The sequence below is a fragment of the Leisingera sp. S132 genome, from assembly GCF_025144465.1.
Taxonomy (GTDB): domain Bacteria; phylum Pseudomonadota; class Alphaproteobacteria; order Rhodobacterales; family Rhodobacteraceae; genus Leisingera.
The window spans coordinates 2,666,536-2,720,308 of record NZ_CP083553.1 but is presented as its reverse complement, the minus strand read 5'-3'; the positions used below and the strand labels follow the sequence as shown (position 1 = coordinate 2,720,308).

Genomic DNA, 53,773 nt, shown 5'->3' with positions numbered 1-53,773 from the left:
CGAACCGGCCGCTGACACCGGTCAGTGACGCAGCGCTGGCTGCGGTCAATCAGGAAGCGGCACGGATCCTCGATGATGCGGCCACTGTCCTGCTGCGCAGTGCCGAGGCGGCGCAGGAGCGGCAGACCCAATATGCTCAAATCGCTGCGGCAATCGATTCCAACAAGGTGCTGCTGCGGTCCTGACCGGCCGGATCAATTCGTAATTTCAACTTCCTGGCGCAGATCGCCGGTCTCGCGGTCAAAAATCAGGATGCGGTTGTCCTGACTGACGATGGCAATCCAATCGCGTCCCAGGGTCACCGCTTCGGCCTCAACGCCATCAGGCAGGGCGATTTCTGCAGGCAGCGGCGCATCGCTTGCCTGCAGGCGGATGACAAGCAGAGAGATTATCACTACAAGCCCGCCAATCATCACCACCGTCAGGGTGGTCACCAGCCGCCGCAGGAACCGGATCTGCGGTGGCTCCGTTTGGATTTCGGTCTCGGAAGGATCAGTCATGGGCAGCCGCCGGATTGAGTTTGTCATCGCGGAAAACCCGCCTAAGCGGCTTGATAAAGCGGTTTCGCGCGATGTGCCAGAGGCGGCCTCGCTGTCGCGCACCCGGCTGGCCCGGCTGATCGAGGAGGGGGCGCTGACCGTCGACGGCGCAGTTGTGCAGGATCCCAAAGCCAGGATAGCCGAGGGCGCGCAGATCGCCATTCAAGTGGAGGAGGCCGAGGACAGCCACATCGGCCCCGAGGACATCCCGCTGGAGATCGTCCATGAGGACGAAGACCTGATTGTCATCAACAAGCCTGCAGGCATGGTGGTGCACCCGGCGCCGGGATCGCCTTCCGGCACGCTGGTCAACGCTTTGCTGCACCACTTCGGCGGCAACCTTTCCGGCGTCGGCGGTGTCAAACGCCCCGGCATCGTGCACCGGATCGACAAGGAAACCAGCGGCCTTCTGGTGGTGGCCAAGTCCGACGCAGCCCACCAGGGACTGGCGGCGCAGTTCGAAAAACACACGGTAGAGCGCTATTATCAGGCCATCTGCTATGGCGTGCCGGACGGCAACGACCCGCGCCTGCGCGGCGTCAAGGGTGCCAGCTTTGAGCCGGGCAATATCCTCAAACTCACCACCCAGCTGGCCCGCCACAAGACCGACCGCCAGCGCCAGGCGGTGCTGTTTCAGGGCGGACGCCACGCCGTGACCCGCGCCCGTATCGTTGAAAGTTTCGGCACACCGCCCAGCCTTGCGCTGATCGAATGCTGGCTGGAAACCGGCCGCACCCACCAGATCCGGGTGCACATGGCCCATGCCGGCCACGGGCTGATTGGCGACCCCACCTATGGCGGCCGCCGCAAATTGGCCGCCAAGGCCCTCAGCGAGGCCGGGCAGGCGGCGGTACAGGCCTTCCCTCGCCAGGCACTGCACGCGGCGGTGCTGGGATTCGATCACCCGGTAACCGGCGAGGCGCTCAGGTTCGAAGCCCCGCTGCCCGCCGATATGGCCGCGCTGCTGGACGCTTTACACCAGTAAATTCCCTGCAAATAAGCGTGTTCTCTCCTGTGACGCAATTCACAGACGAAAAGACTCGGGCTACCATAGAAGAATTCCTTAAGCGGTCCTTGAAAAGGGCTTGGCGCTAACACATATGCGCTAATGTTAAGTCCTTATACATTTTGGGAGGGACACTCTATATGGCGAATTATGCAAACCTGCCTGCCCCGACGCCCGAAGGCGGCCTGAACCGGTATCTTCAGGAAATCCGCAAGTTTCCGCTGCTGGAGCCGGAAGAGGAATACATGCTGGCCAAGCGCTGGGTTGAGGAGCAGGACGCAAAGTCCGCCCATAAAATGGTAACGTCCCATCTGCGGCTCGCGGCCAAGATCGCCATGGGTTACCGCGGTTATGGCCTGCCGCAAGCCGAAGTGATCTCTGAGGCCAACGTCGGCCTGATGCAGGCGGTGAAACGCTTTGATCCGGAAAAAGGCTTCCGCCTGGCAACTTACGCCATGTGGTGGATCCGTGCCTCGATCCAGGAATACATTTTGCGCTCTTGGTCTTTGGTAAAGCTTGGCACCACCTCAGCGCAGAAGAAGCTGTTCTTCAATCTGCGCAAGGCCAAGGCCCGCATCGGCGCGCTGGAGGAGGGCGACCTGCGCCCCGAAAATGTCGCACAGATCGCCCATGACCTTGGTGTAACCGAGGATGAGGTGATCTCGATGAACCGCCGGATGTCCGGCGGCGATGCGTCCCTGAATGCCACCGTCGGCTCCGAGGGCGAAGGCACCATGCAGTGGCAGGATTGGCTGGAGGATGAGGACGCCGACCAGGCCGGCGATTATGAAGCCCGCGATGAGCTGGAAGCCCGCCGCGAGCTGCTGGCAGAAGCGCTTGACGTGCTGAACGACCGCGAGAAAGACATCCTGACCCAGCGCCGGCTGATGGACCAGGCGGTTACGCTGGAGGACCTGAGCACCCAGTACAATGTCAGCCGCGAGCGGATCCGCCAGATCGAGGTGCGGGCGTTTGAAAAGCTGCAGAAGAAGATGCGCGACCTGGCGATGGAAAAGGGGATGCTGAACAGTGCCTGATCCCCGGCTCTGGCAGTAAAGCGGAAAGGCGGTGCAATGCACCGCCTTTTTTTGTCTGCTGACAATGATGCTGGCTTTACGGCAGTGGTTCTGCCGCAATGTTTCGCGCGCGAAACATTTGGTCAGAAGCTCTGACCTTCTCGGCTGGCAAAGGCTGGCGGCGAAACCTGTCTGGCACGGGCCTGGCAAACTGCTGGGTGCGCGGCTGAATGGGCGGGGGCTGGCAAAATTGCTGGCTTGGTATCTTTTAGGCGCGGCTGGCTGAAATCACGCTGGTTGCTGGCGATGCTTGCTGTCTGGCTGCCCTGACGGGTGCTGGAGCGCTGGCTGCTTGCGGCCTGGTGATTCTGGCTTGCTTGCAATTTCTGCATTCTGTTTAGCTGCAGGGGGCGAGGCGGTCAATGGAAAATGCAATAAAATCAAATAGTTGATAGATTTACTCGGAAATTGCGGGCGACGGCCACTGGTCAGACGGCTCTGGCGCTCCTAAATTTACGCCTCTGGCACAGGAGGAAGGACCATGGCAGGCGGCTGGGCGCAGGACGGCGCGGTGAACGAACAGATCGAGGCCTCGATCAATGATGAGCTGGCGCGGCTGAAGGCGCAAAAGCGCCCGCTCGGCGAAAGCCTGACCCATTGCGCCGAATGCGAAGAGCCGATCCCGGAGAAGCGCCGCATTGCCATCCCCGGCGTCAAGCTGTGCATTGACTGCCAGCAGGAGCGTGACGGCGTCAACCAGGCGCGCGGCGGTATCAACCGGCGCGGCTCCAAGGACAGCCAGCTCAAATAGGCTGCGCTGTTACAGGTATTCCGGGCCGTTGCGCTTGGGCAGACCGTCATCACTGTTGAACCAGCACAGCTTTTCCTCATGCGCGACATGCACGGAGGGCGCAAAGACCTCCGGGTCCGCCATCGCCGCCGCGTAGAAATGCATCGTGCCTGACATCGCTTGCGAACGGAACGATACGGGCGAGCCGCAGGTCCTGCAAAATGTCCGCTCCACTTTGGGAGAGGAGCGGTACAGTCCCGGTTCTGCTCCCGTCCAGCGCCATTGGCCGTCTTTCACGCCTATATAGGTGGTCATCGGTGCCGAACATTGCCGCCGGCAGCTTTCGCAATGGCAATTCACAACGGACAGGACCGGCATCTCAACTTCGAATGTCACGGATCCGCACAGGCATCGTCCTTGCATGGTCTTCTCCTCAGGCTGGTGCAATCAGGATCCGCTCAAGCCGCATTGGCGTCTGAGCGGATTGCGAAGCGGAATCGCCTGCCTGCGGCAAGCTGTTGTGCCGCCTGCCACCGGTGAAAACTTCTTCCTCCCTCCGCCGGCCAGTGCTATATCCCGTGCCGGGCTCACAGGCGATGGCGTCGCCGGAGAGCGGTCAGCTCTCGCCCTTCATCCACGCTCCTGTACGCCGGGACTTTCAATCGGGAGATTGAAGGCCCCGCCTTTGCCTCCCATACAAAGGAGGCATCCATGGCCTGGTCGCCGGAGAAAACCGAAGTCAAAAGCTGGAATGAGTGGGACACGCTGCGCCATGTGATCGTGGGCCGTGCCGATGATTGCCACATCCCGCCGGAAGAACCCGCGCTGGATGCCAAAGTGCCGGAAGACAGCGACATGCGCGGCCAGTGGGGCCGCCGCCCGCAGGAATCCATCGACCGTGCGAATGAGCTGCTGGACAACTTTGCAGATCTGCTGCGCAAGCGGGATATCCGGGTGGACCGTCCGGTCTCCATCGACCATTCCCAGCCGGTGACCACGCCGGACTTCCACACCGACAGCCAGTTCGGGTGCATGCCGCCGCGCGATGTGCTGCTGACCGTCGGCCATGAGATGTTGGAAGCCACCATGTCCTACCGCTGCCGCTGGTTTGAGTATCTGAACTACCGGCCGCTCTTGAAGCAGTACTGGGAGGAGGATCCGAACTTCCGCCACGAGGCGGCGCCGAAGCCGCGCCTGACCGATGCGGATTATCACCCGGATTACCTCAGCGACAAGATCGGCGTCGCCAAGCGGCTGGAATGGGCGGCAGAGAAATTCTTTGTCACCACCGAGGAAGAGCCGCTGTTTGACGCTGCCGACGTGCTGCGCTTCGGCAAGGATCTGGTGGTGCAGCACGGCTTTACCACCAACCTAAAGGGCATTGAATGGCTGCGCCGCCACTTCCCGGATCACCGGGTGCATACGGTGAACTTCCCGGGCGACCCGTATCCGATCCACATCGACGCAACCTTCACGCCGCTGCGCCCGGGGCTGATCCTGAACAACCCGCAGCGCCGCTTGCCGGACGAGCAGCGCGATATGTTCAACAAGAACGGCTGGGAAATCGTTGACGCGGCCCAGCCCGCCCACAACACCCCGCCGCCGCTGTGCTACTCCTCCACCTGGCTTTCGATGAACGTGCTGGTGCTGGACCCGAAGACCGTCTGTGTAGAGAAATCCGAGGTCTATCAGGCAGAGCAGATGGACAAGCTGGGTATGGAAGTGGTCGAGGTCGAGCTGCGCGACGCCTATGCCTTTGGCGGCGGCCTGCACTGCTGCACAGCGGATGTCTACCGGGATGGTGACTGCGAGGATTACTTCCCGAAGCAGTAACTGTTCACAAGTGAATCCCGCGCCGTTGCCTGGCGCGGGAACGGCTGGGGAAGCATGTGTTTGCATGGCCGGAGTTTCCGCCGGTTTCCGTCTGAGCCCTTGCCCGGCTGGTTGAAGCGTTAACGGGCCAGGAAGGCTGCATCTTAGGAAATATTGCTAGGCCGAAGGGGTCGGCAGAGCCATCCGCCGCAAAAAGTCAAACTCCGTAGCGCTTTCTCAGCTTGCGGACCCGAGATGCGATTTTGTTGCCGGGTTTGATGCGTTCAGCGAACTCTCTCGTCGGCTTGTACCAGGACTGGTCTTTTTCGCTGTACTTCCAAAGCTGACCCTGACTGTCGGCAATATGCCGGTAGCATTCCTTGCGCTGTTTGCCGGGTTCGCCTTTGCTGTGATACCACTGGGCCTCATAGCAGAGGCTGCCCTTAGAAGTCGCATACCATTTTCCCAAGCCGACGCTGTCTTCCCAGACAGCTTGAAAGCTGCCGTCCGGCGCCCAATAGGTGCCGCCCTTGCTCCAGATCCAGGTTTTCCCAGCGTAAAGTTTGGCAATCGTTTCACCGCCGACCCTGTTCTTCTTGTCAGGGCCAGCTGCAGACGCTGGTGACGCTGCAATTACGGACGCAAGAACAACTGCGCTGATCTTTCTAAACACAAACATTACTCATCCCCTCAAACTGGTGAACGGCGAAACTATACCATAAATTGTCCCAAAATCCGACTGGGTGATTTCTGAGTGTATTGGGTTTTGCAGCTTAGCGACGCAGGGGCTGGCGGCGGTGCAGGGTCCAGGTTTAGTCCTCTGTCAGCGCCATCCGCAGGATGTGCTGCGGGCCTGCCAAGCCATGGGGATAGATTCCGCCAGTGTCCTGAAACCCGCCTTTCAGGTAGCAGCGGACAGCCGCGGGGTTCTGCATGTTGACCGTCAGCACCACGGCCCGGCGATCCGGGTACTGGGCGGGCAAGTAGGTTCTCAGGGCTGCGACGGCGGCCGTGGCATAGCCTTTACCCTGCGCGCTGCGATCAATCATGAATCCGCGCAGGCCAAGAGTATCTGCTTCTGCGAAATCATAGGTCTCGTGATAAAGCCGGTCGATTTTGAAGAATCCCACCGCGCGGGGGCCGTCAAGGATGGCGTGAAAATCCACGCCGTCCTCATCTTCTTCAAAGGCCTGAGCCACGGTGCCGGAAAAACGGACCTGGTCCGGTTCCACTTGGATATGGGAGACCAGATCAAATTCGCTGCGGCAAACCGGGCGCAGAGAGAGAGGCATCAGTCCTCCATCGCTTCCAGTTCGTCAATGAAGCCGGAAATCATCGACAGACCCTTGTCCCAGAACTTGGGGTCTGATGCATCCAGGCCAAAGGGCGCCAGCAGTTCCTTGTGGTGCTTGGAGCCGCCGGCCTTGAGCATCTCGAAATACTTGTCCTCGAAACCCTCGCCGCCTTCCGCGTAAACCGAGTAGAGCGCGTTCACCAGCCCGTCGCCGAAAGCATAGGCGTAGACATAGAAGGGCGAATGCACGAAGTGGGGGATATAGGCCCAGAAGGTCTCATAGCCTTCCATGTATTCAAAGGCCTCGCCCAGGCTTTCTGCCTGCACTGACATCCAGATGGCGTTGATGTCATCCGGGGTCAGCTCGCCCTCGGCGCGGGCAGCGTGCAGTTTGCATTCAAAGTCATAGAAGGCGATCTGGCGCACAACCGTGTTGATCATGTCCTCGACCTTGCCCGCCAGAAGCACCTTGCGCTGCTCCTTGGTTTCGGCCTTGTCGAGCATCTTGCGGAAGGTGAGCATCTCGCCAAAGACAGACGCGGTTTCCGCCAGAGTCAGCGGGGTGGAGGAGAGCATTTCCCCCTGTTCCGCCGCCAGCACCTGGTGAACGCCGTGGCCCAGTTCATGCGCCAGGGTCATCACGTCGCGCGGCTTGCCCAGGTAGTTCAGCATCACATAGGGGTGCACGTTGGTGACGGTGGGATGGGCAAAGGCGCCCGGCGCCTTGCCGGGCTTCACGCCGGCGTCGATCCAGCCGTCAGAGAAGAACGGCGCCGCGATTTCGCCCATGCGGGGGTCAAAGGCGCCATAGGCCTCCATCACGGTCTTTTCGGCCTCATGCCAGCCAATCGTGCGGGTATCCTCCAGCGGCAGCGGCGCGTTGCGGTCCCAGACCTGCATCACATCCAGGCCCAGCCATTTGCGCTTCAGCTCGTAATAGCGGTGGCTGAGCTTGGGGTAGGCGGCAACCACCGCCTCGCGCAGCGCCTCAACCACTTCCGGCTCCACGTCGTTGGACAGGTGGCGGCCGGTCTGCGGGCTGGGCATGCCGCGCCAGCGGTCGATGATTTCCTTTTCCTTGGCCTGGGTGTTGTGCACGCGGGCAAAGGTCTTGATGTTCTCGCCGAACACACGCGCCAGCTCGCGGGCGGCGGCCTCGCGTTTGCTGCGGTCCTGCTCGGTCAGCAGGTTCAGGGTGCCTTCGATGTTCAGCTCTTCACCATCGACGGTGAAGGTGAGGCCCGCGATGGTCTCGTCAAACAGCTTCTCCCAGGCATCGCCGACGATGCCGAGGTCGTGCATGAACTTCTCCAGCTCGTCCGACAGCTGGTAGGGTTTCATCGCGCGGATGCGGCGGAAGACGCTGTCATAGCGCGCCAGTTCTGCGTTGGCGGCCAGATGCGCGTCCATCACGCTGTCTTCGATCCGGTTCAGCTCCAGCGTGAAGAACACCAGCGGGGTGGTGGCAATGGTCACCTTCTCCTGGCAGTCGGACAGGAAGGCGGCGCGGTCGGCGTCGGTGGTCATCTGATAATACCGCAGGCCGGCAAAGGACATGATGCGGCCGGCGATGTTGTTGATCTTCTCATTGCGCCGCACGCATTCCAGCAGCCCGTCTGCATCCAGATCCGCCAGCTTGCCCTCATAGTCGGCGGCAAAGGCGGCGCATTCCTCTTGCAGCCAGTCCAGGTCGCGGGCCAGTTCGGGGGCGTCCTCAGACGCATAGAGATCGCTGAGGTCCCATTCCGGCAGATCGCCGAGGCCGCCGGAACCGGCAGTGGCATTTGCGTCGCGAACGGGGAAGGGAAGCTGGAACATGGGGGCTCCTGTCATGAGAAATGCTTTGACCCAACATCTAAGGGCGGGCTTGCAGGATCACAAGCGAAGGTGCGGACCGCGAAGCAGAATAGCAAAGCACGGTTAGGAGGCCGTAAAGGCAGGGTGCGCTGCCGGCGCAACACAACGCGAAGAGCGCAGAGCCTTGTTCACCGGGCTCCGCTTGTGATAGCCGCATTTACTGAACTTGTTAATGGAGTGCATCATGAACCAATCTGGCGCTTGCGACTGCGGGGCTGCGGCTTACTCGGTTAAGGAAGGCCCCCTTCACGTCTATGCCTGCCACTGCCTGAATTGCCAGACCCGCAGCGGCAGCGCGTTTGCTGAGCATGCTATGGTGCCTGAAGCCGCGTTTGAGTGCCAGGGGAAGACAGAGGAGTTCCGGCGCTCTGCTCAGGGCATGGAATTCACCGAGGTGTTTTGCCGGGCGTGCCACACGCGGATTTACAACAAGAACAGCTTGCTGCCCGGAATAGTATTCCTGCGGGCGGGCACGCTGGAGCACAGTCAGAAACTGGTGCCCATGGCCCATATCTGGACAAGCCGCAAACAGCCGTGGGTGATGCTGCCCGAGGAGGTTCCGGTCTTTGACAAATCGCCAAGCCCGGAAGAATTCGGCGCCGCTGTGGCAGCCGCCTTGGAGCGCGGGAGCTGACAAAAGCCGCTGCGCCGCTGGCCGGGCCGGCCTGGAGGTCAGCGGCTGAACTGGTCAAACAGGCGGCACATGCTGGAAAATACATGGGCACGGATTTCCGGGGTTTCCATCATCACCTCGTGCTGGGCGCCCTTGATCAGGTCCAGCTCGCCTCCCGGCCAGCGGTTCATGCGGTCGTGGACCGCCTCTGGATTGACGATCTGCTCCTCAGTGCCGAGGAAGGTGATGCAGGGCAGCGCGGGAGAGGGCAATTTCTCCAGTTCGGCGCATTCCTGCAGGCTGACCCGCAGCCATTGGATGGTGGGGCCGCCAAGCACCAGATCGGGCTGGGCTGCCAGCTGGGCATGCATCAGCTTGTACATGTCCGGATCAGTTGTCAGCGTGTTGCCCTCAAACGGGGTGATCTGAACATACTGATCCAGCGCGGTTGTCGGCAGCAGCCGCTCGTTCAGCCTCAGATAAGGCGCGATGCTGCCCAGGAGGCCGGCAAGCGGCCGCAGCAGCGGCGGGATCTGGATGCCCCACATCGGGCCGGTGAAACAGCAGGAGTTGACCGCCAGCCCCTCGATCAGGGCGCGCAGGCCGATGGCGCCGCCCATGGAATGGCCAGCCAAGTGCCAGGGCCGGGGCAGATCCAGCTGAGCGGCCAGCGCGGCCAGCGCCTGCACATCTTTCTGGAAATCGGTGAAATGCCCGACGTGGCCCAGCCGCCGTTCCGCCAGCATCCGCCCGGACAGTCCCTGGCCGCGCCAGTCAACCGTCAGGGTGGCATAGCCCCGGGTGGCAAACTCGGCCGCTGCAGGGCCGTATTTCTCGACGTATTCGGTGCGTCCGGGGAACAGGAGGACCGTGCCCTTCGCCTCTCCCTCCGGGCGCCAGTGGCCTGCACGGATGCGCAGGCCATCTGAGGTGTGCACCCAGTGGGCTGCGCCGCCTGCCGGTCCCTGCGCGATTTCCGCGAACAGGGGGGCGGGCTGCAGGTCCACTGGGGCGCCGTCCATCAGGCCAGTGCCGAGGCGAGCTGCATCGCCGTGCCCATGTCGCCGTCAATGGTCAGCTTGCCGGACATGAAGGCGGCAGTCGGGTTCAGGTCGCCTTCCAGGATGGACTGGAAGGTGTCTGCGTCGGCGGACATGGTCACATCCGCCTCTTCATCGGCGACGCGGGCGCCAGTGCTGTCGAGCATGATGGCGCCCAGGCCTTCGATCTGGAACTTGGCGGAGGCGGTGAATTCGCCTGCGTCCAGTTTGCCGTTCAGCGCCTCAGCTGCCTGTTCAAGGGTAACGCTCATCTTGATCCTCAATCTGTTTTGCGCGCCTTATAGCACAAACCTGTGAAGCCATAGCAGCTATTACTGGTAAATGCAGCGCGCGGGATTACACTGGGGGTATCATGGTGGCAAATTTCCCAAAGCTCAAAGCTATCGTGGCGGCAACGGCGGCCATGGCCGCGCTTTCCCTGCCTTGCAGTGGCGCCGCGCAGGCGCTGTCCGCCGACGTGCTGCTGCAGGATCTGGCGAAGTCCGAAGCATCGGAGGCCGCGGCGATTGACCGCGAGCTGCAGGCGCTGTGGGCCAGAAGCGGCTCGCCGTCGATGGATCTGCTGCTGCGGCGCGGGCGCGACGCGATGGAGCGGGGCGACCTGCAGGAGGCGGTGGAGCATCTGACCGCGCTGACCGATCACGCGCCTGGCTTTGCCCGCGGCTGGTATGAACGCGCGCGGGTTTATTTCGAGATCGGACTCTACGGGCCGTCGATTGCGGATCTCGAACGGTCGCTGGCGCTGAACCCGCAGGATTACAACGCGATCTATGCGCTGGGCGTGGTGTTTGAGCAGTTCCGCCAGCCGGAGCGCGCCTATGAAGCCTACCAGCGTGCCAAGGCTATACATCCGCACCACGAGGAAGTAAGCAGCGCCCTCGAACGTCTGCGGCCCACGGTCGAGGGCAGGGAACTGTAAGCCCCGCTGGGGCGCGGGGGCTGAAGATATGGCAAGCGCATCGCGGATCGTGGCCGTCCTGGGCCCGACCAATACCGGCAAGACCCATTATGCCATCGAACGGATGCTGGGCTACCGCACCGGGGTGATGGGCTTTCCGCTGCGCCTGCTGGCGCGCGAAGTCTATGACAAGGTCGTGGCAGCACGCGGGCCTTCGGTGGTGGCGCTGGTCACCGGCGAAGAGCGCATCGTGCCGCCGCGGGCGCAGTACTGGATCTGCACGGTGGAGGCGATGCCCGAGGGCATGGGTTGTGACTTCCTGGCGATCGACGAGATCCAGCTCTGCGCCGATCCGGAGCGCGGCCATGTGTTCACCGACCGGCTGCTGCGCGCCCGCGGCACCCATGAGACGCTGTTCTTGGGGGCTGACACCATGCGCGGGCCGATTTCTGCCCTGGTGCAGGGCGTCGAGTTCGTGCGGCGCGAGCGTATGTCCGATTTGGTCTATGCGGGTTCGAAAAAGATAAGCCGGATGCCGCCGAGAACCGCAATCGTTGGGTTTTCGGTTGATAATGTCTATGCGATTGCCGAGCTGATCCGCCGTCAGAAAGGCGGCGCCGCGGTGGTCATGGGGGCGCTCAGCCCCCGGACACGCAACGCGCAGGTCGCACTCTATCAGAATGGCGAAGTTGACTACCTTGTGGCAACCGACGCCATCGGCATGGGGCTGAACCTGGATATCGACCATGTGGCGTTTTCCTCCACAGCCAAGTTCGACGGCCGCCGGATGCGCGAGCTGGCCCCGAATGAACTGGCGCAGATTGCAGGCCGCGCGGGCCGGGGGATGAGCCACGGCACCTTCGGCATCACCGGCGATGCAAGGCCGCTGGATGAGGGCACCGCCTCGGCGATCATGAACCACCAGTTCACACCGCTGAAAAAGCTCAACTGGCGCTCTGCCGATCTGCAGTTCGGCACGGTCGAGGCGCTGATCAACTCGCTCGAATCAAGTCCCTCAAACGAGAACCTGATCAAGGCGCGCGAGGCCGATGACCTGGGCGCGCTGAAGATGCTGTCGCAGGAATCTGCCGTCATCTCGCGCACAACAAATGCGCAATCGGTCAAACTGCTGTGGGACGTCTGCCGGATCCCGGATTTTCGCGGCATTTCCCACGCGGAGCATGCCTCGCTTCTGGGGGTGATATTCGAACATTTGCACGGCGGCGGGGTGGTGCCGGACGACTGGATGGCTCGCCAGATAAAGCGGATTGACCGCACCGATGGAAACATCGACACATTGTCCAAGCGTCTGGCATTTATCCGGACGTGGACATATGTCGCGCAGCGGAACGGATGGCTGCGTGACGAAAGCCATTGGCGCGGGGAGACGCGCGCTGTAGAAGACAGGTTGTCGGATGCTCTGCATGAGCGTTTGACTCAGCGATTTGTGGACCGGCGCACGTCTGTTCTGTTGCGCCGGCTCAAACAGAAGGAGGCCCTTTTGGCCGAAGTGAATGACAAGGGTGAAGTGACGGTCGAAGGCGAATTCGTCGGCCGTCTGGAGGGGTTCCGGTTCAGCCCGGACAAAGCTGCGCAAGGCACTGAGGCAAAGGCCCTCAAGGCGGCTTCGCTGCAGGCTTTGGCGCCGCAATTCCATCTGCGTGCAGACCGGTTCTATAACGCGCCCGACACCGAAATCGACTTTACCGAGCAGGGCGGCCTGATGTGGGGCGAGCATGCGGTGGGCAAGCTGGTTGCCGGCGCCGATGCGCTGAACCCGCAGATCCAGGTTTTCGTGGATGAGGCCGCAGGGCCGGATGTGGCCCAAAAGGTCGAACGCCGCCTGCTGCATTTCATTACCCGCAAGATCAACGCGCTGTTTGAGCCGCTTCTGAACCTGCAGAAGGATGAAGAACTGACCGGCCTGGCGCGCGGCTTTGCCTTCCGCATGGTTGAAAATCTCGGCGTGCTGCCCCGTGCGGGCGTGGCGCAGGAGGTCAAGGACCTGGATCAGGACGCCCGCGGCGCGCTGCGCAAGCATGGCATCCGGTTCGGCCAGTTCACCATTTTTATGCCTCTGCTGCTGAAGCCTGCGCCGACCCGTCTGCGCCTGGTGCTGTGGTCGCTGGTCAATGGCCTGCAGGATTTCCCCGAAGCACCGCCGCCGGGTCTGGTTACCGTGCCCTCCATCAAGGACGCGCCCGAAGGCTATGACACCATGTCCGGCTATCGCGCGGCAGGCGAGCGGATGATCCGCATCGACATGCTGGAGCGTCTGGCCGACATGCTGCGCAGCGAAGACAGCCGCGGCGGCTTTGAAGCCAAGGCCGACATGCTGTCGATTACCGGCATGACGCTGGAGCAGTTCGCCGATCTCATGCAGGGCCTGGGCTACAAGGCAGAGAAGGGCGAGCGCGAGAAAGTAAAGCCGGCCGATGCCGTGGTGGCCGAAACCGGCACGCCTGCCGAAGGGCAGCCGGTGATGGATGCCGCCGCAGAGGCGGAGAACACCCCGGCCGCGGCGCCGGCCGCCGAGGGTGAGCCCGCGCCGGCGGATGTGCCAGCCGGCACCGAAGCCATCGCAGACGAGGGCGTTGCCCCCATCGCCGAGGAACCGGCCGAGCCGGCACCCGAGGCGCCTGTTGCGGAGACAGCTGCGGATGAAACCCCGGTTGGCGAAGCGGCCGATGCGGCCGTCGATGCGCCGGAGGTGGAAGTCTTCTTTACCTTCACCTGGGGCGGTAACCGCGGCGGACGCCAAGGCGGCGGCCAGCGCCAGCAGAACCGCCGCCCGCAGGGCGACGGCAAGCCCGGCGGCAAGGGCAAGCCGCGCGGCGCCAAGGGCGGCGACCGTGACGGCGGCCGGGGCAAGCCGGGACGTAAGGGCGGACCGCGCCAGGATCAGGGTGCCAAGACCTATTCCTCGCGTCCTGCCAAGAAGGAAAAACAGATCGACCCCGACAACCCCTTTGCCGCAGCGCTGATGGGGCTGAAGCAGGGCGACTGACCCGGCCATGACTGAGGGGGCGCCCAAGATCCGCATCGACAAGTGGCTGTGGCACGCGCGGTTTTTCAAAACCCGCAGCCTGGCCGCGAAACAGGTCAGCGCGGGCCATGTGCGCCTGAACGGCAGCAAGGCACTGAAACCGGCTCAGAACGTCACCCCGGGTGACGTTCTGACCTTCGCTCAGGCAAAAGTGATCCGCGTGGTGCGGGTTGAGGCCATCGGCGAACGCCGCGGCCCGGCGCCCGAGGCGCAGGCGCTGTACTTCGACATGACGGAAAAGCAGGAAAAAGTTCCGGCCAATCCAAAGTTCGAGGGAAAAGGCCGCCCGGACAAAAAAGCCCGCAGGGCGCTTGATCTTACCCGCAAGTCCGGGGGCTATTGACGCCTTGAAGTGCAGCCGCGTCTGGATTAGCTAGGCGCAAACGGATAACGGGACTCGGTACAATGACCTATGTCGTGACGGAAAACTGCATCGCCTGCAAATACACCGACTGTGTCGAGGTATGCCCGGTGGACTGTTTCTATGAGGGCGAGAACACCCTTGTGATCCATCCCGACGAATGCATCGACTGCGGCGTTTGCGAACCGGAATGCCCGGCAGACGCAATCCGCCCGGATACCGAGCCGGATATGGACAAATGGGTCGAGTTCAACCGCAAGTATGCAGAGCTGTGGCCGGTGATTGTGTCCAAGAAAGATCCGATGCCTGGGTATGAGGAACGCGACGGCGAAGAGGGCAAAATGGAGAAGTACTTCTCCGAGGCGCCCGGCGAAGGCGGCTGATTCTCTGCCTCGTGCGGCAATGCCGCATTTGTGCGGAAAACCGCCGTATTGCTACGGGTTTTCACGGGCCCTTGCCAGCAGGCCGCCTTTCGGGCGGCCCTTTTTTATGGTATTCTTGAGCCACAATAGACATAAACAATCGGAGTCCGCCCCCGGTGCGCCGTAGCAGTGGTGCGCATAATGGGCGGTATTTCTGCGGAGAAAGTGTCCTGAAGGCTGGTCAAACTGAACTGACCGGAACTGGAGATTTTTTCCGCCACAGTGCCGGTGCCGCCCGGCCATGAGTGAGGAAGAACCTGTATGACCAAGTCGAAGAAGCTCGAATTCCGCCCCAATGAGTATGTGGTCTACCCGGCGCATGGCGTCGGCCAGATCATCTCGATCGAGGAGCAGGAAGTGGCCGGCTTTGCGCTGGAGCTTTTCGTGATCACCTTTGAAAAGGACAAAATGACCCTGCGGGTGCCGACCAACAAGGCGACCGAAGTGGGCATGCGCTCCCTCAGCTCGCCGGACGTGATCGCCCAGGCGATGAAGACGCTGAAGGGCAAGGCCAAGGTCAAACGCGCCATGTGGTCGCGCCGTGCCCAGGAGTATGAGCAAAAGATCAACTCCGGCGATCTGATCTCTATCGCCGAGGTGGTGCGCGACCTGCACCGCACTGACGACCAGCGCGAGCAAAGCTATTCCGAGCGTCAGCTGTATGAGGCTGCACTGGAGCGCCTGACGCGGGAAGTGGCCGCCGTTTCCGGTAATGATGAAATTGCTGCTGCCAAGCAGGTGGATGAGGTCCTGACCTCCCGCGCTGCCTGACATTTGCGGTGACTTTGAATTGACGGGGCCGTGCCTGAATTGGCACGGCCCTTTTCGCGTCTGAAGGCAGTCTAGCTGCAGAGCGCAAGCAGGGTGAGCAAGCCTGCGATCTCAGCAACTTGCTGGGAGGCGCCAAGGATATCGCCGGTCTGCCCGCCGATCTTGGCCTTTGCCACCCGGCCCAGTCCGGCCGCAGCGGCGCCCATCGCCAAAGCCGCAGCAAATGCAGTGCCGCCAATAAGCGGCAGCGACAGAAGGATGGCCAGCCCGGCGGCCAGGAGGCATGGCAGGGTGCCGGGGCGCCCGACGGTCTGCGACAGACCGGCCGAACGGGCGTTGGGAAGCGCGGCCATCAATGCGGGCATCACGGCCCGGCTCAGCAATGCAAGTGCCAGAAGCGGCCAGACGCCCGCGGCGTCAAACAGCGCTGCCAGACCGCTCCAGCGCAGGCCCAGGCCTAGGATCAATGCGATCACCCCATAGGCCCCGATGCGGCTGTCCCGTATGATTTCCAGCCGCCGTTCGCGGGTGAACCCGCCCCAAAGCCCGTCGGCGGTATCGGCCAGCCCGTCCTCATGCATGGCGCCGGTCAGCATCACCTGCACTGCCAGCGCCAGACCCGCGGCCACCATAGCAGGCAGCCCGGCAGCAAGCGCCAGCGCGGCCAGCAGTGCCGCAGGCAGGGCAACGGCAAGGCCTGCCAGGGGAAAGGCCCAAGCCGCCTTGGCCTGCCGCTGGAATGCTTGCGCCGGCAATTGCGGCAGCGGCAGCCGGGTCAGCAGCACCAGTGCCAGCAGCACGTCTTTTGGCTGTATGTCGTTTTTTCGCATTCGCGGGCCTATTGCAGTGCTTGCGGCGGGGCTGCTAGCGGTTAAAGAGGGTCAATCCGCTTTATCCGCGTCCACCACTCAGATGCAACGAGGCTTTCACATGCTGCCACAGCTTTCCTCCCTTGATGATTTCCGCGCCGCACTGGCTGGTGCGCCGGCCCAGGACCAAAGGTCTGTCGCCGGTGCGGCGGCACGCAATGGCCAGCTGACAAAACCGCCGGGCGCACTTGGGCGGCTGGAGGAACTGGCGGTATGGTACGGCGGCTGGCGGGGCAGCGACCGGCCTGAAATCACAGCGCCGCAGGTGATCGTGTTTGCCGGCAATCATGGGGTGATGGAGCAGGGGGTCTCGGCTTTTCCGGCAGAAGTGACGGCGCAGATGGTGATCAACTTCGAGCACGGCGGCGCTGCAATCAACCAGCTGGCCAAGCTGGCCGGGGCCCGCATGGATGTGCATGCGCTGGAGCTGGACCGCCCGACCGCCGACTTCACCAAAGGCGCCGCGATGAGCCAGGAAGATCTGCTGGCAGCGTTGAAGGCTGGCTGGGACGTTGTGGATCCGTCTGCGGATCTGCTGGTGGTTGGCGAGATGGGGATCGGCAACACCACCCCGGCAGCGGCCCTGGCTTGCGCGTTGTTTGGGGGTGAGGCCGCAGACTGGACCGGTCGCGGCACCGGCGTGGACGATGCGGGCCTTGCCAACAAAACCCGTGTGGTTGCTGAGGGTGTGGCGCTGCATGGGAGTGCAATCCGCGACGGATTGGATGCGCTGGCCTGTCTCGGCGGGCGGGAAATTGCGGCCATGGCGGGTGCCATAGCCGCGGCCCGTGTGCTGCGCATTCCGGTGATCCTCGACGGGTTCATCTGCTGTGCGGCAGCTGCGTGCCTGCTGCAGACGGCGGATGGCGCGCTGGACCATACGGTTGCGGGCCACCAAAGCGCCGAAGGCGCGCACGCGGCGTTGCTTGCAAAACTTGGCAAGGAGCCGCTGTTGTCGCTGGGCCTGCGCCTGGGCGAAGCATCCGGTGCCGCGCTGGCGATCCAGATTTTGAAGGGCGCCATTGCCTGCCACAGCGGCATGGCCACCTTTGCCGAAGCCGGAGTGTCGGACGGCTGATCCGTTGGTCTACGCCGTGAAACGGAAAACCCCGGCTTGATGCCGGGGTTTTATTATTCTGCAGCTTCCGACGACCTCTTGCGCTTTCTCTCGGCCATCTCGAAGATCGCGCTTTCGATTGCTTTTTCCAGTTCCTGCGCCCGTTCAATATAGGCCGGGTTCTGGCTGGCCGGCACACCCGGCATCCAGTGCTGCGCCAGGTCGCGCAGGTTCTGGCGGTCATGATTATAGAAGGTCTGCGCCGCCTGTGCCGCTTCATACTCGCTGAGGCCGACGTTTTCGAGCACATAGCGGCCGGCACGGACTGAGCTGTCGAACAATTCGCGCACGATGTCATCGGCGCCGGCCTGATACAGCTCGTAGACGTGGTTGCGGTCCTTGGCGCGGGCGATGATGTGCAGGTCCGGATAGGCACGGCGCACATAGGACACCATTTTCACCACGCCCTCTGGATCGTCCAGCGCCACCACAAACACCTTGGCCTTGGCGATGCCTGCAGCCTTCAGGAGCTCGGGGCGGGTGGGGTCGCCGAGGAAGCTTTTGACACCGAAGCGGCGCATCAGCTGCACTGCTTCCATATCGTGGTCCAGCACAACAGTCTTGAAGCCGCTGGCCTGCACCAGCCGGTTGACGATCTGGCCGAAACGTCCGATGCCCGCGATAATCACCGGCCCTTCTTCGTCTATTTCGTCCGGCTCAGGTGCCTGCAGCGGCTCTCCCATGCGCTTGGACAGCAGGTCATAGGCAATGAACAGCAGCGGGGTGATCAGCATCGACAGGGCGATCACAAGCAGCAGTTTCTCTGACAGCGCCGCCGGAAGAACGTTGAGCTGGGTGGAGAACGCCAGCAGCACAAAGCCGAATTCCCCGGCCTGGGCAAGGCTGAGGGTGAACAGCCACAGCCGGCGCCGGCGCAGCCCGAAAGCACGGCCGACGGCAAACAGCACCACCCCCTTGGCGAAGATCACCAAGAGCGCCAGCCCGATCAGATCGCCTGGATCGGCCAGGAACTGGCGGTAGTTTATGCCGGCGCCCACGGTGATGAAGAACAGTCCGAGCAAAAGCCCCTTGAATGGGTTGAGGTCGCTTTCCATTTCGTGGCGGAACTCGGAGTTGGCCAGGACCACGCCCGCCAGGAAGGCGCCAAGCGCCGGCGACAGGCCGACCAGGGTCATCACAAAGGAAATGCCAACCACGATCATCAGCGCCAGTGCGGTGTACATTTCGCGCAGGTTTGAGGCATGGATGAAGCGGAACAGGGGCCGGGTCAGGTAGATGCCTGCCAGGATGATGAAGGCGATCGCAGCCAGGGTCACCAGCGCCACAGCCCAGCCGGGCAGCCCGTCTACCAGTGACAGGGATCCATGGCCGCCGCCGTGCCCGCCCGCAGCTTCACGGCTGATGGAGCCGTCGGCAGAGAATTGGGGAATGGCGTAGGTGCCCAGAAGCGGCAAAAAGGCGAGGATCGGAATCACCGCAATATCCTGCGTCAGCAGCACCGAAAAGGCCGCGCGGCCGCCACCGGTCTGCATCAGCCCCTTTTCCGATAGTGTCTGCAGCACAATCGCGGTGGACGACAGCGATAGCGCCAGCCCCACTGCCAGGCTGACATGCCATGGCTGGCCCATGGCCATGGCCGCGCCCATCAAGACAACCGTCGACGCGGTAACCTGCATGCCGCCCAGGCCGATCAGCTTGTCCCGCATCGCCCATAGCGCGCGGGGTTCCAGCTCCAGCCCGATCAGGAACAGCATCATCACCACTCCGAACTCGGCAAAATGGCGCAGATCTTCGGTTTCGGCACCGGTCAAGCCGAGTACTGGGCCGATTGCGATGCCGGCCGCTAGATACCCCAGGACCGATCCCAGACCGAGACGCGCCGCCAGCGGCACTGCGATGACCGCAGCGCCCAGGTAAATGGTTGCCTGATAGAAAAACTCTTCCATAAAACAGGTATCGCAAGCCCGCCGGTACCTTGGCAATGGCTTTAGAAGGGCCGGGGTTGCTGTTATGGCAAATGAGCGCCTGCGGGGCGCTATTGCTCCAGCATGCGGATGTCTTCGCTGAGGCTTGCGATCCGGTCCAGGCGCCGGGAGATCCGTTCCTGGAAGCCGCCGAGCTGGTCGATGATGTCGGCCAGGGTCTCCCCGGAATCAGTCAGCCGGGCGCTTTCGATCTTGAGCAGAACCCGGGTTGAACTGAGGCCCAGGAAATGGCGGTGCATGATCTGGCAGGCGCTGGTAATGCGCGCGGCTTCCTCATCGACTTCCTTCATGCCGTCTTCTGAGCGCTTGACTTGCTGCTTGACCAGATCGCCGAGGATCGTGCGCTCCGACTCCATATCAGCTTCGCCCAGGTCGCGGCGCTCCTTCTGCAGTTGTGTGTCGCATTCGATCAGAATGCGGGCCATCCCCTCGACAAACAGACTGTCGTTCACGGAGGATTTGATCTTGGCGAAGTTGCTGTTCTCACCCATCACGTGGGCACCGAACCAATCGGACATCTGCCTGGACATGGCGCCATAGTTCTGGGACAGGACCGTGACAGGGCCGCCCGAAGGCTCGATGCGGGAGGCCAGCACCCGCAAGTTGTGCGGAATGGTGTGCATGGCATCGAAGTCCGCAATCAGCCCATCGGTTTCCTCTGCCAGTTTTTCCGCGTCCCGCAGCATGCTTGTCAGTTCTTGAATCCGGGCATGCGCCTGGTTTCCCAGTCCCTTATCCCGCGCGATCAGTTCCTGGCTGAGGGCATGGGCCGCAAACTGATGATAGTTCTCGTAGCCCTGGCTTTTGAGCCAGTCGAGAAGGCCGCGGGCACTTTCCTCCGGCTTCAGGCCTTCTTCCTTTTCACGCTTCAGCATTTTCGCGTATTGGCCGCGGACCTCATCAAACAGCTTGCTGCTGGGTTTGATGCGGGCCGACAGATAGCCGTCCTGACATGGGACCACCACGGCGAACACCCAGTAGTACAGCCCGTCCTTGGCTTTGTTCTTGACGTAGGCGCCCATGCTCTCACCACGCTGGATGGTGTCCCAGAACAGCGAAAACACCCCTTTAGGCATATCGGGGTGGCGGATCACCTTGTGGGGGGCGCCGATCAATTCTTCCCATGGGTAGGCGCCGACGCGGCGGAAAACATAGTTTCCGGCGCGGATCACCCCACGGCTGTCGGTTCTTGAGAAAAACACCTCATTGAGGCCAAACGGAGCCTCGCCGCTGGTTGGGCGGGTTTCAACACGGCGGTCTACAAAGGACACGGAACAGTTCCACTTTGGGTTACAATAGTCTTCGCTTTATCTTTAAGCTCAAATCCTTCCCAGCTGGTTAAGTTGGCAGCGGCGCGTCGCGTTTTAATTGTGCCATCACGATTTGGCTCTGAACCCTCGCGACTCCGGGATGGGGCAGCAGAATCTCGTGGATCAGCGTGTTCAGCGCCTGCAGGTCAGTGCAGTAGACGCGCAACAGGTAATCGGCCTCGCCGGTCATGGTCCAGGCCGAAGTGATTTCCGGCTGGCTGGCCACCAGCCGGGAGAATCCTCTGGACTGCTCCGGCCCGTGGCTGCTGAGATGAACCTGCACAAATCCCTGGACCGCCAGCCCCAGCTTGGCCGGATTCAGCCGGGCGGCGTAGCCCTCGATGAAGCCCTCAGCCTCCAGCCGCTGGCGCCGCCGCCCGGCCTGGCTTGGTGACAAGTTCAGCAGGTCGCCCAATTCCTGAGCCGTGAGGTGCGCGTTTCTCTGCAAGGCTGCGAGCAGCTTGGTGTCGGTTGGATCAAGCATGCGTGATTGCTCCTGTTTTTCAGACTATTGCGCGGGAATTGCGCGAATTTCAATGGTTTGGTGCGAAACTATGCGGAAAACCTGCATCGTGAATGCGGTATTCTTGATTCAAGAAATCACATTGTCCTGAATGACATGAAGGAGACGCGCTATGGGTCCTTTTCCGCACAACGCCCCCAAATCCGAGATCACGCCGGAAAACCCTGCCGGCACGGATGGCTTTGAATTTGTTGAGTTTGCCAGCCCGGAGCCGGCTGAACTTCGGGCATTGTTTGCCCGCATGGGCTACGAACTGGTTGGCCATCGCAAGGGTCAGCCGCTGGTGGAACTGTGGCAGCAGGGGGATGTCACTTACATCCTGAATGCTGACCCGGAAAGCTTTGCCGCTAAATTCGTGGACGAACACGGCCCCTGCGCCCCTGCGATGGGATGGCGGGTTGCTGACGCGCAGAAGGCCTTTGAGCATGCCGTGTCCAAAGGCGCGGAAGCTTATGAAGGCCCGGGAAAGGTCATGAACGTGCCGGCTATCAAGGGTATTGGCGGTTCTCTGATCTACTTCATCGACCAGTATTATGACACCTCGCCCTACAACGAGGAGTTTGAGTGGCTGAAGCAATCCAAGCCGCGCGGCGACGGCTTCTATTACCTCGATCACCTGACCCACAATGTCTACAAGGGCAACATGGACAAGTGGTTCAAGTTCTACGTGGAGTTGTTCAACTTCAAGGAGATTCGTTTCTTTGATATCCAGGGCAAGTACACCGGTCTGTTCAGCCGTGCGCTGACCTCACCCTGCGGCCGGATCCGGATCCCGATCAACGAAGACCGCGGTGAGACCGGCCAGATCGTGTCCTACCTGAAAAAATATAACGGCGAGGGCATCCAGCATATCGCGGTTGGCACCGAGGATATCTATGCCAGCACCGATGCGATTGCCGAAAAGGGCCTGAAGTTCATGCCCGGTCCGAATGACACTTATTATGAGTTGTCCAAGGAACGGGTGCACGGCCATGACGAGCCTCTGGACCGGATGAAAAAACACGGCATCCTGATCGACGGTGAAGGCGTGGTGGACGGCGGCGAGACCCGCATCCTGCTGCAGATCTTCTCGAAAACCGTGATCGGGCCGATCTTCTTTGAGTTCATCCAGCGCAAGGGCGATGACGGCTTCGGAGAGGGTAACTTCAAGGCGTTGTTTGAATCGATCGAGCGTGAGCAGATCGAAAGCGGCGAAATCCAGGCTGCGGAATAAGCGCGGGCTGAGGAACGAATGAGCCGGGTCTGTCCTGCAGGCCCGGCTTTGTGCAACTGGGATTTGCCCGTAATGGCGATTGCAAGCGGGCAATAGTGCCGGCGCTTGCCGCGCAGCACGGCGCAGCGGCTGCCTTCACGTCCGAAACTGATTTCTCTGCGTTTAGCTCTTGGGCATTGTCAGGGTGCGGTTGCGGCCGCCTTTCTGATACTGGAGCTGGCTTTCGCCAATGGCGATCACCCGGCCGCCGTCGATGCGGTCGCCAACCTGCACCTTCTTGTAGCGGCCTGAGGGCAGGCGCACCAGGGCGCGGCGGTTGGCTGCTGTGCCATAGACGCCGATCAGGTTCAGCTTGCGCAGGTTGATTGCATTATTGACGGTGGCGCGCCGGGCGACAGAGGCGCTGGTCGGAATGCGCGGCGGCGTTGCGGCTGCGGCGGCGGGAACAGCGGCAGCAACCTGCACCTGGTTTTGTGAATTGCGGCGGGCGCGGTCGACCAGATTGGCAAAATTGGCAGGGCGGCCGCGCGGCACGACGGAGGACGCGATGGCCTGCGCGGTGACCGGCAGGTCGTCCTCTTCTGCCGGTTTCAGGCTTGCAGGACGGTGGCGGGGGCGCAGGCTGGCCAGTTCGGCGCGGCTGAGGCCGCCATTCTGGGCCCGTTCCACCTGTTCCGCCAGATCAGACGGGCGCGCCTTGGGCCGTTTGCGTGACAGCACCTGATTTCGGGCGACTTCTTCTGCCAGCGCTTCGGCAGCCGGGTCGCTGCGGTCCGGTGCAGGCGGCGGCACTTTGCCAGGGCGGCCCAGGTAAACCGTGATGCCATCAGGATTGAGCGCCCCTTCCGGTGTTGCCTTGACCAGGCCGCGTGCGTCCAGATCAAAGGCCGACCCTGCCGCAGCAGGGGATGCAACTGCCGCCGGCACGTCATCCTGATCATAGGACCGGGGGTCTGGCAGGGCCACGGCGTCAGCGGCAAATTCGGTGCGGTCCACGGACGCGGTGTAAAGCTCATCCAGCCCGGCAGCTGCCGGGATGCCGTCAAGCTGCGGCGCCACAGGCCAGACACCGGTCGCCGCGTAGCGCGCGGCCAGGGCCAGCTCATCCAGTTCGGGGGGCACAGGTGTGTCCGCGGCACCAGGCTGCAGGGTTTCCGGTTCCAGGAAAGCAGTGCCGGTTCCTTCTTCCGGCGGTTCGACGCCATCAGCAGCGGCTTCATCTTCGGCTGTGGGGCCCGCATCCGTATCGCTGGCCTCGGGGAGGCCGGCATCGGCGAACCCAGGGTCCGGCTGATCGGCCAGCACGCTGACTTGCGGTGCGATTTCCTCTGCAGTTCCGGTTGCGCCTGAACGCTGGGGGGAAGCGGTTTCGCTGCTGATGATTGCTGGGGCAGGTGAAAGGTCGCTGCCGGTTTCCATCAGCGCGGCAAGAAAACCGTCCTCGCGCAACAGCGCCCAGGCGGCAATTGCCGCCGCGAGCAGCGCGGCTGTCAGAGCAAGGCCGAACGAGCGCCGTTTGCCGCCAGTTGCAGCCTTGCGATCCGGCGCAGATTGGGGCCGCGGGGCCGGTGCGGCGGGGGACGGGGCACGCAAGGCGGCTGGAGCTGGCGGAATCGTTCGTGCCGGTCCGGCCTTTTCCTCTGCGGGAACGGCATTTGCCGGTCCCAGCGCTTTCACCGTTCCAGGTTTTGCAGCGCTTGGACTTCTGTCAGTCAGGACCAAAGGCCCTGGTTTTGCCGCAGGCAGCGGCCCGGCAGGAGACTTCTCCTCGCTCCCTTGCACGTCCGGCTGCGCCTGGAGGCCGGTATTTTCTGGCGTATCCGGCTTTGCGGCCGCCGGGGCAGGAGCGCTTCCGTCTAGGGAAACGCCTGGCGGCGCAGGCGGCACGCCTGCTGGCATTGCAGCGGGGACAGGCTGCACGGATGCAGCGTCCCCGGGTGTTTCCGGCCCTTCCTGCCTGGGGGGCGTCTTCGGGGTGTCCGGTTTCTCGTCAGCGCCAGATGTTTCTTCTGGTGCTGCCGCTTCCTCGGAAGGGGGGGCTGGGATGAGGGTTTCTTCGGCCTCAGGTGCAGCAGCCTGGTCTTCGACGTCACTGGCTGGCGCAGGATCGGGCAGCTGAACAGCGCCAATTGCCTTGACCGCCGTATTATCTGGTTCGACCTCGGTGCCCCGGATCGCCCGGGTGGTGCCAAAGAACGGCTCCCCCTGGAAACCGCCGTCTTCTGGCACCGCCACGAAACTGACAGGCCCGAAGCCATGTTCAACCGCAAATGTCTCGGCCTCATCCAGGGTTTCCAGCGCCACTGCGGCCACATGGGTTACACTGCCGTCAGCGCAAATATCAAAGGCGAGTTCGTCCACCGGATACGGTGTGGCGCCTGCCAGCGCCTGCCGTGCCGCCGCGATCCGTTCCGCGGCGGGCAAGCCGCCGGTTTCAATGCTCAGATACCGGATCTGATCATTGGGCAGGATCAGCTTGCTGTAAATCCCTTCCGGCGCCAGCCGCAGCGCATCAGACCGGATTGCGGCCAATGCGGCGGGAAGGTCGTCAGTGTCAAATGGAGTGCTGGCGACGCTCCTCCAGCCGTCCTCTGCGCGGTAGATCAATGCGATCCCGTCGGCGGAAAGCGAAAGAGCAAAGGCCGGTTTCATGCTTTGGGTCAAACCATCCAAATCCATACTGCCCGGGGGCGCATAGCACGCCCGGTGTTTTGCTGCGGACCTTAAAGCAGGAACCTGCCGAGTTAAAGGAAAAGACATCTCCAGGCTCTTGCGGGCGGCGGTTTGCCGTCCCCATCTAAGGGGCATTCGGAAAAGGAGCTTTTTCAGCATGAAGGCAAAGAAACTTCTGGCAGCGGCGCTGATGCTGTCGATGAGCGCAAGCGCCCTGGCCGCAAGCGAAACCGTGCCGCCGCGCCAGATTACCGTAAATGGTGAAAGCACCCTGCAGGTGCCGCCTGAACTGGCAACGATCACCCTGGGTGTGACGGAGGAAGCCGAGGAAGCCGCTGCCGCCATGGCCGCAGTGTCGCAAGCCATGGGGGCGGTGATCACCCGGCTCAAGGAGGGCGGCATCGCCGCCGAGGACATGCAGACGCAGCAGATATCCATGCGCCCTGTCTGGTCGCAGGACCGTTCCTATGACAGCGGCGGCCGGCGCGAGATTACCGGTTTCGAGGCCTCTAACACGCTGATGGTGCGGGTCCGGGATCTGGACGGTCTGGGTCCGGTTCTGGACAAGGTTCTGGCTGCAGGGGCGAACCGGTTCCAGGGATTGAGTTTCGGCGTGTCTGATCCCGCCGCAGTGATTGACCAGATCCGCGGCGAGGCGGTCAAGGATGCCATCCGCAAAGCCCAGCAGCTGGCGGATGCCGCGGGCATGGAGCTGGGGCCGGTGCGCTCGATCACAGAGCATGGCGGCGGCGGCGGCCGTCCGATGATGGCCATGGAAATGGCCCGCAGCGACGCGATGCCGATTGAGGCCGGGGAACTGAGCTTTACCCACAATGTCTCGGTTGTGTTCGACATGACCGTGCCGGGCAGCGAGTAACATCAAACGAAGAAAGGCCGGGCAGGGAGCCCGGCCTTTCCTTTAAGGTGGGGCAGGCCTCAGCCGCAGGATTTGGCCAGTGCCTGATCCAGGTCGCGGATAAGATCGTCCGCATCTTCGATGCCGATGGAGACCCGGACCACATTCGGACCGGCACCTGCTGCTTCCTGCTGTTCCGGGGTCAGCTGCCGGTGCGTGGTCGAAGCCGAGTGGATGATCAGCGAGCGGGTATCGCCGAGGTTGGCCACATGGCTGAAAATCTCCAGTGAATCCACCAGCTTGACGCAGGCCTCATAGCCGCCCTTGACAGCAAAGGTGAACAACCCGCCGGTGCCCTTGGGATAGCAGGCCTGGGCGCGCTCGTAATAGGGGGAGGACGGCAGCCCGGCATAGGTCACATAGTCGACGCGGGAGTCATTCTCCAGCCATTCGGCCACCTTGCGGGCGTTCTCGCAGTGCCGCTGCATCCTGAGGGACAGCGTTTCGACCCCCATCAGCGTGTAATGCGCCGCCTGCGGGTTCATCGTCATTCCCAGATCCCGCAGGCCGATTGCGATGCCGTGGAAGGTATAGGCCAGCGGGCCGAAGGTTTCGTGGAACTTGAGGCCGTGATAGGCGGTTTCCGGCTCTGACAGCGACGGGAACTTGTCATTTGCGGACCAGTCGAACTGGCCGCTGTCGATAACACAGCCGCCGGTGACGGTGCCATTGCCAGTCAGGTACTTGGTTGTCGAATGCACCACCAGCGTCGCGCCTTGGGAAATCGGGTTGCACAGGTACGGCGTGGCAGACGTGTTGTCGACGATCAGGGGAATGCCCGCGCCATCGGTGATGTCAGCAAGCGACCGGATATCGGTCACATAGCCGCCGGGGTTGGCCACGGATTCGCAGAACACCGCGCGGGTGTTCTCGTCGATCGCGGCCTTCACCGCGTCCAGATCATCGGTATCGACGAATTTCGCCGACCAGCCGAAGCGCTTGATGGTCTGGCTGAACTGGGTGACGGTGCCGCCGTAAAGACGGGTCGAGGCCACCACGTTGCAGCCCGGGCCCATCAGCGGGAACAGCGCCATGATCTGCGCCGCGTGGCCGGAGGAGCAGCAGACCGCGCCGACACCGCCCTCCAGCGTCGCAAGGCGCTCCTGCAGCACTGCCACTGTGGGGTTGGTCAGCCGCGAATAGATGAAGCCGACTTCCTGAAGGTTGAACAATGCGGCCGCGTGTTCGGCATCGCGGAAGACATACGCGGTGGACTGATAGATCGGTGTCTGCCGTGCGCCGGTGGCCGGGTCCGGCTTGGCGCCGGCGTGAATTTGCAAGGTGTCAAACCCATAGGACGGGGCGTCGGTCATCTGTATGTCTCCCTGAGAGGTCTTCTGTTGCGCGCACCTCAGCATGGCTGCGCGCGGAAGGCAATCGCGCGAATGCCGCAGCGGCAGCGTCCTGTCAGTCACTGGCCGTTGAAAATCTTCAGCATCAAGGCGCCAGTGGCTTGGAGTTCAAGCGCTCAGCCTGACCTCCGGCGAGTGAAAAGGCCTGAGGCTGCTCAGGGTGTGGCGCCCTGGCCAAAGGTATCGCTCCAGAACTTGAGCAAAAGCGCGCGCCGGTTGGCATCGAGCGCGACCAGCAGGGACGGCGACAAAGGAATGTATCTGCGGGTGCTGGCCGAAAGCCCGGAGCCGGTCTCCTCGATCACGGCGACGAGACCGGCTTTGACGAGCATCTCTTGCGCCTCGGCGCTCAGCAGAAAATCGAGCAGCTCTGCAGATGCGTCTCGCTGTGCGGCGTGCCTGGGGATCATAAAGGCACGGGACAGAACCAGCGTGTAATCCTCTGGCAGAATGGTGCCGACCTCCGGTGCGGAGGCGTTGGCAACATAGGACCCCAAGACGTTGTAGGCGATCAGAAACCGGCCTTCCGCCACGCCTGCGATGATCTCGGCGGAACAGCAGGTGGCTACGGCATCGACCCGGGCAAAGCCCTCCATCAGCGCGCCAAAGGTAGTGGCTTCCAGACTGTCGCTGTAGGCGAACAGGTAGCCCAGGCCGGAGGCGGAGATGTCGTAGGTGGCGATCCTGCCGCGGTAGAGGCCGGGTTTGGCGCGCAGCGCATCCAGCAGGGCAAAGCGGCTTCGCGGCACATCGGCACCATCAAGCAGCTGTTTGTTGTAAACGATCACTGCCGGTTCGGTGGTGATCCCCCACAGCTCATCGCGCCAGCGCCGCGACGGCGGCAGCGCCAGTGCCGCGGGCGAGCGGTGCGGTTGCGCACAGGCCGCGTTGACCAGCCAGACCATTTGCTGCACGGCTGAGGACAGCACCGCGTCGGCCGGCGGGCTGCCATCCCGGCAATCGGCGCGGCTCCTGGCAAAAAGCGCGTTGGACCCCCATTGCTCGTAGGTGATTGTCAGATCCGGGTTCAATTCCGCAAAGCGTTCCATGACCGGCTGGATGATACTGTTGTCTGTGGTGGAACGGATCAGGAAGGGCACCGGGCCGCTGCCGTATCGCACGGCCGCCTCCTGCGCGGCGGCGGCAACCGGCAGCAGTGCGGCAATGAGCACCAGCATCTGCCAGGCCCGCATCATGGTTTCTCCTCCGCAGCGGGCAGGACCAGGGCCGCGCGGAAGCCGCTGTCCCCGCGCGCCATCTCTACCCGGCCGCCAAAGGCAGCAGCCACGGAGGTCACGATCGACAGGCCAATGCCGGTGCTGTTTTCCTGGGTGCCGGCGCTGCGGTTGAATCGGCTGCCGAGCTGTTCCGTAACAGCGGGCGCCGGGCCAGGGCCGGCATCGCGCACCCACAGGATGGCCTCGCGGCCGCGCTGCTCCGCGCCTACGGCGACCGGCGGGGTGCCGTGCCTGAGCGCATTGCCCAGCAGATTGCCGGCCGCCTCGCCAAGTGAAAAGGCATCGGCCAGCACCATCACCGGGTCCTCTCCGATCTCCAGCCGCAGGTCGCTGCCGGGGGCCAGCAATGCGTGGTCATCGCGCTCCATGATCTCCAATGCCACCTCGCGCAGGTCGACGGGCCGCCGCGGGGCGCTGTCGGTGCGATGCACCACCAGCGCACGGCTGAGAAGCTGATCCAGCAGCCTGCCCAGCGAGCGGGTGCGCGCCAGCAGCCGCTCCAGGGCGCGGCGGCGGGCAGCTTCGCCGGGTTCGGCCACAGCGGTTTCCGCCTGCACGCGCATTGCGGCCACCGGCGTGCGCAGCTGGTGTGCCGTGTCGGAGATCAGATTGCGCATCGCCTCGACCTGGGTGTCCAGCCGCCCCATGAACCGGTTCATGGCGCCCAGCACCACCTGCAATTCCCGCGGAAGGCGGCCCGTGGCAATCGGTGTCAGGTCATAGGGGTCGCGGCGCGCCAAGTCGTCGGTGATGTCCTCCAGCGGGCGCAATGCGGTGCGGATGACCAGCCAGGCCATTGCCATCAGCGCCAGACCTGCGACTGCCATCGGCAGGAGCGCATCCAGCATCAGATCTGATGTCATCGCCTTGCGCGCCCGCAGGGTTTGGCCGACCACAACCTCGACAGGGCCGGAGAAGCTGCGCTCCGCGAAGCGGCGGGTGATCCGGACGAAACGCGCGGGCTCGCCGTTGAGGGGGACCTCAAAGTAATCCGGGCCGGCGGATCCGGGGGGCGGCACCTGAACTTCACTTTCGGGATCAACGCCGGTTATGAACGCCTGCCCGGGCCCATGCACCGCATAATAGATGCGGTCGTCAGGAGCCTGTGCCAGCAGCTGGAAAGCCGAGACCGGCAGGTCAGCGGCAGGGACCCCCTCTTGGACCCGGATCGACTCGGCGATATCTCTGGCCGCCCCCAGCAGGATGCGGTCATAGGCCTGGCGCGCCGCCTGCTGGCCGTTCAGCCAGGCGCTTCCGGACACCAGCACGCCGCCCAGAAGCAGGATCAGCAGCACCGCCCCCAGCACCCGGGCCGCCAGCGTAAGCGGCGGGCGCGGCTCAGCCATTCAGATGCAGCCGGTAACCGACCCCCCGCTGGGTGCTGATGCTGACATCACTGCCCGCGATCTTCTTGCGCAGGCGGGCGATATACAGCTCGATCGCGTTCTCGCCCACATCGGCATCATCGAAACCATAAAGCGAGTCATAAAGCCGCGTTTTCGACAGGTAGCGGTCCTGATGGCGGATCAGCATATCCAGCAGGGCGGCCTCGCGCCGGGTCAGTTCCAGCAGGCGGCCGTTCAGCCGGGCGCTGCGGTCGCTGGGCGAAAAGGCCAGGCAGCCCAGCACGATCTGCTCATCCTTGCGTTCCATCTGGCGCCGCACCAGCGCCCGCAGCCGCGCTTCCAGTTCACGCTGGTCGAAAGGCTTGCCCAGGTAATCATCCGCCCCCTGGTCCAGCGCTGCCACCCGGTCATCCACCGAGGTCAGCGCAGTCAGCATCAGCACCGGGGCCGGGTCGCCCGCCAGGCGCATCTCGCGCAGCAGCGACAGGCCGGAGCCGTCCGGCAGGTTGATGTCCAGGATCACCGCGTCATAGGCCTGTACCGCCCGGCAGTCGCGGGCGCTTTCGATGTCCGGCGCCAGATCGCAGGCAATACCCGAGCGGGCCAGATGGGCGGTCACCCCCTCTGCCAGATCCTCTGCATCCTCGACCATCAAGACCCGCATTCAATGGCGCTCCGCTTTGCTGAAACCGGCGACAGGTTGGTGACAGCTTCAATGAGTAAACATGTCTAACCCGCGGAAACGAAGCTGCCAAAGCGAATTGTGGCGGGCGATCTCCGGCGCGTGGGAGTGCGCCGGCCACGACCTGAGGAGGAACGCATGAAATTCACTGTCACCCGCGGCCTGTTTGCCGCTGCCGCCCTGTCGCTGTCCGCCTTTGCGGCCCAGGCACAGGACAACCCCGAATGCATTGCCCCGGCCAATCCGGGCGGCGGCTGGGACTTTACCTGCCGACAGGTCGGCAAGTCGCTGCAGGATCTGGGACTGATCGACAAGACCATGCAGGTGGTGAACCTGGCTGGCGGCGGCGGCGGCGTGGCCTTTGCCGAGGTGGTCAACAAGCGCACGGACGACAACAGCCTGATCGTTGCTGCCTCCAGCGCCACCGCAACCCGCCTGGCACAGGGCGCCTATCCGGGCAACAGCATGGACCAGGTGCGCTGGCTGGCGGCGATCGGCGCGGACTACGGCGTGATTGCTGTGTCTGCCGACAGCGAGGTCGATACGCTGCCGCAGCTGTTGGACACCATCAAGGCGGACCCGACCTCGGTCTCCGTCGCGGGCGGTTCCGCGGTGGGCGGCTGGGACCACCTGAAAGTTCTGATCGCGGCCAGCGCCTATGGCATCGAGGACGTCCGCAGCGTCAAATACATCGCCTTTGACGGCGGCGGCGAGGCAGTGACCCAGCTGCTGGCAGGTTCCGTGCAGGCCTTCACCGGCGACATCTCTGAGGCCAAGGGCTTTGTGGATTCCGGTGACATCAAGGTGATCGCGGTGCTGTCGCCGGAACGCCTGCCGGGCGAATTCGCCGACTTCCCGACTGCGAAGGAGCAGGGTGTTGATGCCATCGGTGCAAACTGGCGCGGCTTCTATGCACCGGGCGGCATGTCGGACGAGGCCTATGACGCCTGGGTGTCAAAGATCGGTGATCTTTATGCGTCTGACGCCTGGAAAGAGGTAATGGCCGCCAACGGCCTGGCGCCGCTGGACCTGCAAGGGGCTGCGTTCCAGGAATTCGTGGCCGGTTCGGTCGCGCAGATCCAGTCGATTTCCAAGGACATCGGCATCATCAAGTAACCTGCTGCGGGGCGGACCGGCACAGCAGTCTGCCAGCCCGCCCCGCCTGAATACCCGAACTGGAGACCGCCATGAGCGATCGTATCTTCGGGGTTTTCGGCATCATCCTTGCCGCCGGCTATGTCTTTGCCGCGCTTGCGATCGAGGAGAGTTTTCTCTCAGATGCTGTCGGCCCCAAGGCCTTTCCCCTGATCATTGCCGCTATCCTCGCCCTGTCGGGTGCCGTGATCGCGCTGCGCCCGGACCCCGAGCCGCACTGGCCCGCTATGGCACGTCTGGCAGAAGTTGCTGCTGCCGTGGTTGTGCTGATCCTCTACGCCGAAATGCTGCCGGTCGCGGGTTTTGTCATCGCCACCGCTTTTGCCGCCGCCTATCTGGCCTGGCGCCTGGGATCGGGACCGCTGGAAACAGTGGCCGTGGGCGCCGGCACTTCCATCGGCATCTATGTCACCTTTCACCTGATCCTCGGCCTGTCGCTGGCCAAGGGTCCGCTTGGCTTCTGAGGAGGGCGCCGCATGGAGCTTCTCGCAAATCTTGGCGACGGCTTTGCCATCGCGCTCAGCTGGCAGAACATCGGCCTGGCGCTGCTGGGCTGCTTTCTGGGCACTATCATGGGCGCCTTGCCGGGGCTTGGCCCGTCGAATGGTGTTGCCATCCTGATCCCCCTGGCCTTTACCCTTGGGCTGGGTGCCACCCCCTCGCTGATCCTGCTGACCAGTGTCTACTATGGCGCCATGTACGGCGGGCGCATCAGCTCGATCCTGCTGAACATTCCCGGGGATGAGCCGGCCATGATGACCTGCCTGGACGGCCACCCGATGGCCAAGAAAGGGATGGCTGGCGAAGCACTGTCGCTGTCGGGCATCGCGTCCTTTGTCGGCGCCTTCCTGGCCACCTGGGGGCTGATCCTGCTGGCGCCGCAGTTGGTGAAGATCGCCCTTCTGTTCGGCCCGGCGGAGTACTTCGCGCTGTTTGCGCTCGCCTTCATGACCTTGGGCGGCGTCTCATCGACCAACCAGGCAAAGTCGGCCTTTGCCGCAGCGCTGGGCCTGGGTCTGGCGACCATCGGCGTCGACACCCAGACCGGGGTGCCGCGGTTCACCTTCGGTGAAGTGCATCTTTATGACGGGCTGGACTTCCTGGTGGCCATCGTTGGCCTGTTCGCCCTGTCCGAGGTCTTTATCTTCCTGGAGACCCGGCACGGCGGATCCGATGCCGCGGGGCGCAAGCTGACCATCGGCAAGCTTTATCCGCCGGTGTCGATGATCCGGCAGACCACTCCGACCATGCTGCGGACGTCCTTCCTAGGCTTCATTGCCGGCGTTCTGCCCGGTGCGGGCGCCTCGCTGGGGTCGTTCATCTCTTATTCGATGGAGAAGAAACTGGTCGACAAGGAAGGCACCTTCGGCACTGGTGATCCGCGCGGCGTGGCAGCGCCCGAGGCCGGCAACAACGCGGCTGCGGGCGGCGCGCTGGTGCCGATGCTGGCGCTGGGTGTGCCGGGGTCGGGCACCACCGCTGTACTGCTGGCGGTTCTGCTGGCGCTGAATATCACACCCGGCCCGCTGCTGTTCAGCCAGAACCCGGATGTGGTCTGGGGCCTGATCGCGGCGCTGTTCATTGCCAACTTCATGCTGCTGGCGATGAACATCCCGATGGTCGGGCTGTTCACCCGCGTGCTGATGATCCCTTCTCGGATCCTGATGCCGATTGTGGCGATGGTCAGTTTCGTCGGTATCTACGGCATCTCGGGCAGCACCTTCGACCTCCTGGTGATGATCGGCTTCGGCGTCATGGGCTGGGGGCTGCGCAAGCTGGACGTGCCGCTGGTGCCGATCATCCTGGGCACGCTCTTGGGCAATGCGATGGAGAACAACCTGCGCCGTGCCGTGACCATCGACAACGGCAACTGGTGGACGCTGTTTGACAGCCCGCTGTCCATCGCGCTCTGGGCCATTGCCATTATCGGCTTTGTGCTGCCGCTGATCGTCGGCGCGCGGGTCAAAGCCAAGATGCACCAGCGCCGGGACGAGGAGGGCGCAATCAGCGATTGACCCTGCGAATAGCCCTTCCAGAGCACCGTTTGGAAGGGCTTCCATTGTTGTTGCAGAAAGCTCAGATGCCCCTTTGAGCATCTATTGGATGGCCTGATCCCTGTTCCACGGGGGCGGCGGATCAGGCAGCTCAGGCGGAGCGATGGGGCGTGGATATCACCGCCAGTATTTTGTTCCGCTGGATTTTCCCTGAAGGGCCTTTGGGCAGCTCATTCAGAAAATGCACCCCGTCAGGCGACTTGAACTTCCCAAGCTGAGCCCGGCAAATTTCGATCAGCTCCAATTCGGTCAGCTCGGAACCGTCGCGTATCTTCACTGCGGCTTCGACTGTTTCGCCATAGCTTTTGCTGGGACGTCCGAAGGCGGCGGCCTCTATCACATCCGGATGGGAGTAGAGGGCTTCGTCGATTTCGCGCGGGGCAATGTTTTCGCCGCCCTTGATGATCAGCTCCTTCAGGCGTCCGGTAACGAACACGTAGCCGTCATTGTCTACCCGCCCCAGATCCCCTGTGCGCAGCCAGCCGTCCGGGGCAAAGGCAGCTGCCGTGGCCTCGGGGTTGTTCAGGTATTCCAGCATCACATTGGGGCCGCGCACTGCCAGCTCCCCCTCGCTGCCATCAGTGACAGGCTGAAGCCGGGCGTCCAGAATCGTGACCTCATTGCCAAAGGCGATGCCGGGAGAGCCGATCTTGCGGACACCGGGAGGCAGGGGGTTGGACAGAATCTGCGCAGCGGTTTCTGTCAGCCCCATGGTTTCGATGATCGCAACCCCAAAGCGGTCCTCAAACGCGCGCTGCACGTCCGGAGCCAGCGCCGATGAGGCGGAGCGGCCGAAGCGCAGCCTTGCCTTGGTGCTGTCCGCGGGATCCAGGTCCGAGTGCAGCAAGTGCGAGATGATGGTGGGCACCACCGAGAACCAGGTGGCCTGCGACCAGCCGGTATGAGCCCAGAAGCGGCTGGCAGAAAAACGCTCGCACATGGCCAGCGAGCCGCCGGAGATCAGCGCGCCCATCACCGTCACGCAGAGCCCGTTGATATGGTAGATGGGCAGGACGCAGAGGCCGCGGTCCTTCGGGGTCAGCTGATGCGCCACGGCGGTGGTCCAACCGCCCGCCAACAGGCTGGCGTGCGTATGCACCACTCCCTTGGGCTGGCCGGTTGTGCCTGAGGTGTACATCAGCAAGGCGTGGTCACCGGCAGAAAGCGGATGCAGCTCTGCCGGTGACCCGCCGGTTGCTGCCGCCCGGTCCAAAGGGGAGAGAAAGGGCAGGCTGGCAGTCTGCTCGAACAGGTCCATCTGGCTGGCGTGCACAAAGGCAAAGCGGGCACCGCTGTGCTCCAGGGCGTAGGACACCGCGCTGTTGCCCGCGACCAGATTGATCATGGTGGCGCGGAAGCCGCCGTAGAGCACCCCGAAGAGGCATTCCAGCGCTTCGCGCCCGTTGGGATGCAGGATGGCGATGCTTTCCCCCTTGGCGATGCCCAGGGCGGTCAGATAGCGGGCGATGGCGTCGGCCGTCCGGCGCAGCTCCGCCCAGCTAAGATCGGGGCCGCCGTCGGGAAAGACAAAGCCGGTGCCGCCCTCAGCTGCGCGCGTGTTCAGCCAGTCGCGGATGGTCCCCTTGGGCGGCTCCATCATTGGCCCGCCTCCGCCCAGTAGCTGGCAAAGATGTCTGCCAGCGCGGGCTCGCGGGCGGGAATTTCGCGCACGATCTTGGTGGTTTGCACGAAATGGCGCCAGTTGAGGTTGGTGTCGATGGAGTTGCCGCCCCAGCTGCCGCAGCCCATCGACAGGGAAAACGGCATCCCGTTGGTGAAGGCGCCGCCGGTGGCGAAGGTATGGGCCTGATTGACGATCACCCGGCAGGTGGGCATGTCGCGGCCCAGTTGCACCGCGCGCTCATCCCGGGCTGTGTGAATGCCGATGGAATGCCCGGCCCCCTGATACGTAAGGATACGGGTGGCGATGGCCTTGGCATCGGCATAATCCGCGGCCCGGTAGACGGCGAGGATGCGGCTCAGCTTCTCCCCGCTCAGCGGGTGCTCCGGACCGATTCCCTTGGTCTCCACCGCCAGAAACCTGGTGCCGTCCGGGACTTTGCCCGCCATATCCAGCGCGGCCAGCATTCTATCTGCGTCCTGGGCGATGACTTTGCGGTTCAAATGGCCGTCCGGCCACAGCTTGGCGATTATGCCTGCGGAGGCAGCCTCCGGCACCAGCGTGCCGCCTTCGCGGGCCAAGGCGGCAATGAACTGGTCATAGATGGCATCCACCACAACCACTGCATTCTCGGACGAGCAGGAGGTTGCATTGTCAAAACACTTGGAGGCGGTGATCTTGGCCGCCGCATCTGCAAGGTCCGCAGTCTCATCCACGATCACGGTCACATTGCCTGCCCCCACGGCCACGGCAGGCGTGCCGCAGGACTGGGCGCGGTGGACATTGTTCTGGCTGCCGGTGCAGATCACCCGGTCGGCGGCCTCCATCAGCGTCTGGGTCTTGGCCTTGGAGCCCGGTGCAGGGATCATCTGCACCAGATCGGGGTCGAGGCCCAGTTTGGCAAACTCTGCATGGATATAGGAAAGCAGCAGCTCACAGGAGGCCACGCCCTTGGGCGAGGGAGCCACCACGATGGCATTGCCGCCCTTCAGCGCATTGATGATGTTGTTGGCGGGCGTGGCCGCCGGGTTGGTCGAGGGGACAACGGCGCCGATCACGCCGATGGGACGCATGATCTCTGTGATGCCGGTTTCCGGGTCGTCGCTGATGATGCCGTGGGTCCGGACGCCCGCGATGTCGCGCAGCAGCCCCAGCGTCTTGCGGTGGTTCTTGGTGATCTTGTCCGCCACATTGCCAAGGCCGGTGGTTTCCACCGCCAGCTCTGCCAGGGCGCGGTTGCGGGCGGGTTCCATGATGGCCCAGCCTGCCGCCAAAGCTGCCTTGTCATACAGCGCCTGGCTCCCCTTGGCTTCAAATTCCTGCTGGGCGGTGCGGGCGCGCACCACGATCTGTTCCACCTCGGCCGTGCCGGAGGCGAGTGCGTCCTGAGCGTTCATGTCTTACCTCGATATCTTGGCCGGGACGCGCGCTGCGGCATGCGCGCGTCCCGAAGGAGTTCCAGCTGGCATCACAGCCCGGCCAGAAGCTCTTTCAGTGTTTGTTCGCGGGCGGCCCACATCTCCTTGACTTCGTCGCGGGTCATGATGTGCATGGGCGATCCGCCAGCCGCCATTTTCTTGGCAACCCGGTCATTGGCGAACATTTCAGGCACGGTTGCCGCCAGTTTGTCGATCACCTCCTGAGGCGTGTCCTTGGGCACCATCACGCCGCGGAAGTTGACGGAGGAATTGTCGACGTCCAGGCCCTGTTCCTGCATGGTGGGCACGTCTGGCAGAAAATCGGAGCGCTTGAGGTCAGCAACACCCAGGATCTTCACGTTGCCCGCTTCCTGCGCGCGAAAAGCGTCGGACAGGTTGTTGATGCCGCCCATGACCTCACCGGCGATCACCGCCTTCATCGCCGCTGCGCCGCCGCCCTTGGTCGGGATATAGGCCATCTTCACGCCTGCAGCCTTTTCGATCTGCAGCGCAGCGATGTGGTGGCCAACGAACAGACCCGCACCGGAGAAGGTCAGCTTGCCCGGATTTTCTGTGGCATAGGCAACCACATCGGCCATCGAATTGAACGGGCTGTCAGCACCGACCACAAAGACCGCCGGGTCAGCGCCCCAGTTGGCGATGGGTTCAAAGCTGTCTGCGGAATAGGACACGCCGCCCTTGATCGACTGCGCGATGAAGTGGGGCACGTTGTAGGCCGCCAGGGTGTAGCCATCCGCATCTGCTTGGGTGGCAAACCAGTTCCAGCCGACACGGCCGCCCGCGCCGGGCTTGTTGATGATGGCAATGGGCATTCCCAGCGCATCCTCGTTGCCTGCGGTCATGGTAACGATCCGGGCCTGGAAATCGGTCGCCCCGCCGGCCCCGTAGGAGACCATCATCATGATCGGGCGGTCCGGGTAGTCCCCGGCCATGGCAGCGCCTGCCAGGCCCATCAGCGCAAAGGCAGCGCCTGCAATCATTTTCTTCATTTTCTTCTCCTCCCTATTGGTTTCGGACCGGCTACAGGCGGTCAGAACAGAATTTCCCGCGGCGTGTAGACGCTCAGCAGCTTGGCAAAGAGGCCGTACATCACCGCCACGAATCCCGCGGTGATCAGCGCGCGCCGGACCCAGGTCCTGCCTTGCGCATGCGGCGCCGGGTCATAGAGCGACAGCAGGATGAAAAAGGTGATGGCGGTGGCGGTGTAAAACCCAAGCGCCTTGGCGGCCCAGAAAACATAGACCAGCATCACCGCCAGCCCCGGCACCATGTTCAGGAACATCGTCCGTGAGATGCCCGAGCCGACCTTGCTGAGGCCCAGGGCGGCCTTGCCGAAGGTCCAGCCAGCCAGCACCACGAATACCGATGCGATCAGGCGCGGGAACAGGAAGGCTTCGGCTGGCTGCTGGGTATAACTGACCCAGGTAACCCAGATGCCCACTGCGAACACGAGGCCGGAGCCAAGGATGTGCTGCGACCGGTTCATGCCTGCGCCTCCTCTTTGGTGGTGTAGCGGCGGCTGCGCAATTCCATCCAGGCCGAGTAAGCGATGGACGCGACGACCACGGCGATCAGGATGATGTTGAGACCGCCGGTCAGGAAGTAGGCGGATTTGCCAACGGTGGCGTCGGCGATCATGCCGCCCTGAATGAAATTCGCCTCCGCGATTGGACCAAGGATCAGGCCCAGCACCAGCGGCGCGGCGGAAAAGCCGAAACGCTCCAGGAAGTACATGCCGACACCCAGGCAGGCCATGACATAGACGTCGCCCATCGAGCTCTGCACCGAGTAGGCGCCAAAGACGGAGAGGGCGAGCACGATGGCGGCCATCACCGATTGCGGCACCTGGGCGACGCGGGCGGCGAGTCCCGCCACATAGAGGCCGAACAGGCACATCAGGACCTGGCCCACCAGCATCGAGTTGATGAAGGTCCAGGCCACATCCGGGTGATTGTCGAACAGATCAGAGCCGGGGAAAATGCCGTGGATCAGCAACCCGCCAAGCAGCACAGCAGCGGTGGGGCTGCCCGGGATCGACAGCGTCAAGAGCGGTACCAGCGACGGGCCGACCATTGCGTTGTTGGCGGCTTCCGCGGCGATCACGCCTTCGCTGTGGCCCTTGCCGAATTTTTCCTTTTCAGAGGAGAACTTCTTGGTCTGGTCATAGGCCACCAGCCCGGCGATCTGGCCGCCAACGCCGGGGATCAGCCCGATGATGGAGCCGGTGATGGTGCCGATGCCCAGGGCACGCGGACGGCGCAGCAGTTCCTTGGTGGCGTCCAGAACGGAATGTTTCTGCACCTCGATCACCTCGGCGCCTTCCGTGCGGCGGCCTTTGGCGAACATGGTCAGCACCTGCGGAATGGCAAAGAGGCCGATGAGCGCCGCGATGATGTTGATGCCGCCGCCGAGCGACGGGTGGAAGATGAACCGCTGGGCGCCCATGATGTCGTCAAAGCCGATGGTAGCGAGCCACAGCCCGATGCAGCCGGACAGAAGGCCTTTGACAACCGAGGCCGAGTCCAGCGAGCCGATCACGGTGACGCCCAGGATTGCCAGCCAGAACAGATGCGAGGGGCCAAAGGCCAGCGCCCATTCCGCCAGAACCGGGGTCAGGAAGATCAGCAGAAGCACGCCGAAGATACCGCCCGCGGCAGAGGCGAGGAAGGACAGCTGCAGCGCCTTGGCGCCCTGACCCTGCTTGGCCATCTTGTGGCCGTCCAGCGTGGTAGCGATGTTCGCGGGCGCGCCGGGGATCTTCAGGAGGATCGCGCTGACCGCGCCGCCGGCCACGGTAGAGGTATAGGCGGCACCCAAAAGGATGAGGCCCTGAACCGCCTCCAGATGGAAGGTGAAGGGGATCAGCAGCGCCACTGCCATGGTGGGGGAAAGTCCCGGGGTTGCCCCCAGGATCAGCCCGCCGATTGTGCCGCCCAGAAGCAGCAGGAATGACAGCGGCGAGAACACGTCTCCGAAGTAATAAATGAACTCCATTCAGGGCCTCCCAACCCGGCTGATCGCGCTTTTGCTTTTGTTGACAAAACAGGTTAGGCCATGAAAATAGTATTGCAAACGTTTTCATAATTCTTGCCGGAGGAGGGGAAATTATGGCGCCTAAACAAAAAGGTAACGTGGATATCGTGGCCGTGGCGAAGGCTGCCAAAGTGTCACCCTCCACGGTGTCGCGCACCTTCAACCACCCCGATCTGGTCAGCCCGGCGACTCGCAAGAAGATCACCCGCGCGGTGCAGAAACTGGGCTATGTCAGGAACCGTGCGGCGCAGATGATGCATGGCAAGCGGTCCGGCACCATCGGGCTGGTGGTGCCGACCATCAACCACGCGATTTTTGCCGAGGTGATCCAGGCGTTCTCGGATGCCATTGACCAGGCCGGGTTTACATTGCTGCTGGCGTCGCACGGTTATGACCTGGACCGGGAATACGCGATGGTGCGCAAGCTGATGGAGCACCGGGTCGACGGGGTGGCGCTGATCGGACTGGAGCATTCGGCGGCTACGTCCCGGCTGATTGCCCAGCAGGAAACCCCGGCCATGGCGATCTGGAACTACGCAGAGGAGTCTGAGCTGCCCTGTGTCGGCGCGGATAACCGTCTGGCCGGCAGGATGGCGGCAGAGCACCTGCTGGAGCTGGGGCACCGGGATATCGGCCTGATTTTTCCCGACACCCGCGGGAATGACCGGGCGCAGTACAGGTTGACGTCGGTTTTGGAGGCATTGCGGGAAAGGGGGGTGTCTGTGCCGGAACATCGCATGTCTGAGGCCCCTTATAGCGTGGCGCAGGCCAAGCAAGCGGCAATCAGGCTGTTTTCAGGGAGTGCCCGCCCGACAGCCCTGTTGTGCGGCAATGACGTGATCGCCCAAGGCGCTCTTTACGGTGCGCAAAAATGCGGTCTGCGGGTGCCCGGGGACGTGTCGATCATTGGGATCGGCGACTTCAAAGGATCAGCGGATATCGAACCCGGGCTGACCACCATCCGCATTCCGGCCGAAACCATCGGGTCGCTCGCCGGGCAACGGTTTACAGATTACATTACGTCTGACACGCGTGAGCAGTTCAGGCTGTGCTGCGGGCTGGAATGTGTCGTCCGGGGAACGACAAGTCCTGCCGCCTGACGGCAAATCAGCAGAAAACCTGCCTGGTTGCAGCCCGCATCATGCCCGCCGCAGCAGGTAGATGTCCATGATCCACCCGTGCTCTGCCCGTGCCATTGCGCGGGTTTCGATGATCCGCCCGGCCGCTTCGGCCAGCGGGCCTGCGACGGATATCTGGTTCTCCATGCCTGCATAGGCTGTCCAGAAGATTTCCACGCCTTGCGGGCTGATTGCCTGAAAGGAGCATTCCCCGTCCAGCATGATGACCAGCGTATCGGCGCTGTCCGGCCAGCCGGTTTCACGCAACTGCCGCCCGGTGGTGATGGTGAATGGCGCGCCTATTTCGTTGACGGGGATGGCATGCGCCGCTGTCAGCGCCTGGATCGAGGTGATGCCGGGGATCACTGTCAGCTTGATTTCTGCCAGCGTCTTCAGCCGCTCGGCAATCCGCATGGTGCTGTCATAAAGCGACGGGTCGCCCCAGACCAGGAACCCGGCCTTGCCGCCATCCGGCAGATGGGCCGTTATGTTCTGCCACCAGATTTCCGCAATGGCGTCGTGCCAGTCGTCGACCCGTTTGCGGTAGCTTTGGGTGGCTTCGTCCCGCACGGGCAGGGCAAATTCCACGATCTTCGGGCCATCGCCCCGGATCGCCCGGTTGCAGATCTCGCGCCGGAGCCCCGCCAGGTCGTCCTTGCCCGCGCCCTTGTTGGGGATCAGGATCAGATCCTGCGCGTTCAGCGCCTCAATCGCCTGCAGCGTCATGTGCTGCGGGTTGCCGGTGCCGATGCCGATCAGGGAAAGCTCAATCATGACGGGCCTTTCACATGAAAACACGGCCCTCTATGGGGCCGTGCAATTTGTCTTGCAAGCCGGGATTTGCGGCTCAGGAGCCCTCGCCCGCGGGAACAGTAATCTTTGCCTCCACCGGCTGGCCTTCCACCAGCAGCGCGCTGTGACTGTTGGTGTTGAGCGAGACCTTGACTTCCGCGCCTTCGGGCAGGGCAGGGATATGCATCCAGTTGGCATAAAGCCGGGCAAGTTTTTCGCCGTTCACATAGACATGCGCATGGCCCTCGCCGTCAACGTCTGCGGCAGAGGCGTTCTGCGGGGCAAAGCGGAAATTCTGCGGTGTCACCTGCAGGTTCCAGCCCGCCATCGGATCCTTGTGCAGCTGAATGGCAACGCCGGGCGCATCCGGGCCTGCAGCCAGGCTGACGCTCTGGGAATGGTCATGAGACGCCATTTCGCCGTGACCGCCGCCGTGGTGCGCGGGGTCGCCATGGTCATGGCCGTCGAAGGTGACGCCGTTTCCGGCCGCAATCACAAAGCCGGCACCGCCGCCAAACACCAGGCCGATCGCAAACAGGGCAAGAGAGCGGGACATCTGTTCATCCTCTGAAAGAAGAATTTCCCCGCCGGATACGGCCGGCGGGGAGGGTCAAGGAGCCGGATCAGGCTGCGGCTTCCGCGCGCTTGCCTTCGGCCTGCCAGAAATAGCCGGCAAAGCTGCCCAGCAGAGCCCAGGCGGCCATGCCGATGCCGAAGGCCCGGGCGGCAAACAGCGCGCCGATCTCGGTTGGAACCGGGCCGGAGAAGCTTTCCGGCTCAGGCGCGCCGATGATGTGCGGCCCCATAAGCAGCAGAGCCGCGATCAGGTAGCTGACCAGATTGCCGCCAAAGGCAATCAGCCACATGGCGACGCCTGCGGCGGCCACGGTGACGGTCCACCAGATCTGGCGCGCGCCCACGTCGGCGGCGGCAACACCCGGCACCTCGGGCGCCAGCGACAGGCCGGGCGCGAAGTGGAAGGTGATGAAGCCCGCCAGGCCCCACAACAGGCCGGAGCGCGCGTTGATCTCATGGCCCTGGCGCTCGGCCACCGACATCAGCGCCGCCATCACCAGCGCATAGCCGGTGTAGGTCAGCATCGTGAAGATGATGCTGAGGCCGTCGCGAACAGGCTCGGCGAACAGGCCGGGCAGATCGGGATGCGCGGTTACGGGATCAGCACTGAAATGCACCAGCTCGCCGCCCTCATAGAGTTCGGCGTGGAGCAGCACGGGCTGCACGAAATACAGCTGCAGCAGGGCGGTAATCAGCCCTGCTGCAGCACCAGCGAACAGGCCGCTGGTCAGAATGCGACTGAACATGGCCTTAGTGGCAGGGGAAGCCGGTTGCGTGGCGCACGTCATGAGCAGCGTCGTGCAGGGCGGATGCCTGAACATGGCCGGTCAGAGTGATGATCCCCAGCCCCAGAACCACTGCAAACAGTGCCGGAAGAACACTGGTGCCAGCGGCAGAAGCCTTAAGCGTCTTGGTCGTCATTTCTAGTCCTCCTAACCGTCACACCCGACGGCATAAGTTTGCGTTTCCACACGGCCGGTCTCCTGACTCGCGGGTCGCTGCTGCCTTCCTCCTTCCCGGCTTGCGCCAGTGGTTTTTGGAAGGCCGCTCGCCGCTCACAGTCGCGGGGGCGGTTGAGGCTTCGGTGCCGCGATTTGGTCCACCGTCCTCATTCCCGTTTCAGTCCCAGTGCTTAGGCACCATCAGACACCGTATCCTGCGGTAATGCCCCGCGCGGCGCGCTCCGGTCAAGGAAGAATCCGCCAGGTTTGTGCCCTTCAGCGGCACGGGGGCAGTTAATGTATGTCGGGATGGGTGGCCGGTGACGCCGGAAAATGCAAATTTTCCGGCCAAAATTCCGTGCCGGAATTTTCCTCACGCCCGCCGCAGGCGGATCACGCCAGATCAGCCGGGATGCGGGCAATCGCCTTGAACCGCAATCGCCCCAAGGGCCGGGCGTCGGCGAAATTGCCGTCCGGGCTTTCGCGGTACATCTTCAGGAAGGACAGGATGTCAGGCAGGTCCGCTGCCGTGATCTCTGCGAACAGATAGGCGGTCTTGCCGCTTTGCCGCACCGCTAGCGTCTGCGGCCGTTTGCAGCCGGACATGCAATCCACCTGCTGCAGCCGCGCCGCCACCCCGTCCACCTCCAGCGCTGCGGCGACCTGCCCGAACAGGGCCGGGTCCGCGTCGCGGCAGGTGCGGCACAGGGTGAGGGTCGGCAGGCTCATGCGTGCGGCAGGTCCTGATCGGCCAGCGGCCCGTAAAGGATCAGCACCGGCGCCTTGGTTTCCATTCCCCGCAAAACCGATGGCAGCTCGCCCACGGTGTGGCAGAACAGTTTCTGCTCCGGCGTGGAAACCCCCTGCGCCACCAGCGCGTGGGTGTCCGCGGGCAGGCCCGCTTCCATCAGCTTTTCCGCCAGGTCAGCAAAGGTGCGTTTGCCCATGTAAACCACGGTTGTGGCATGCGGGTCGGCCAGCGCCGCCATGTTCAGATCGTCCGGCAGCCCGCCGGTCACGTCATGGCCGGTGATGAACTGCAGCCGCCGCGCCGTCAGCCGCCGGGTCAGCGGAATACTGGCCGCCGCTGCCGCCGCCGAGGCTGCTGTGACGCCGGGCACGATTTCGAACCCGATGCCCGCTTCGCGCAGCGCGGTCATCTCTTCCTCCAGCCGCCCGAAGACGCCGGAATCGCCGGACTTGAGCCGCACCACGTTGAGGCCGGAGGAAGCGTAGTCGACCAAGAGCTGGCTCACATGATCCTGCTTGGGCGAGGGGCGGCCTGCGCGTTTGCCCACACCCACCAGATCGGCATCGGCGCGGGCATGGCTCAGAATCGGGCCGGACGACAGGTCGTCGAACAGGATCGCGTCTGCCGCTTCCAGCCGCTTCACGGCTTTCACAGTCAGCAGCTCCGGGTCGCCGGGGCCGGAGGAGACAAAGCTCACAAAACCGCTCATGCCTGTTCTCCCGTGATCAGGTGGAAGAAGGTGCCAGTGACGTGGCCCTTGATGGAGCCAGTTTCCGGCACGGGGCCGCCGTCGGCGTCCATCACCTGCGCCAGCGGCGCGTCGGGTTCTTCCAGAATGGTGGAGTAATGGAACTCATGGCCGCGCAGCGCCGTGCCCGCGTCAAAGCCCGGCATCCCGGCCTGCAGAATGGCGCGGCGGTAGCCGAGGTGGAACTTGCGCTTCTCATAGGAGGTCACCAGGCCGAGAAGACCCAGCATCTGGTGGCGGTTGCCCTCCTTGTCGATCAGCGCCTCGCCCAGGGCCATGTAGCCGCCGCATTCGCCATGCACCGGTTTGGTCTCGGCGTGCTTGCGGACACCGGCGCGGAAGGTCTCCGCCGCCGCCACCGTGCCGCCGTGCAGCTCCGGGTAGCCGCCGGGCAGCCAGACCAGATCGGCGTCCGCCGCCGGGGCCTCGTCAGCGAGCGGCGAGAACGGCAGGATTTCTGCGCCTGCCGCTCGCCATCCGGTCAGCAGGTGCGGATAGGTAAAGGAAAACGCCGCATCCCGCGCCAGCGCAATCCGCTGCGCGGGCGGTCTGGGCAGGCTGGCGGGCGCGGGCGCTTGGCCTGCCAGGGCTGCGGACTTGATCGCATCCAGATCCACATGCGCGCGCAAGAATTCGGCATAGCCTGCGATGGCGGCTTCCAGATCGGGATGCTCCACCGCCTGGATCAGGCCCAGATGCCGCTCCGGCAGGGTCAGGTCGCCGCGCCGGGGCAGGGAGCCCAGCACCTTGATGCCCGCCTTCTCCATCCCCAGCCGGGTCAGCCGCTCATGGCGCGGGCTGGCAACACGATTGAGGATCACCCCGGCAAAGGGCAGCTCCGGGTCGTAGTTCTTGAACCCCAGCGCGGTGGCCGCCGCCGATTGCGCCTGGCCGCCGACATCAACCACCAGCACCACCGGCCAGCCCATCCGCTTGGCGGTTTCGGCGGAGGAGCCAAAGCCCGACTGCCCGCGCGTTGCCACGCCGTCATAGAGGCCCATCGAGCCTTCGCCGACGCAGATTTCGGCGCCTGCCGATTGCGCGGTGACCGCATCCAGCAGGCGGGCGTCCATCGCCCAGGTGTCCAGATTAAAGCTGGGCCGCTTGGCAGCTGCCAGGTGGAAGGCCGGATCGATGTAGTCCGGCCCGCTCTTGTAAGGCTGAACGGTCAGTCCGTCCTCGGCCAGCGCCCGCAACAGGCCCAGCATCACGGTGGTTTTGCCGGTGCCCGAGGAGGGTGCCGAGATCATCAATCCGGGAGGGTTCATTGCAGTCATAGTCTTTGTCCCCTCAGTCGTCGCCATGGCTCCAGCTCGACCACGGGCTGTCGGCGCTTTGCGGCCGGTAGCGGCGGTCGTAGTCGGTGGAATAGAGGCAGCTTTCGTCAAAGCCCTCACCTTTCAGCACCGGCCCCACCAGGATCAGTGCGGTGCGGGAGATCTTCTCGTCCAGCGACTCTTTCAGCGTTTCCAAAGTGGCGCGGATGATCTGCTGGTCCGGCCAGCTGGCGCGGTAGACCACGGCCACCGGGCAGTCGGCGCCGTAATGCGGCGTCAGGCTGTCGACCACATGGTCCAGGTTGCCGATCGACAGGTGAATGGCCAGCGTGGTGCCGGTTTTGGCGAAATTCTCCAGCGACTCGCCTGCAGGCATCGAGGAGGCACGCCCCGGCGTGCGGGTCAGCACCACCGACTGGCCAAGGCCGGGCAGGGTCAGCTCGGTGCCAAGCGCGGCAGCGGCAGCAGCAAAGGACGGCACGCCCGGGGTGACACTGACCGGAATGCCCTCAGCCTTCAGCCGGCGGATCTGCTCGCCCATCGCCGACCACACCGACAGATCGCCGGAATGCAGCCGCGCCACGTCCTGGCCCGCCTCATGCGCCGCCTTGATTTCTGCCACGATGGCATCCAGGTCCATCGCCGCGGTGTTCACGATTTTCGCGTCCGCCGGGCAGTGGCTCAGGATCTCCTCCGGCACCAGCGAACCCGCGTAGAGGCACACCGGGCAGGCGGCGATGATGTCGCGCCCGCGCAGGGTCAGAAGGTCGGCGGCGCCCGGTCCGGCGCCAATGAAGTGAACGGTCATGGCTCAAGTCTTTCTGCTATGGCCGCGGTGGCAAGCCCATCCGCGGTGACAACTCTGGGGGCGAGAAGGCGCGATCTTGCGCCCTCCACCCCGTGGCGCGCCCCGGCCAGCGCCGCGGCTTCCGCCAGCGACCCGGTGCCGAACCGCGCCTTGATCCTTGGCGAGCAGGTCAAGGTCTGCTCCCCGGCAATATCCTGATGTTCAAGCGCAATCACCGGCAGGCCGATGCTGCGCGCAAACTCCTGCATGGCGGGCGCCCCGGCCTTCTCCTCGATGGAGGCCAGCGCATCCACCTGCGCGCCGGTCAGCGCCAGCGCCGCCTGCAAATCCGCCGCCGTGGCGCGCTCACGAAACCCGATGCCTGCCACCTTCATCGCGTGACACTCCATTGTATGACGGGCCGCGCCCGGCGCCAGTCTCGCATCGACCCCAGCGGCCCGGCCTCGGCGATCTCCGCTTTCAAGAGATGCCCGCCGCGGTCCGCATGGGCCTGCATCAAGAGGGTTTCGGTTTCCAGCGTGACGCCATTGGCAACCAGCCGGGTGCCTGCGGGCAAGATGTCCCACAGATGATCCAGCAGCGCCTGCGAGCCGCCGCCGCCGATGAACACGCAGTCGGGCATCTCAAATCCGTCCAGCACCTCCGGCGCCTTGCCCAGCACCGGCTTCATCCGGTGGTCCAGGCCAAAGGCGGAGGCATTGGCCCGGATGTTCTCCAGCCGGCTCTCGCGCGGCTCAAAGGTAACGGCCCGTGCGCCGGGGGCGGCGAGGCACCACTCCACCGAGACCGAGCCGGAGCCGCCGCCGATGTCCCACAGCAGCTCACCTGCGCGCGGGGCCAGCGCCGACAGGGTCAGCGCCCGAATGGGGCGTTTGGTGATCTGCCCGTCACTGGCAAAGAGATCATCCGCCAGCCCCGACGCCTGCGGCAGCCCGGGCCGCATGGCCTCGATGGCCATAAGGACCGGCGCTTCTGCCTGCGGCAGATCCCAGGCTTCGGCTGTTGCTTGGCGCAGCCGTTGCCTTGGCCCGCCCAGCCGTTCCATCACATGAAGCCGCGCGTCGGGCTGGCCGTTTGCAGCCAGCCATTGCGCCAGCTCCGCCGGTGCCTTGCCATCGCGCAGGGTGCAGATCACCCGCACGCCCCGGCCCAGCAGCGGCAGCAGCCGGGCGTAAGGTGCGGCATGAAGGCCAAGGCACAGAACCTCCTCCAGCTTCCAGCCCAGCCGGTTGGCGGCCAGCGCAAAACAGGATGGTACCGGGTGCGACAGCCATTCACCCGCCTCCAGATCCCGCATCAGCGAGCCGCCGGCGCCATGCCAGAACGGATCGCCGGAGGCGAGCACAGCGACTTTGCGCCCGCGCATCGCCAGCACTGGCCCGGTTGAAAACGGCACCGGCCAGGGCTGACCCTTGCTGCCGGCCTCCACCAGCTCCAGATGCCGCGGGCCGCCAAAGATCACCTCGGCCTGCTCCAGCGCCTTCCGGCTTGCATCGCTTAAGGAATCCAGTCCATTTTCGCACAGACCAACGATTGTGAGCCAGTGCTGTGAAAGGCCATCAGACATGACACGCATCCTTCTGCTGGGCGGCACCACCGAGGCCTCGCAATTGGCCAAAACCCTTGCGGAAACTGGCGCGGATGCAGTGTTTTCCTACGCGGGCCGCACAGCCAAACCGGTCAACCAGCCGCTGCCCACCCGCATTGGCGGCTTTGGTGGCGTGGAGGGGCTGGCGGCATACCTTCAGGCCGAAAACATCACCCATGTGGTCGACGCGACCCACCCGTTCGCGGCGCAGATGAGCACCAATGCGGTGCACGCCTGCGAAGCGGCGGGCGTGCCGCTCTGTGCCTTTGAGCGCCCGGCCTGGCAGGCGGGGGAGGGCGACCGGTGGGTTCACACGGACAGCATCGAAGGCGCGGTAAATGCTCTGTCCGAAGCCCCTGCAAGGGTGTTTTTGGCAATCGGCAAGCAGAACCTCAGCCAATTCGCCGCCAAGCACCAGCACCACTATCTGCTGCGGCTGGTGGACGAACCCGAGGCAGACTTGCCGCTGCCGCACACCACGGTGGAGATTGCCCGCGGGCCGTTTGACGTGGCGGGCGACACAGATCTGATGCAGCGCCACGCCATCACCCATATCGTGGCCAAGAACGCCGGCGGTGCAGGCGCAGCCGCCAAACTCACCGCCGCGCGCACCCTCGGCCTGCCAGTCATCATGATCGGCAGACCCGAGGTGCCTCAGCGGCCCGTATTGGGCAGCGTGGCAGAGGTTATGGCCTGGCTGTTGCATTCCGCCGCTTAACCCTCAGCCGCGTAGCGGGGGGTATAAACGTAATGGCCCACCCGCCGCGTGTCGCGGTTGCCGACAATAACCACCGTGCGCATGTCGGCCATCTCGGGCGTTGCGTCCTTCAGCGGCACGGTCAGCAGCTCCTGTCCCGGCTTGGTCACGTCGCGGGCAAAGGTGATCAGCGTCTCCGCACCGCAGGCCTCGCGCAGGATCTCCAGCGCGCGGGCAAACTGATGCGGTCGCGACTTGGAACGCGGGTTGTAGAACGCCATCGCCAGACCTGCCTCGCCAACCAGTTGCAGGCGTTTTTCAATGAGGCTCCAGGGCTTCAGATTGTCGCTGAGGTTGATGGCGGCAAAGTCATGCCCCAAGGGTGCGCCGATGGCAGCAGCGGCGGCCAGCATGGCGGTGATGCCGGGCAGCACCTTGATCTCCAGATCCAGCCACTCCGGGTTGCTTTCGGCGTTGTTCTCCAGCGCCTCAAACACAGCAGAGGCCATGGCGAACACCCCCGGATCACCGGAGGAGACAACGACAACCCGCTTACCCGCGGCGGCCATTTCAAGCGCGTGCGTGGCGCGGTCCACCTCGACCCGGTTGTCGGTGGCATGCAGCGTCAGCCCCTCGCGCGGCGCGACCCGGTTGACGTAGGGGATATAGCCAACGATATCGGTGGCCTCGCTGATGGCGTCGCGGACCTCCTGTGTTACCAGCGCCTCGTTGCCCGGGCCAAGCCCCGCAATCACCACCCAGCCGTTTTGCGATAGTTTCATGGCCGGCGCCCCTGTCCGTGAACCAAGACGATAGAGAAGTAAGGCACCTCGCCCGTGATCTCCGACAGCTTCTGCACTGTCTGGCCGGGCATGGTGCCGCGTTCGACCAGCCAGGCGTCATCTGCGCGGCCCGCCCGCTCCAGCGCGCGGCGCAGCTTGGGCAAGTTGCGGCCGATTTTCATGACGACCAGCGCGTCCGTTTCTGCGGCGCGTTTCGCCAGCTCATCCTCGCTGAGCGTCGCCATCGCCACGGTCAGCACGTCGTCCCCCCAGGTAATCGGCTGGCCCGAAGCGGTCCAGCAGCCGGACATGCCGGTGATGCCGGGCACGATCTCCTGCGCGGCGCGGCCCTGCAGGCGGGTATAGAGATGCATGTAGGAGCCGTAAAGGAACGGGTCGCCCTCACACAGCACCACAACGTCTTCGTCCTGCGCGATCTCGGCCAGGGTATCGGCCCATTGGTCATAGAACGCTGCCAGCACCCGGTTGTATTCGGGGTCTGAGAAATGGATCTCGGTCGTCACCGGATATTCCATAGCGTGTTCGGTAACGCCGTCTGCCAGCATGCCTTCGACAATGGCGCGGGCCTGGCCCTGGCGGCCGGCCTTGCGGAAATAGGCAATGTGGCGCGCGTTTGAGATCAGCCGGTGCGAGCGCACGCTCATCAGGTCGGGATCACCGGGGCCAAGCCCTGCGCAGATGACTTTGCCCATTGTTATTCTTTCCAGCTTGCCAGCGCGTTCACCGCCGCGACGGTGATGGCGGAGCCGCCCAGGCGGCCCTTCACGATCATCGAGGGCACGGGGAGGTCTTCCATCAGTGCTTCCTTGGATTCCATCGCGCCGACAAAACCCACCGGGCAGCCGATGATGGCGGCGGGGCGGGGGCAGGACGGGTCCATCAGCATGTTCAGAAGGTGGAACAAGGCGGTGGGCGCGTTGCCGATGGCCACCACAGCGCCTTCCAGTTTCGGGCGCCACAGCTCCAGCGCGGCGGCGGATCGGGTGTTGGACATTTCCTTGGCCAGCTCCGGCACCTTGGGGTCGCGCAGGGTGCAGATCACCTCGTTGTCCGCAGGCAGGCGCGGTCGGGTGATGCCTTCGGACACCATATAGGCGTCACACAGGATCGGCGCGCCCTTTGCCAGCGCTGCGCGGGCGGTTTCGGCCATGCCTTCGGAGAAGCGCACGTGCTCTTCCAGGCCCACCATGCCGGCGGCGTGGATCATGCGCACGACAACGCTTTCCTCGTCCTTGCTGAAGCGTGCCAGATCGGCTTCGCGGCGGATGGTGGCAAAGCTCTCGGCATAGATTGCGGCGCCATTGGTTTCATAGGTGTGGAGCATGTCAGCTGCCCTCTTTCAGAAGTTCGGGAGCGGCGCGCAAAGCGTCGGCGCTCAGGCGGGTCTTTAGCGGCTCATCCGCGGCAGTGCCATTGCGGATCAGGGAGAATTCGTTTTTGCCGGTCGCGGTCAGGGTCAGCGGTGCGGTGCCCGGGCTGGCGCAGCCCTTGGCGCAGCCGGACACATGCAGCTTGGTCCTGGCGGGGACATGCGGCGCCAGGTCCCGCGCCAGATCGCGGGTGGCGGAAAGCGCCTGCAGGCAGCCGGGCGCGCCGGTGCAGGCGATGACTTGCAGGCGCGGATCCGTTGCATCCTGGATCAGGCCGGGCAGCGGCGGCAGGCTGGCCGCGCCCTCCACCAGCAGCATCCGCCAGGGTGTCAGACGGACGGACCCATGATCTGCCAGCTGCGCGAGCGTCCCGGCGGGCATCTGGCCGAACTCCAAAGCGGCAAGTGTCCCCGCGGGGACAGGTCCGGGTTTTGCGGTGAAGCCCGCGCTTGCCGACGGTGCGGCATGCGCTGCCGGCGGCCCGCGGCGCGCGATGAGACGGTGCATCCTGCCGCGCCCGTCCGGCGCGCCGCCCTGTTCCAGGAAGCAGCGGGCCAGAGCGAGGGCTTCGAGCACGGCGGAGCCACGTGTGACGGGCTTGCCGGTCTCAGAACCGTCCGCGCGCAGGATCAGGGTGCTGCCAGAGCGTTCGATTCGGATGTCGGCGGCGGTGTCCTGCAGCACCGGAGCATCCCCGCAGTCGACGGCGAAACCGAACTTACCGGGCAGGGTGAGGTCTGCCGCGGCCGTCAGTGCCGCGCTCAGGTCCGTGGCGATGGCGTGGGTGTCGTCGCCCGCAGCCCAGAACGGCGTGAGCAGGACGTTGCGGCGGGCCTCGGCGCTTGCGTCGGGGTCGATCAGGCCCAGATCGCGCAAGGCTTTGATCAGCTCTGCATGGGCCTCTTCGCGGATGCCGCGCATCTGCAGGTTGGCGCGGGCGGAGATATCCAGCAGGCCGTTGCCAAACTCTTCAGAAAGTCTTGCCACACCGCGCGCCTGGTTAACGGACAGTTTACCAAGCGGCGCGCGCACCCGCACCACCAGCCCGTCGCCGGACATCATCGGGCGCAGGGCGCCGGGGCACCAGCCGTAGACTGTGGGCTCAGCGGCGGCACTCATGCGGCGCCCTCCAATTCGGCCATGATCGAGTTGCGCCGCGTGCTCCAGAGGCCTGCGTCGAACAGGGCGCGGAAGCGGTCACGCATGGCCTGCAGGGCGTCGGGGTTTTCGCGCTCCATGAACGCCACCAGATCATCGCGGCCCAGGGTGGCCTCAAAATAGAGGTCAAACAGATGCGGCTGCACCACCTGCGCCAGATGCGCAAAGGCGGCCATGTGATCGAGCGTGGCGGCGATCTCGGCAGCGCCGCGGAAGCCGTGGTTCATCATTGAGGTGGCCCAGTCCGGGTTGGCGGCGCGGGCGCGGGTGACGCGGGCGATTTCCTCGCCTAAGGAGCGCGCCTGCGGCTTGTCGGGCCGGGTGGCGTCGAGGTGGTAGAGCGCTGGGGCGGCTTGGCCGATGCGCGCCATGGCGGCGGCAAAACCCGCTTCATGGGCGGCATAGTCCGAGGCGACCAGCAGGTCGGTTTCCGGCAGGTCCTGCAGGTGCACGAAGCTGTCGGCGCCCTGCAGGCGGGTTTCCAGCGCCTCGCGGGCGTCGCTGATCTCTCCCTTGGCGTCGATGGCATGAGAGGAGGCGTTGAGCCAGGCCTCGCCTGCTGCCGCGCGCGCTGCGTCGGTGTAGTCGTCCAGATGGGGGTTCATCGACAGGCCGTACTGGCCTGGCTTGGGTCCAAAGACGCGAGGTGTTTCAGTGAGATAGGGGTTGTCGGCCTGGGCCTCCTCGCGCGCGGCCAGTGCGGCGGCGGCGGACTCAAACATCTGGGCAAGGCCGGGGAACACATCGCGGAACAACCCGGACACGCGTAAGGTGACGTCGATGCGCGGGCGGTTCAGCATCAAAAGCGGCAGCACCTCGAAGCCGGAGACGCGCTCGGAGCCTTCATCCCACTTGGGCGCCAGCCCTGCAAGATGCAGCGCCATGGCGAATTCTTCGCCCGCGGTGCGCATGGTGGCAGAACCCCAGAGGTCGATCACCAGCCCCTTGGGCCAGTCGCCATGGTCCTGAAGGTGGCGGCGCAGCAGCTCTTCCGCCAGTTTGACCCCTTGGGCATGCGCCGCACGCGACGGCACCGCCCGCGGGTCGGTGGTAAAGAGGTTGCGCCCGGTCGGGATCACATCGGCGCGGCCGCGGAACGGCGAGCCGGAGGGGCCGGGGGTGACGATCCTGCCGCCCAGCGCGGTGATCAGCCCGGCGCGTTCCTCTGCTCCG

General features: G+C 63.9%; 56 protein-coding genes and 1 riboswitch (2 of these 57 running past the window's edge). Of the genes, 19 read left to right on the top strand and 37 right to left on the bottom strand.

Features of this window, described 5'->3' with window-relative positions:
- A protein-coding gene (locus K3725_RS13515) for a hypothetical protein (protein ID WP_260015837.1) crosses the window boundary here: on the top strand, positions 1-185 show its 3' end. It extends 397 nt beyond the left edge of the window; only the last 185 of its 582 coding nucleotides appear in the window; the start codon falls outside the window, past its left edge; the stop codon is at positions 183-185.
- A gap of 9 nt (positions 186-194) precedes the next feature.
- Here K3725_RS13515 and K3725_RS13510 read toward each other — a convergent pair whose 3' ends face one another.
- Entirely contained in the window at positions 195-500 is a 306-nt protein-coding gene (locus K3725_RS13510; RefSeq protein ID WP_260015836.1) for a DUF6476 family protein, read from the bottom strand.
- Here K3725_RS13510 and K3725_RS13505 point away from each other — a divergent pair.
- Entirely contained in the window at positions 499-1,524 is a 1,026-nt protein-coding gene (locus tag K3725_RS13505) for an RluA family pseudouridine synthase (protein ID WP_260015835.1), read from the top strand. The genes K3725_RS13510 and K3725_RS13505 overlap by 2 nt on opposite strands.
- A 161-nt stretch (positions 1,525-1,685) precedes the next feature.
- The gene (gene rpoH / locus K3725_RS13500) at positions 1,686-2,582 is read left to right on the top strand and encodes an RNA polymerase sigma factor RpoH (RefSeq protein WP_260015834.1); all 897 of its coding nucleotides are present in this window, start codon (positions 1,686-1,688) and stop codon (positions 2,580-2,582) included.
- Between the two features lie 122 nt (positions 2,583-2,704).
- On the opposite strand, the gene K3725_RS13495 is transcribed toward rpoH, so the two are convergent.
- Positions 2,705-2,953 carry a hypothetical protein gene (locus K3725_RS13495; RefSeq protein WP_260015833.1) on the bottom strand — a complete coding sequence of 83 codons (249 nt, stop codon included), beginning with the start codon at positions 2,951-2,953 and terminating at the stop codon, positions 2,705-2,707.
- A gap of 149 nt (positions 2,954-3,102) precedes the next feature.
- Here K3725_RS13495 and K3725_RS13490 point away from each other — a divergent pair, with 149 nt between their 5' ends.
- Positions 3,103-3,372 (top strand): DksA/TraR family C4-type zinc finger protein, encoded by a 270-nt coding sequence (locus tag K3725_RS13490; protein ID WP_260015832.1) that lies wholly within the window; start codon positions 3,103-3,105, stop codon positions 3,370-3,372.
- 9 nt (positions 3,373-3,381) lie between these two features.
- Here the strand turns inward: K3725_RS13490 and K3725_RS13485 are convergent, their stop codons facing one another.
- Complete coding sequence (locus K3725_RS13485; RefSeq protein WP_260015831.1) at positions 3,382-3,666, bottom strand: GFA family protein; 285 nt, start codon at positions 3,664-3,666, stop codon at positions 3,382-3,384.
- Positions 3,667-4,062: 396 nt separating this feature from the next.
- On the opposite strand from K3725_RS13485, the gene K3725_RS13480 reads away from it, so the two are divergent.
- A complete protein-coding gene (locus K3725_RS13480; RefSeq protein WP_260015830.1) occupies positions 4,063-5,184 on the top strand; it encodes a serine/threonine protein kinase in 1,122 nt (373 codons plus the stop codon).
- Between the two features lie 196 nt (positions 5,185-5,380).
- On the opposite strand, the gene K3725_RS13475 is transcribed toward K3725_RS13480, so the two are convergent.
- The 3 genes from K3725_RS13475 to K3725_RS13465 form a co-directional block, all read right to left on the bottom strand.
- Entirely contained in the window at positions 5,381-5,836 is a 456-nt protein-coding gene (locus K3725_RS13475) for a DUF995 domain-containing protein (RefSeq protein ID WP_260015829.1), read from the bottom strand.
- Positions 5,837-5,975: 139 nt separating this feature from the next.
- On the bottom strand, positions 5,976-6,455 hold the full coding sequence (locus K3725_RS13470; protein WP_260015828.1) for a GNAT family N-acetyltransferase: 480 nt from the start codon (positions 6,453-6,455) through the stop codon (positions 5,976-5,978).
- The gene (locus K3725_RS13465; protein ID WP_260015827.1) at positions 6,455-8,275 is read right to left on the bottom strand and encodes a M3 family oligoendopeptidase; all 1,821 of its coding nucleotides are present in this window, start codon (positions 8,273-8,275) and stop codon (positions 6,455-6,457) included. The genes K3725_RS13470 and K3725_RS13465 overlap by 1 nt, the downstream gene beginning before the upstream one ends.
- 223 nt (positions 8,276-8,498) lie before the next feature.
- Between K3725_RS13465 and K3725_RS13460 the strand changes: the two genes are divergently transcribed.
- A complete protein-coding gene (locus K3725_RS13460; RefSeq protein ID WP_260015826.1) occupies positions 8,499-8,948 on the top strand; it encodes a GFA family protein in 450 nt (149 codons plus the stop codon).
- A gap of 38 nt (positions 8,949-8,986) precedes the next feature.
- On the opposite strand, the gene K3725_RS13455 is transcribed toward K3725_RS13460, so the two are convergent.
- Both K3725_RS13455 and K3725_RS13450 read right to left on the bottom strand, forming a co-directional pair.
- Positions 8,987-9,949, bottom strand: coding sequence for an alpha/beta fold hydrolase (locus K3725_RS13455; protein ID WP_260015825.1), 963 nt, complete (start codon positions 9,947-9,949; stop codon positions 8,987-8,989).
- Positions 9,949-10,239: an SCP2 sterol-binding domain-containing protein gene (locus K3725_RS13450; protein ID WP_260015824.1), complete on the bottom strand. Its 291-nt coding sequence runs from the start codon at positions 10,237-10,239 to the stop codon at positions 9,949-9,951. Before K3725_RS13450 ends, K3725_RS13455 begins: the two co-directional genes overlap by 1 nt.
- A 101-nt stretch (positions 10,240-10,340) precedes the next feature.
- On the opposite strand from K3725_RS13450, the gene K3725_RS13445 reads away from it, so the two are divergent.
- From K3725_RS13445 to K3725_RS13425, 5 genes are all read left to right on the top strand, one after another.
- Entirely contained in the window at positions 10,341-10,907 is a 567-nt protein-coding gene (locus K3725_RS13445) for a tetratricopeptide repeat protein (protein ID WP_260015823.1), read from the top strand.
- 28 nt (positions 10,908-10,935) lie between these two features.
- Positions 10,936-13,893 (top strand): helicase-related protein, encoded by a 2,958-nt coding sequence (locus K3725_RS13440; RefSeq protein ID WP_260015822.1) that lies wholly within the window; start codon positions 10,936-10,938, stop codon positions 13,891-13,893.
- A gap of 7 nt (positions 13,894-13,900) precedes the next feature.
- Positions 13,901-14,275, top strand: coding sequence for an RNA-binding S4 domain-containing protein (locus K3725_RS13435; protein WP_260015821.1), 375 nt, complete (start codon positions 13,901-13,903; stop codon positions 14,273-14,275).
- Between the two features lie 62 nt (positions 14,276-14,337).
- Positions 14,338-14,676: a ferredoxin FdxA gene (fdxA, locus tag K3725_RS13430; RefSeq protein WP_019294695.1), complete on the top strand. Its 339-nt coding sequence runs from the start codon at positions 14,338-14,340 to the stop codon at positions 14,674-14,676.
- Between the two features lie 300 nt (positions 14,677-14,976).
- Complete coding sequence (locus K3725_RS13425; RefSeq protein WP_260015820.1) at positions 14,977-15,486, top strand: CarD family transcriptional regulator; 510 nt, start codon at positions 14,977-14,979, stop codon at positions 15,484-15,486.
- Between the two features lie 71 nt (positions 15,487-15,557).
- Here K3725_RS13425 and cobS read toward each other — a convergent pair whose 3' ends face one another.
- The gene (gene cobS / locus K3725_RS13420) at positions 15,558-16,316 is read right to left on the bottom strand and encodes an adenosylcobinamide-GDP ribazoletransferase (protein ID WP_260015819.1); all 759 of its coding nucleotides are present in this window, start codon (positions 16,314-16,316) and stop codon (positions 15,558-15,560) included.
- A 100-nt stretch (positions 16,317-16,416) separates the two neighbouring features.
- On the opposite strand from cobS, the gene cobT reads away from it, so the two are divergent.
- Complete coding sequence (gene cobT / locus K3725_RS13415; RefSeq protein ID WP_260015818.1) at positions 16,417-17,433, top strand: nicotinate-nucleotide--dimethylbenzimidazole phosphoribosyltransferase; 1,017 nt, start codon at positions 16,417-16,419, stop codon at positions 17,431-17,433.
- A gap of 53 nt (positions 17,434-17,486) precedes the next feature.
- On the opposite strand, the gene K3725_RS13410 is transcribed toward cobT, so the two are convergent.
- The 3 genes from K3725_RS13410 to K3725_RS13400 form a co-directional block, all read right to left on the bottom strand.
- Positions 17,487-19,379, bottom strand: a complete 1,893-nt coding sequence (locus K3725_RS13410) for a cation:proton antiporter (RefSeq protein ID WP_260015817.1) — start codon at positions 19,377-19,379, stop codon at positions 17,487-17,489.
- 89 nt (positions 19,380-19,468) lie between these two features.
- The gene (locus K3725_RS13405) at positions 19,469-20,689 is read right to left on the bottom strand and encodes a PAS domain-containing protein (protein ID WP_260015816.1); all 1,221 of its coding nucleotides are present in this window, start codon (positions 20,687-20,689) and stop codon (positions 19,469-19,471) included.
- Positions 20,690-20,756: 67 nt separating this feature from the next.
- Positions 20,757-21,212, bottom strand: a complete 456-nt coding sequence (locus K3725_RS13400) for an Lrp/AsnC family transcriptional regulator (protein WP_260015815.1) — start codon at positions 21,210-21,212, stop codon at positions 20,757-20,759.
- Positions 21,213-21,363: 151 nt separating this feature from the next.
- Between K3725_RS13400 and hppD the strand changes: the two genes are divergently transcribed.
- Positions 21,364-22,464: a 4-hydroxyphenylpyruvate dioxygenase gene (gene hppD, locus K3725_RS13395; protein WP_260015814.1), complete on the top strand. Its 1,101-nt coding sequence runs from the start codon at positions 21,364-21,366 to the stop codon at positions 22,462-22,464.
- 162 nt (positions 22,465-22,626) lie between these two features.
- On the opposite strand, the gene K3725_RS13390 is transcribed toward hppD, so the two are convergent.
- Entirely contained in the window at positions 22,627-25,116 is a 2,490-nt protein-coding gene (locus tag K3725_RS13390) for a hypothetical protein (protein ID WP_260015813.1), read from the bottom strand.
- Positions 25,117-25,294: 178 nt separating this feature from the next.
- Here K3725_RS13390 and K3725_RS13385 point away from each other — a divergent pair, with 178 nt between their 5' ends.
- Positions 25,295-26,014 carry an SIMPL domain-containing protein gene (locus K3725_RS13385; protein ID WP_260015812.1) on the top strand — a complete coding sequence of 240 codons (720 nt, stop codon included), beginning with the start codon at positions 25,295-25,297 and terminating at the stop codon, positions 26,012-26,014.
- A 59-nt stretch (positions 26,015-26,073) separates the two neighbouring features.
- Here the strand turns inward: K3725_RS13385 and K3725_RS13380 are convergent, their stop codons facing one another.
- From K3725_RS13380 to K3725_RS13365, 4 genes are all read right to left on the bottom strand, one after another.
- On the bottom strand, positions 26,074-27,366 hold the full coding sequence (locus K3725_RS13380; protein ID WP_260015811.1) for an O-acetylhomoserine aminocarboxypropyltransferase/cysteine synthase family protein: 1,293 nt from the start codon (positions 27,364-27,366) through the stop codon (positions 26,074-26,076).
- Between the two features lie 194 nt (positions 27,367-27,560).
- Complete coding sequence (locus tag K3725_RS13375) at positions 27,561-28,601, bottom strand: ABC transporter substrate-binding protein (RefSeq protein ID WP_260015810.1); 1,041 nt, start codon at positions 28,599-28,601, stop codon at positions 27,561-27,563.
- Positions 28,598-29,989 (bottom strand): sensor histidine kinase, encoded by a 1,392-nt coding sequence (locus tag K3725_RS13370; protein WP_260015809.1) that lies wholly within the window; start codon positions 29,987-29,989, stop codon positions 28,598-28,600. Before K3725_RS13370 ends, K3725_RS13375 begins: the two co-directional genes overlap by 4 nt.
- Complete coding sequence (locus K3725_RS13365; protein WP_260015808.1) at positions 29,982-30,653, bottom strand: response regulator transcription factor; 672 nt, start codon at positions 30,651-30,653, stop codon at positions 29,982-29,984. The genes K3725_RS13370 and K3725_RS13365 overlap by 8 nt, the downstream gene beginning before the upstream one ends.
- Positions 30,654-30,809: 156 nt before the next feature.
- On the opposite strand from K3725_RS13365, the gene K3725_RS13360 reads away from it, so the two are divergent.
- From K3725_RS13360 to K3725_RS13350, 3 genes are all read left to right on the top strand, one after another.
- Positions 30,810-31,787, top strand: a complete 978-nt coding sequence (locus tag K3725_RS13360) for a tripartite tricarboxylate transporter substrate binding protein (protein WP_260015807.1) — start codon at positions 30,810-30,812, stop codon at positions 31,785-31,787.
- Positions 31,788-31,858: 71 nt separating this feature from the next.
- Entirely contained in the window at positions 31,859-32,290 is a 432-nt protein-coding gene (locus tag K3725_RS13355; protein WP_260015806.1) for a tripartite tricarboxylate transporter TctB family protein, read from the top strand.
- A 12-nt stretch (positions 32,291-32,302) separates the two neighbouring features.
- Positions 32,303-33,841 (top strand): tripartite tricarboxylate transporter permease, encoded by a 1,539-nt coding sequence (locus tag K3725_RS13350; RefSeq protein WP_260015805.1) that lies wholly within the window; start codon positions 32,303-32,305, stop codon positions 33,839-33,841.
- A 130-nt stretch (positions 33,842-33,971) separates the two neighbouring features.
- On the opposite strand, the gene K3725_RS13345 is transcribed toward K3725_RS13350, so the two are convergent.
- From K3725_RS13345 to K3725_RS13325, 5 genes are all read right to left on the bottom strand, one after another.
- Complete coding sequence (locus tag K3725_RS13345; protein WP_260015804.1) at positions 33,972-35,480, bottom strand: AMP-binding protein; 1,509 nt, start codon at positions 35,478-35,480, stop codon at positions 33,972-33,974.
- Positions 35,477-36,898, bottom strand: coding sequence for an acylating sulfoacetaldehyde dehydrogenase (gene sauS, locus K3725_RS13340; protein ID WP_260015803.1), 1,422 nt, complete (start codon positions 36,896-36,898; stop codon positions 35,477-35,479). Before sauS ends, K3725_RS13345 begins: the two co-directional genes overlap by 4 nt.
- A gap of 71 nt (positions 36,899-36,969) precedes the next feature.
- Complete coding sequence (locus tag K3725_RS13335; protein ID WP_260015802.1) at positions 36,970-37,929, bottom strand: tripartite tricarboxylate transporter substrate binding protein; 960 nt, start codon at positions 37,927-37,929, stop codon at positions 36,970-36,972.
- Between the two features lie 41 nt (positions 37,930-37,970).
- Positions 37,971-38,426, bottom strand: coding sequence for a tripartite tricarboxylate transporter TctB family protein (locus K3725_RS13330; protein ID WP_260015801.1), 456 nt, complete (start codon positions 38,424-38,426; stop codon positions 37,971-37,973).
- The gene (locus tag K3725_RS13325; RefSeq protein ID WP_260015800.1) at positions 38,423-39,934 is read right to left on the bottom strand and encodes a tripartite tricarboxylate transporter permease; all 1,512 of its coding nucleotides are present in this window, start codon (positions 39,932-39,934) and stop codon (positions 38,423-38,425) included. Before K3725_RS13325 ends, K3725_RS13330 begins: the two co-directional genes overlap by 4 nt.
- 113 nt (positions 39,935-40,047) lie before the next feature.
- Here K3725_RS13325 and K3725_RS13320 point away from each other — a divergent pair, with 113 nt between their 5' ends.
- A complete protein-coding gene (locus K3725_RS13320; protein WP_260015799.1) occupies positions 40,048-41,073 on the top strand; it encodes a LacI family DNA-binding transcriptional regulator in 1,026 nt (341 codons plus the stop codon).
- Positions 41,074-41,112: 39 nt separating this feature from the next.
- Here the strand turns inward: K3725_RS13320 and cobF are convergent, their stop codons facing one another.
- The 10 genes from cobF to cbiE all read right to left on the bottom strand — a co-directional run bounded on the left by cobF (position 41,113) and on the right by cbiE (position 48,551).
- Positions 41,113-41,865 (bottom strand): precorrin-6A synthase (deacetylating), encoded by a 753-nt coding sequence (gene cobF, locus K3725_RS13315; protein WP_260015798.1) that lies wholly within the window; start codon positions 41,863-41,865, stop codon positions 41,113-41,115.
- Positions 41,866-41,938: 73 nt separating this feature from the next.
- Positions 41,939-42,439 (bottom strand): hypothetical protein, encoded by a 501-nt coding sequence (locus K3725_RS13310; protein WP_260015797.1) that lies wholly within the window; start codon positions 42,437-42,439, stop codon positions 41,939-41,941.
- A 67-nt stretch (positions 42,440-42,506) separates the two neighbouring features.
- Positions 42,507-43,205 (bottom strand): CbtA family protein, encoded by a 699-nt coding sequence (locus tag K3725_RS13305; RefSeq protein WP_260015796.1) that lies wholly within the window; start codon positions 43,203-43,205, stop codon positions 42,507-42,509.
- Positions 43,206-43,209: 4 nt separating this feature from the next.
- Entirely contained in the window at positions 43,210-43,380 is a 171-nt protein-coding gene (locus K3725_RS13300; RefSeq protein ID WP_222480730.1) for a CbtB domain-containing protein, read from the bottom strand.
- Positions 43,381-43,414: 34 nt separating this feature from the next.
- Positions 43,415-43,628: riboswitch (cobalamin riboswitch) on the bottom strand.
- 165 nt (positions 43,629-43,793) lie between these two features.
- A complete protein-coding gene (locus K3725_RS13295) occupies positions 43,794-44,129 on the bottom strand; it encodes a DUF1636 domain-containing protein (RefSeq protein ID WP_260015795.1) in 336 nt (111 codons plus the stop codon).
- A complete protein-coding gene (cobA, locus tag K3725_RS13290) occupies positions 44,126-44,860 on the bottom strand; it encodes a uroporphyrinogen-III C-methyltransferase (protein ID WP_260015794.1) in 735 nt (244 codons plus the stop codon). The genes K3725_RS13295 and cobA overlap by 4 nt, the downstream gene beginning before the upstream one ends.
- Positions 44,857-46,176 carry a cobyrinate a,c-diamide synthase gene (locus tag K3725_RS13285; protein ID WP_260015793.1) on the bottom strand — a complete coding sequence of 440 codons (1,320 nt, stop codon included), beginning with the start codon at positions 46,174-46,176 and terminating at the stop codon, positions 44,857-44,859. The genes cobA and K3725_RS13285 overlap by 4 nt, the downstream gene beginning before the upstream one ends.
- Before the next feature lie 13 nt (positions 46,177-46,189).
- A complete protein-coding gene (gene cobM / locus K3725_RS13280) occupies positions 46,190-46,984 on the bottom strand; it encodes a precorrin-4 C(11)-methyltransferase (protein ID WP_260015792.1) in 795 nt (264 codons plus the stop codon).
- Positions 46,981-47,358, bottom strand: a complete 378-nt coding sequence (locus tag K3725_RS13275) for a cobalamin biosynthesis protein (RefSeq protein WP_260018610.1) — start codon at positions 47,356-47,358, stop codon at positions 46,981-46,983. Before K3725_RS13275 ends, cobM begins: the two co-directional genes overlap by 4 nt.
- Positions 47,355-48,551, bottom strand: a complete 1,197-nt coding sequence (cbiE, locus tag K3725_RS13270) for a precorrin-6y C5,15-methyltransferase (decarboxylating) subunit CbiE (protein WP_260015791.1) — start codon at positions 48,549-48,551, stop codon at positions 47,355-47,357. The genes K3725_RS13275 and cbiE overlap by 4 nt, the downstream gene beginning before the upstream one ends.
- On the opposite strand from cbiE, the gene K3725_RS13265 reads away from it, so the two are divergent.
- Positions 48,550-49,290, top strand: coding sequence for a cobalt-precorrin-6A reductase (locus K3725_RS13265; protein ID WP_260015790.1), 741 nt, complete (start codon positions 48,550-48,552; stop codon positions 49,288-49,290). The genes cbiE and K3725_RS13265 overlap by 2 nt on opposite strands.
- On the opposite strand, the gene cobJ is transcribed toward K3725_RS13265, so the two are convergent.
- The 5 genes in view from cobJ to cobN are tightly spaced (at most 2 nt apart) and all read right to left on the bottom strand, a layout consistent with a single transcriptional unit that may run on beyond the window.
- On the bottom strand, positions 49,287-50,051 hold the full coding sequence (gene cobJ, locus K3725_RS13260) for a precorrin-3B C(17)-methyltransferase (protein WP_260015789.1): 765 nt from the start codon (positions 50,049-50,051) through the stop codon (positions 49,287-49,289). The genes K3725_RS13265 and cobJ overlap by 4 nt on opposite strands.
- Positions 50,048-50,764: a precorrin-2 C(20)-methyltransferase gene (locus K3725_RS13255; protein WP_260015788.1), complete on the bottom strand. Its 717-nt coding sequence runs from the start codon at positions 50,762-50,764 to the stop codon at positions 50,048-50,050. The genes cobJ and K3725_RS13255 overlap by 4 nt, the downstream gene beginning before the upstream one ends.
- A gap of 2 nt (positions 50,765-50,766) precedes the next feature.
- On the bottom strand, positions 50,767-51,396 hold the full coding sequence (locus K3725_RS13250) for a precorrin-8X methylmutase (protein WP_260015787.1): 630 nt from the start codon (positions 51,394-51,396) through the stop codon (positions 50,767-50,769).
- Between the two features lies 1 nt (position 51,397).
- Positions 51,398-52,561: a precorrin-3B synthase gene (gene cobG / locus K3725_RS13245; RefSeq protein ID WP_260015786.1), complete on the bottom strand. Its 1,164-nt coding sequence runs from the start codon at positions 52,559-52,561 to the stop codon at positions 51,398-51,400.
- A protein-coding gene (cobN, locus tag K3725_RS13240) for a cobaltochelatase subunit CobN (protein WP_260015785.1) crosses the window boundary here: on the bottom strand, positions 52,558-53,773 show its end. Its footprint extends 2,030 nt past the window's final position; only the last 1,216 of its 3,246 coding nucleotides appear in the window; its start codon lies off the right edge, out of view; the stop codon is at positions 52,558-52,560. Before cobN ends, cobG begins: the two co-directional genes overlap by 4 nt.

Excerpts from the sequence above, each read along its gene's own strand:
- rpoH (WP_260015834.1), top strand. The coding sequence starts at position 1,686 with ATGGCGAATTATGCAAACCTGCCTGCCCCGACGCCCGAAGGCGGCCTG.
- K3725_RS13460 (WP_260015826.1), top strand. The coding sequence starts at position 8,499 with ATGAACCAATCTGGCGCTTGCGACTGCGGGGCTGCGGCTTACTCGGTT.
- K3725_RS13305 (WP_260015796.1), bottom strand. The coding sequence starts at position 43,205 with ATGTTCAGTCGCATTCTGACCAGCGGCCTGTTCGCTGGTGCTGCAGCA.
- K3725_RS13365 (WP_260015808.1), bottom strand. The coding sequence starts at position 30,653 with ATGCGGGTCTTGATGGTCGAGGATGCAGAGGATCTGGCAGAGGGGGTG.
- K3725_RS13510 (WP_260015836.1), bottom strand. The coding sequence starts at position 500 with ATGACTGATCCTTCCGAGACCGAAATCCAAACGGAGCCACCGCAGATC.
- K3725_RS13255 (WP_260015788.1), bottom strand. The coding sequence starts at position 50,764 with ATGGGCAAAGTCATCTGCGCAGGGCTTGGCCCCGGTGATCCCGACCTG.
- K3725_RS13335 (WP_260015802.1), bottom strand. The coding sequence starts at position 37,929 with ATGAAGAAAATGATTGCAGGCGCTGCCTTTGCGCTGATGGGCCTGGCA.
- K3725_RS13440 (WP_260015822.1), top strand. The coding sequence starts at position 10,936 with ATGGCAAGCGCATCGCGGATCGTGGCCGTCCTGGGCCCGACCAATACC.
- K3725_RS13295 (WP_260015795.1), bottom strand. The coding sequence starts at position 44,129 with ATGAGCCTGCCGACCCTCACCCTGTGCCGCACCTGCCGCGACGCGGAC.
- cobM (WP_260015792.1), bottom strand. The coding sequence starts at position 46,984 with ATGACCGTTCACTTCATTGGCGCCGGACCGGGCGCCGCCGACCTTCTG.
- K3725_RS13445 (WP_260015823.1), top strand. The coding sequence starts at position 10,341 with ATGGTGGCAAATTTCCCAAAGCTCAAAGCTATCGTGGCGGCAACGGCG.
- K3725_RS13250 (WP_260015787.1), bottom strand. The coding sequence starts at position 51,396 with ATGCTCCACACCTATGAAACCAATGGCGCCGCAATCTATGCCGAGAGC.
- K3725_RS13390 (WP_260015813.1), bottom strand. The coding sequence starts at position 25,116 with ATGAAACCGGCCTTTGCTCTTTCGCTTTCCGCCGACGGGATCGCATTG.
- K3725_RS13275 (WP_260018610.1), bottom strand. The coding sequence starts at position 47,358 with ATGAAGGTGGCAGGCATCGGGTTTCGTGAGCGCGCCACGGCGGCGGAT.
- K3725_RS13370 (WP_260015809.1), bottom strand. The coding sequence starts at position 29,989 with ATGGCTGAGCCGCGCCCGCCGCTTACGCTGGCGGCCCGGGTGCTGGGG.
- K3725_RS13355 (WP_260015806.1), top strand. The coding sequence starts at position 31,859 with ATGAGCGATCGTATCTTCGGGGTTTTCGGCATCATCCTTGCCGCCGGC.
- K3725_RS13375 (WP_260015810.1), bottom strand. The coding sequence starts at position 28,601 with ATGATGCGGGCCTGGCAGATGCTGGTGCTCATTGCCGCACTGCTGCCG.
- cbiE (WP_260015791.1), bottom strand. The coding sequence starts at position 48,551 with ATGTCTGATGGCCTTTCACAGCACTGGCTCACAATCGTTGGTCTGTGC.
- K3725_RS13350 (WP_260015805.1), top strand. The coding sequence starts at position 32,303 with ATGGAGCTTCTCGCAAATCTTGGCGACGGCTTTGCCATCGCGCTCAGC.
- K3725_RS13495 (WP_260015833.1), bottom strand. The coding sequence starts at position 2,953 with ATGCAGAAATTGCAAGCAAGCCAGAATCACCAGGCCGCAAGCAGCCAG.
- K3725_RS13265 (WP_260015790.1), top strand. The coding sequence starts at position 48,550 with ATGACACGCATCCTTCTGCTGGGCGGCACCACCGAGGCCTCGCAATTG.
- K3725_RS13480 (WP_260015830.1), top strand. The coding sequence starts at position 4,063 with ATGGCCTGGTCGCCGGAGAAAACCGAAGTCAAAAGCTGGAATGAGTGG.
- K3725_RS13385 (WP_260015812.1), top strand. The coding sequence starts at position 25,295 with ATGAAGGCAAAGAAACTTCTGGCAGCGGCGCTGATGCTGTCGATGAGC.
- K3725_RS13435 (WP_260015821.1), top strand. The coding sequence starts at position 13,901 with ATGACTGAGGGGGCGCCCAAGATCCGCATCGACAAGTGGCTGTGGCAC.
- K3725_RS13360 (WP_260015807.1), top strand. The coding sequence starts at position 30,810 with ATGAAATTCACTGTCACCCGCGGCCTGTTTGCCGCTGCCGCCCTGTCG.
- cobS (WP_260015819.1), bottom strand. The coding sequence starts at position 16,316 with ATGCGAAAAAACGACATACAGCCAAAAGACGTGCTGCTGGCACTGGTG.
- K3725_RS13470 (WP_260015828.1), bottom strand. The coding sequence starts at position 6,455 with ATGCCTCTCTCTCTGCGCCCGGTTTGCCGCAGCGAATTTGATCTGGTC.
- cobJ (WP_260015789.1), bottom strand. The coding sequence starts at position 50,051 with ATGAAACTATCGCAAAACGGCTGGGTGGTGATTGCGGGGCTTGGCCCG.
- K3725_RS13455 (WP_260015825.1), bottom strand. The coding sequence starts at position 9,949 with ATGGACGGCGCCCCAGTGGACCTGCAGCCCGCCCCCCTGTTCGCGGAA.
- K3725_RS13410 (WP_260015817.1), bottom strand. The coding sequence starts at position 19,379 with ATGGAAGAGTTTTTCTATCAGGCAACCATTTACCTGGGCGCTGCGGTC.
- K3725_RS13400 (WP_260015815.1), bottom strand. The coding sequence starts at position 21,212 with ATGCTTGATCCAACCGACACCAAGCTGCTCGCAGCCTTGCAGAGAAAC.
- K3725_RS13425 (WP_260015820.1), top strand. The coding sequence starts at position 14,977 with ATGACCAAGTCGAAGAAGCTCGAATTCCGCCCCAATGAGTATGTGGTC.
- K3725_RS13465 (WP_260015827.1), bottom strand. The coding sequence starts at position 8,275 with ATGTTCCAGCTTCCCTTCCCCGTTCGCGACGCAAATGCCACTGCCGGT.
- fdxA (WP_019294695.1), top strand. The coding sequence starts at position 14,338 with ATGACCTATGTCGTGACGGAAAACTGCATCGCCTGCAAATACACCGAC.
- K3725_RS13300 (WP_222480730.1), bottom strand. The coding sequence starts at position 43,380 with ATGACGACCAAGACGCTTAAGGCTTCTGCCGCTGGCACCAGTGTTCTT.
- cobG (WP_260015786.1), bottom strand. The coding sequence starts at position 52,561 with ATGAGTGCCGCCGCTGAGCCCACAGTCTACGGCTGGTGCCCCGGCGCC.
- cobT (WP_260015818.1), top strand. The coding sequence starts at position 16,417 with ATGCTGCCACAGCTTTCCTCCCTTGATGATTTCCGCGCCGCACTGGCT.
- cobF (WP_260015798.1), bottom strand. The coding sequence starts at position 41,865 with ATGATTGAGCTTTCCCTGATCGGCATCGGCACCGGCAACCCGCAGCAC.
- K3725_RS13505 (WP_260015835.1), top strand. The coding sequence starts at position 499 with ATGGGCAGCCGCCGGATTGAGTTTGTCATCGCGGAAAACCCGCCTAAG.
- K3725_RS13325 (WP_260015800.1), bottom strand. The coding sequence starts at position 39,934 with ATGGAGTTCATTTATTACTTCGGAGACGTGTTCTCGCCGCTGTCATTC.
- K3725_RS13310 (WP_260015797.1), bottom strand. The coding sequence starts at position 42,439 with ATGTCCCGCTCTCTTGCCCTGTTTGCGATCGGCCTGGTGTTTGGCGGC.
- K3725_RS13320 (WP_260015799.1), top strand. The coding sequence starts at position 40,048 with ATGGCGCCTAAACAAAAAGGTAACGTGGATATCGTGGCCGTGGCGAAG.
- K3725_RS13485 (WP_260015831.1), bottom strand. The coding sequence starts at position 3,666 with ATGACCACCTATATAGGCGTGAAAGACGGCCAATGGCGCTGGACGGGA.
- K3725_RS13490 (WP_260015832.1), top strand. The coding sequence starts at position 3,103 with ATGGCAGGCGGCTGGGCGCAGGACGGCGCGGTGAACGAACAGATCGAG.
- K3725_RS13450 (WP_260015824.1), bottom strand. The coding sequence starts at position 10,239 with ATGAGCGTTACCCTTGAACAGGCAGCTGAGGCGCTGAACGGCAAACTG.
- sauS (WP_260015803.1), bottom strand. The coding sequence starts at position 36,898 with ATGAACGCTCAGGACGCACTCGCCTCCGGCACGGCCGAGGTGGAACAG.
- K3725_RS13285 (WP_260015793.1), bottom strand. The coding sequence starts at position 46,176 with ATGACTGCAATGAACCCTCCCGGATTGATGATCTCGGCACCCTCCTCG.
- K3725_RS13380 (WP_260015811.1), bottom strand. The coding sequence starts at position 27,366 with ATGACCGACGCCCCGTCCTATGGGTTTGACACCTTGCAAATTCACGCC.
- cobA (WP_260015794.1), bottom strand. The coding sequence starts at position 44,860 with ATGAGCGGTTTTGTGAGCTTTGTCTCCTCCGGCCCCGGCGACCCGGAG.
- K3725_RS13330 (WP_260015801.1), bottom strand. The coding sequence starts at position 38,426 with ATGAACCGGTCGCAGCACATCCTTGGCTCCGGCCTCGTGTTCGCAGTG.
- K3725_RS13345 (WP_260015804.1), bottom strand. The coding sequence starts at position 35,480 with ATGATGGAGCCGCCCAAGGGGACCATCCGCGACTGGCTGAACACGCGC.
- hppD (WP_260015814.1), top strand. The coding sequence starts at position 21,364 with ATGGGTCCTTTTCCGCACAACGCCCCCAAATCCGAGATCACGCCGGAA.